Annotated in this window: 44 protein-coding genes (2 of these 44 cut by a window edge); 28 read left to right on the plus strand and 16 right to left on the minus strand. The window is 67.4% G+C overall.

Features of this window, described 5'->3' with window-relative positions:
• Positions 1-1,272, minus strand: the 5' portion of a protein-coding gene (locus AC1Q6V_RS27825; protein WP_010811334.1) for a carbon starvation CstA family protein. Its footprint begins 801 nt before the window's first position; only the first 1,272 of its 2,073 coding nucleotides appear in the window; its start codon is at positions 1,270-1,272; the stop codon falls past the left edge of the window.
• A gap of 568 nt (positions 1,273-1,840) precedes the next feature.
• On the opposite strand from AC1Q6V_RS27825, the gene AC1Q6V_RS27830 reads away from it, so the two are divergent.
• Both AC1Q6V_RS27830 and AC1Q6V_RS27835 read left to right on the plus strand, forming a co-directional pair.
• The gene (locus AC1Q6V_RS27830; RefSeq protein WP_010811335.1) at positions 1,841-3,247 is read left to right on the plus strand and encodes a cache domain-containing protein; all 1,407 of its coding nucleotides are present in this window, start codon (positions 1,841-1,843) and stop codon (positions 3,245-3,247) included.
• Complete coding sequence (locus AC1Q6V_RS27835; protein ID WP_010811336.1) at positions 3,244-3,918, plus strand: response regulator; 675 nt, start codon at positions 3,244-3,246, stop codon at positions 3,916-3,918. Before AC1Q6V_RS27830 ends, AC1Q6V_RS27835 begins: the two co-directional genes overlap by 4 nt.
• Before the next feature lie 63 nt (positions 3,919-3,981).
• Here the strand turns inward: AC1Q6V_RS27835 and AC1Q6V_RS27840 are convergent, their stop codons facing one another.
• Entirely contained in the window at positions 3,982-5,838 is a 1,857-nt protein-coding gene (locus AC1Q6V_RS27840; RefSeq protein WP_454750860.1) for a phosphoenolpyruvate carboxykinase (GTP), read from the minus strand.
• A gap of 461 nt (positions 5,839-6,299) precedes the next feature.
• On the opposite strand from AC1Q6V_RS27840, the gene AC1Q6V_RS27845 reads away from it, so the two are divergent.
• From AC1Q6V_RS27845 to AC1Q6V_RS27905, 13 genes are all read left to right on the plus strand, one after another.
• Positions 6,300-7,325 (plus strand): D-2-hydroxyacid dehydrogenase family protein, encoded by a 1,026-nt coding sequence (locus AC1Q6V_RS27845; protein ID WP_010811338.1) that lies wholly within the window; start codon positions 6,300-6,302, stop codon positions 7,323-7,325.
• Positions 7,326-7,552: 227 nt separating this feature from the next.
• Complete coding sequence (locus AC1Q6V_RS27850; protein ID WP_454750861.1) at positions 7,553-8,725, plus strand: MFS transporter; 1,173 nt, start codon at positions 7,553-7,555, stop codon at positions 8,723-8,725.
• A 165-nt stretch (positions 8,726-8,890) separates the two neighbouring features.
• Positions 8,891-9,529, plus strand: coding sequence for an MOSC domain-containing protein (locus AC1Q6V_RS27855; protein WP_011616272.1), 639 nt, complete (start codon positions 8,891-8,893; stop codon positions 9,527-9,529).
• Positions 9,530-9,789: 260 nt separating this feature from the next.
• A complete protein-coding gene (locus tag AC1Q6V_RS27860; RefSeq protein WP_010811341.1) occupies positions 9,790-11,028 on the plus strand; it encodes an efflux RND transporter periplasmic adaptor subunit in 1,239 nt (412 codons plus the stop codon).
• 3 nt (positions 11,029-11,031) lie between these two features.
• Positions 11,032-14,229, plus strand: coding sequence for an efflux RND transporter permease subunit (locus AC1Q6V_RS27865; RefSeq protein WP_011616273.1), 3,198 nt, complete (start codon positions 11,032-11,034; stop codon positions 14,227-14,229).
• Between the two features lie 321 nt (positions 14,230-14,550).
• Positions 14,551-15,387 carry a ChaN family lipoprotein gene (locus AC1Q6V_RS27870; RefSeq protein ID WP_454750862.1) on the plus strand — a complete coding sequence of 279 codons (837 nt, stop codon included), beginning with the start codon at positions 14,551-14,553 and terminating at the stop codon, positions 15,385-15,387.
• Positions 15,388-15,713: 326 nt separating this feature from the next.
• The gene (locus AC1Q6V_RS27875) at positions 15,714-16,682 is read left to right on the plus strand and encodes a Bug family tripartite tricarboxylate transporter substrate binding protein (protein ID WP_454750863.1); all 969 of its coding nucleotides are present in this window, start codon (positions 15,714-15,716) and stop codon (positions 16,680-16,682) included.
• 230 nt (positions 16,683-16,912) lie between these two features.
• Positions 16,913-17,386 carry a tripartite tricarboxylate transporter TctB family protein gene (locus tag AC1Q6V_RS27880; protein WP_454750864.1) on the plus strand — a complete coding sequence of 158 codons (474 nt, stop codon included), beginning with the start codon at positions 16,913-16,915 and terminating at the stop codon, positions 17,384-17,386.
• Positions 17,387-17,418: 32 nt separating this feature from the next.
• On the plus strand, positions 17,419-18,933 hold the full coding sequence (locus AC1Q6V_RS27885; RefSeq protein WP_010811346.1) for a tripartite tricarboxylate transporter permease: 1,515 nt from the start codon (positions 17,419-17,421) through the stop codon (positions 18,931-18,933).
• A gap of 124 nt (positions 18,934-19,057) precedes the next feature.
• Entirely contained in the window at positions 19,058-20,116 is a 1,059-nt protein-coding gene (locus AC1Q6V_RS27890; RefSeq protein WP_454750865.1) for an AbrB family transcriptional regulator, read from the plus strand.
• A 50-nt stretch (positions 20,117-20,166) separates the two neighbouring features.
• Positions 20,167-20,589 carry a PaaI family thioesterase gene (locus tag AC1Q6V_RS27895; protein ID WP_011616275.1) on the plus strand — a complete coding sequence of 141 codons (423 nt, stop codon included), beginning with the start codon at positions 20,167-20,169 and terminating at the stop codon, positions 20,587-20,589.
• A gap of 22 nt (positions 20,590-20,611) precedes the next feature.
• Complete coding sequence (locus tag AC1Q6V_RS27900; protein ID WP_058697426.1) at positions 20,612-21,508, plus strand: patatin-like phospholipase family protein; 897 nt, start codon at positions 20,612-20,614, stop codon at positions 21,506-21,508.
• Between the two features lie 67 nt (positions 21,509-21,575).
• Positions 21,576-23,045 carry a dihydrolipoyl dehydrogenase family protein gene (locus AC1Q6V_RS27905; protein WP_041687579.1) on the plus strand — a complete coding sequence of 490 codons (1,470 nt, stop codon included), beginning with the start codon at positions 21,576-21,578 and terminating at the stop codon, positions 23,043-23,045.
• A gap of 3 nt (positions 23,046-23,048) precedes the next feature.
• Here the strand turns inward: AC1Q6V_RS27905 and AC1Q6V_RS27910 are convergent, their stop codons facing one another.
• Together AC1Q6V_RS27910 and AC1Q6V_RS27915 are read right to left on the minus strand one after the other, a co-directional pair.
• Complete coding sequence (locus AC1Q6V_RS27910) at positions 23,049-24,503, minus strand: sensor histidine kinase (RefSeq protein WP_011616278.1); 1,455 nt, start codon at positions 24,501-24,503, stop codon at positions 23,049-23,051.
• A 2-nt stretch (positions 24,504-24,505) separates the two neighbouring features.
• Complete coding sequence (locus tag AC1Q6V_RS27915; RefSeq protein WP_010811352.1) at positions 24,506-25,180, minus strand: response regulator; 675 nt, start codon at positions 25,178-25,180, stop codon at positions 24,506-24,508.
• Between the two features lie 296 nt (positions 25,181-25,476).
• Here AC1Q6V_RS27915 and AC1Q6V_RS27920 point away from each other — a divergent pair, with 296 nt between their 5' ends.
• The gene (locus AC1Q6V_RS27920) at positions 25,477-26,571 is read left to right on the plus strand and encodes an ABC transporter substrate-binding protein (protein WP_454750887.1); all 1,095 of its coding nucleotides are present in this window, start codon (positions 25,477-25,479) and stop codon (positions 26,569-26,571) included.
• Between the two features lie 19 nt (positions 26,572-26,590).
• On the opposite strand, the gene AC1Q6V_RS27925 is transcribed toward AC1Q6V_RS27920, so the two are convergent.
• A complete protein-coding gene (locus AC1Q6V_RS27925; protein WP_010811354.1) occupies positions 26,591-27,334 on the minus strand; it encodes a TetR family transcriptional regulator in 744 nt (247 codons plus the stop codon).
• A gap of 617 nt (positions 27,335-27,951) precedes the next feature.
• Here AC1Q6V_RS27925 and AC1Q6V_RS27930 point away from each other — a divergent pair.
• The 3 genes from AC1Q6V_RS27930 (at position 27,952) to AC1Q6V_RS27940 (ending at position 33,908) form a co-directional block, all read left to right on the plus strand.
• Entirely contained in the window at positions 27,952-29,202 is a 1,251-nt protein-coding gene (locus tag AC1Q6V_RS27930) for an efflux RND transporter periplasmic adaptor subunit (protein ID WP_011616281.1), read from the plus strand.
• A gap of 63 nt (positions 29,203-29,265) precedes the next feature.
• The gene (locus AC1Q6V_RS27935) at positions 29,266-32,418 is read left to right on the plus strand and encodes an efflux RND transporter permease subunit (RefSeq protein WP_011616282.1); all 3,153 of its coding nucleotides are present in this window, start codon (positions 29,266-29,268) and stop codon (positions 32,416-32,418) included.
• A gap of 2 nt (positions 32,419-32,420) precedes the next feature.
• Positions 32,421-33,908, plus strand: coding sequence for an efflux transporter outer membrane subunit (locus AC1Q6V_RS27940; protein WP_010811357.1), 1,488 nt, complete (start codon positions 32,421-32,423; stop codon positions 33,906-33,908).
• A 68-nt stretch (positions 33,909-33,976) separates the two neighbouring features.
• Here the strand turns inward: AC1Q6V_RS27940 and AC1Q6V_RS27945 are convergent, their stop codons facing one another.
• The 7 genes from AC1Q6V_RS27945 to AC1Q6V_RS27975 form a co-directional block, all read right to left on the minus strand.
• Positions 33,977-34,816 (minus strand): OmpW/AlkL family protein, encoded by an 840-nt coding sequence (locus AC1Q6V_RS27945; RefSeq protein ID WP_454750866.1) that lies wholly within the window; start codon positions 34,814-34,816, stop codon positions 33,977-33,979.
• Positions 34,817-34,902: 86 nt separating this feature from the next.
• Positions 34,903-36,183 (minus strand): DUF2957 domain-containing protein, encoded by a 1,281-nt coding sequence (locus AC1Q6V_RS27950; protein WP_439671093.1) that lies wholly within the window; start codon positions 36,181-36,183, stop codon positions 34,903-34,905.
• 37 nt (positions 36,184-36,220) lie between these two features.
• The gene (locus tag AC1Q6V_RS27955; RefSeq protein WP_454750867.1) at positions 36,221-37,573 is read right to left on the minus strand and encodes a DUF2957 domain-containing protein; all 1,353 of its coding nucleotides are present in this window, start codon (positions 37,571-37,573) and stop codon (positions 36,221-36,223) included.
• Positions 37,574-37,824: 251 nt separating this feature from the next.
• Complete coding sequence (locus AC1Q6V_RS27960) at positions 37,825-38,721, minus strand: DUF1571 domain-containing protein (protein ID WP_010811361.1); 897 nt, start codon at positions 38,719-38,721, stop codon at positions 37,825-37,827.
• A 206-nt stretch (positions 38,722-38,927) separates the two neighbouring features.
• Positions 38,928-39,902: a TetR/AcrR family transcriptional regulator gene (locus AC1Q6V_RS27965; RefSeq protein WP_454750868.1), complete on the minus strand. Its 975-nt coding sequence runs from the start codon at positions 39,900-39,902 to the stop codon at positions 38,928-38,930.
• Positions 39,903-40,170: 268 nt separating this feature from the next.
• Complete coding sequence (locus AC1Q6V_RS27970) at positions 40,171-41,766, minus strand: GMC family oxidoreductase (RefSeq protein ID WP_454750869.1); 1,596 nt, start codon at positions 41,764-41,766, stop codon at positions 40,171-40,173.
• Between the two features lie 8 nt (positions 41,767-41,774).
• The gene (locus tag AC1Q6V_RS27975) at positions 41,775-42,380 is read right to left on the minus strand and encodes a hypothetical protein (RefSeq protein WP_011616288.1); all 606 of its coding nucleotides are present in this window, start codon (positions 42,378-42,380) and stop codon (positions 41,775-41,777) included.
• 114 nt (positions 42,381-42,494) lie between these two features.
• On the opposite strand from AC1Q6V_RS27975, the gene AC1Q6V_RS27980 reads away from it, so the two are divergent.
• The 6 genes from AC1Q6V_RS27980 to AC1Q6V_RS28005 all read left to right on the plus strand — a co-directional run bounded on the left by AC1Q6V_RS27980 (position 42,495) and on the right by AC1Q6V_RS28005 (position 48,396).
• The gene (locus tag AC1Q6V_RS27980) at positions 42,495-43,568 is read left to right on the plus strand and encodes an AraC family transcriptional regulator (protein ID WP_454750870.1); all 1,074 of its coding nucleotides are present in this window, start codon (positions 42,495-42,497) and stop codon (positions 43,566-43,568) included.
• 258 nt (positions 43,569-43,826) lie between these two features.
• A complete protein-coding gene (locus AC1Q6V_RS27985; protein ID WP_454750871.1) occupies positions 43,827-45,401 on the plus strand; it encodes a flavin-containing monooxygenase in 1,575 nt (524 codons plus the stop codon).
• Positions 45,402-45,462: 61 nt separating this feature from the next.
• The gene (locus tag AC1Q6V_RS27990; protein ID WP_454750872.1) at positions 45,463-46,353 is read left to right on the plus strand and encodes an SDR family NAD(P)-dependent oxidoreductase; all 891 of its coding nucleotides are present in this window, start codon (positions 45,463-45,465) and stop codon (positions 46,351-46,353) included.
• Positions 46,350-47,312, plus strand: coding sequence for an alpha/beta fold hydrolase (locus AC1Q6V_RS27995; protein WP_211980480.1), 963 nt, complete (start codon positions 46,350-46,352; stop codon positions 47,310-47,312). The genes AC1Q6V_RS27990 and AC1Q6V_RS27995 overlap by 4 nt, the downstream gene beginning before the upstream one ends.
• A 47-nt stretch (positions 47,313-47,359) precedes the next feature.
• The gene (locus AC1Q6V_RS28000; RefSeq protein WP_454750873.1) at positions 47,360-48,235 is read left to right on the plus strand and encodes a metal-dependent hydrolase; all 876 of its coding nucleotides are present in this window, start codon (positions 47,360-47,362) and stop codon (positions 48,233-48,235) included.
• Positions 48,232-48,396, plus strand: coding sequence for a rubredoxin (locus AC1Q6V_RS28005; RefSeq protein WP_035817912.1), 165 nt, complete (start codon positions 48,232-48,234; stop codon positions 48,394-48,396). Before AC1Q6V_RS28000 ends, AC1Q6V_RS28005 begins: the two co-directional genes overlap by 4 nt.
• A gap of 107 nt (positions 48,397-48,503) precedes the next feature.
• On the opposite strand, the gene yidC is transcribed toward AC1Q6V_RS28005, so the two are convergent.
• The 4 genes from yidC to rpmH all read right to left on the minus strand — a co-directional run bounded on the left by yidC (position 48,504) and on the right by rpmH (position 51,220).
• A complete protein-coding gene (gene yidC, locus AC1Q6V_RS28010) occupies positions 48,504-50,171 on the minus strand; it encodes a membrane protein insertase YidC (protein WP_011616294.1) in 1,668 nt (555 codons plus the stop codon).
• Positions 50,172-50,192: 21 nt separating this feature from the next.
• Positions 50,193-50,504: a membrane protein insertion efficiency factor YidD gene (yidD, locus tag AC1Q6V_RS28015; protein ID WP_010811372.1), complete on the minus strand. Its 312-nt coding sequence runs from the start codon at positions 50,502-50,504 to the stop codon at positions 50,193-50,195.
• Between the two features lie 10 nt (positions 50,505-50,514).
• The gene (gene rnpA, locus AC1Q6V_RS28020; protein ID WP_136227835.1) at positions 50,515-50,952 is read right to left on the minus strand and encodes a ribonuclease P protein component; all 438 of its coding nucleotides are present in this window, start codon (positions 50,950-50,952) and stop codon (positions 50,515-50,517) included.
• A 133-nt stretch (positions 50,953-51,085) separates the two neighbouring features.
• Positions 51,086-51,220, minus strand: a complete 135-nt coding sequence (gene rpmH, locus AC1Q6V_RS28025; RefSeq protein WP_008650850.1) for a 50S ribosomal protein L34 — start codon at positions 51,218-51,220, stop codon at positions 51,086-51,088.
• 816 nt (positions 51,221-52,036) lie between these two features.
• On the opposite strand from rpmH, the gene dnaA reads away from it, so the two are divergent.
• The 3 genes from dnaA to gyrB all read left to right on the plus strand — a co-directional run.
• The gene (dnaA, locus tag AC1Q6V_RS28030) at positions 52,037-53,803 is read left to right on the plus strand and encodes a chromosomal replication initiator protein DnaA (protein WP_454750874.1); all 1,767 of its coding nucleotides are present in this window, start codon (positions 52,037-52,039) and stop codon (positions 53,801-53,803) included.
• 367 nt (positions 53,804-54,170) lie between these two features.
• Entirely contained in the window at positions 54,171-55,286 is a 1,116-nt protein-coding gene (gene dnaN, locus AC1Q6V_RS28035) for a DNA polymerase III subunit beta (RefSeq protein ID WP_010811375.1), read from the plus strand.
• 229 nt (positions 55,287-55,515) lie between these two features.
• Positions 55,516-57,671, plus strand: the 5' portion of a protein-coding gene (gene gyrB, locus AC1Q6V_RS28040) for a DNA topoisomerase (ATP-hydrolyzing) subunit B (protein ID WP_454750875.1). Its footprint extends 370 nt past the window's final position; the window shows 2,156 of its 2,526 coding nt (coding positions 1-2,156); it begins with the start codon at positions 55,516-55,518; its stop codon lies beyond the right edge, outside the window.

Here is a 57,671-nt window from a genome sequence, read left to right on the forward strand (position 1 = left end):
CACCAGCACGTCAGGCGTGATCACGAAGCCCCAGGTCGAGACCGCGTGCGCCACCGCTTCCGGCGTGGTGCCGATCACGGCCGCCGGGCTGTTCATGGCGAAGTACACGCCCGGCTCGATCACCGAGGCGGCTACCAGTGCCATGATCGCGACGAACGATTCAGCCAGCATCGCGCCGTAGCCGATAAAGCGCGCGTGGGTCTCGTTCTCCAGCAGCTTGGGCGTGGTGCCCGACGAGATCAGCGCGTGGAAGCCCGACACCGCGCCGCAGGCGATGGTGATGAAGAGGAACGGAAACAGGTTGCCCGACCACACCGGTCCGCCGCCTTGCGCGAACTGCGTGAAGGCCGGCATCTTCAGGTCCGGGGCGACGATCAGGATGCCGACCGCCAGCGCGATGATGGTGCCGATCTTCAGGAAGGTCGACAAGTAGTCGCGCGGCGCCAGCAGCAGCCACACTGGCAGCACGGCGGCGATAAAGCCGTAGATGATCAGCATCCACGTCAGCGCCTTGCCGTCATAGGTGAACAGCGGCGCCAGCACGGCGCTCTCGTGTACGTACTGGCCGCCGATGATGGCCAGCATCAGCAGCACGAAGCCGATCACCGACACCTCGCCGATGCGGCCCGGGCGGATATAGCGCGTATAGATGCCCATGAACAGCGCGATCGGGATCGTCACCGCCACGGTGAACGTGCCCCACGGCGAGTCGGCCAGCGCCTTCACCACGATCAGCGCCAGCACCGCCAGGATGATGACCATGATCATGAAGCAGCCGAACAGCGCGATCATGCCCGGGATCGTGCCCATCTCGGACTTGACCAGGTCGCCCAGCGAGCGGCCGTCGCGGCGCGTGGAGATGAACAGCACCATGAAGTCCTGCACCGCGCCGGCGAACACCACGCCGGCGAGCAGCCACAGCATGCCCGGCATATAGCCCATCTGCGCGGCCAGCACCGGGCCGACCAGCGGGCCGGCGCCGGCGATGGCGGCGAAATGGTGGCCGAACAGCACCGCCTTGTTGGTCGGCACGTAGTCCAGGCCGTCGTTATGGCGCCACGCGGGCGTCATCCGTTTGGGATCGAGCTGCATCACCTTGTCGGCGATAAAGCGGCTGTAGTAGCGGTAGGCGATCAGGTAGATGCAGAGCGCGGCAACCACGATCCACAGCGCGCTGACGGCCTCGCCGCGCGCCAGCGCGACAGTGCCGAAGGCAAACGCGCCAAGGACGGCGACAGCCAGCCACACCAGGTGTTCTCCGATGCGATTCATAGTGAAGGGTCTCCTCAGACCGGGATATGGATAGCCTGCGGCGGCGAAAGACTGGTAACAGGCAACTGGCAGGATCGGCAGCGGGGGTGCGCCGAGGGCGGGCAGCGGGGGCAATCCGGCGGTGAGGGTGTCTCCTGGGATAGCTGCTGCGCGCCCGGTTGTGTCGTCGTTTCCGGATCTCGTCTTGCAGGCAGGCGACGCACCGTCCGGGTGTGGACGGTGCACCAGCTGCGTCCGCGCATGCGCCCTGATCGTGTCCTGTTCCGCAGGTACCTTGCCATGAAACCGCCCAGTTGGCCGCCATGCGTCGTTGCTCGTCGTTGCCATAGCTACGGCTATGGCGCCTCCTCGCGCCTAGCCTGACGACCAACTGGACGATTTCATTCTTGGCAAGTTACCTGCGGAACAGGCCACTAAGGCGGCGGCGCGTTCGGCGTGTAGTATTGACACCCGCCAAACCCCGCACAAGCGCGTAACTACGCAGCACTTCTGCGTAGTACTACGCAAATCGACGGTGGCATGCCGCCTGCGCGGCATCGGTGTTTACCCCCGGTCCCCCCGCACTCGTATGAAACTCCGCCAGAAGATCCTGTTGCTAGCCGTGGCGCCACTTGCGGTTGCCATGCTGGGCATCGCACTTGCCGTGCGCTTCCAGGCCACGCAGCTCGCGCAGCATGAACGCGCGCTGGTCGAGGCCGCCTACCTGCAGAGCAAGGAAACCGAGCTGCGCCACTACGTAGAACTGGCGCAGAGCGCGATCGCGCCGCTGGTGCGCTCCGGGCGCACCGACGCCGCCACCCGGCAGGCCGCGATGGAGGCACTTGCGCGGCTGGACTACGGCCCCGACGGCTATTTCTTCCTGTATGACCTGCACGGCCGCAACCTGATGCACCCGCGCCAGCCCGAACTGGTCGGCCAGGACCTGTGGACGCTGCGCGACCCGCAGGGCGCGCTGACCATCCAGCAACTGATTGCCGCGGCCAAGGGTGGTGGCGGCGCGGTGCGCTACCTGTGGAGAAAGCCCTCGTCGCAGCAGCTGGCGCCCAAGCTCGGCTATGTGGTGGCGGTGCCCGAATGGGGCTGGATGGTGGGCACCGGCATCTACCTGGATGACGTGGAAAGCACGCTGCGCCAGCTCGATGCCCGTGCCGAGACCGATATCCGCCAGACCATGGCCTGGATCGGCGTGATTGCCGGCATCAGCATCCTGCTGGTCGCCGCCAGCGGCCTGGCGCTGAACGTCAGCGAGCACCGCGAGGCCGACGCCAAGCTGCGCCAGCTGGCGCAGCGCGTGGTGCAGTCGCAGGAAGAAGAGCGCGCCCGGCTCTCGCGCGAGCTGCACGACGGCATCAGCCAGCTGCTGGTGTCGGTCAAGCTGGTGCTGGAAACCGCCACCAACCGCCTGCGCCTGGCCCCGGCCGAAGGCGCCGCGGTGGCGCCGGTGCTGGGCATGGCGCTGAACCGGCTCGATACCGTGTTCAATGAAGTGCGCCGCGTGGCGCGCAACCTGCGCCCCGCCCTGCTCGACGACCTGGGCCTGTACGCCGCGCTGCAGCATCTGGCGCGCGAGATGCAGGGCGGCAGCGGGCTGGAAATTGCGGTGACTCAGAGCGGCACCCCGCGCGAACTGCCCGACGAGCAGGCCACGGCGCTGTTCCGGATCGCCCAGGAAGCCTTGACCAACGTCGAGCGCCATGCCGGCGCGCGCCGGGTCGTGGTGGCGCTGGCCTTCGATGCCGATGCCACGCGCCTCACCGTGCGCGACGACGGGCATGGCTTCGACGTGGCGCGCATGCAGGAGGACCCGCAGCGCGGCATTGGACTGCGCAACCTGCGCGAGCGCATCGCCGCGCTGTGCGGGCAGTTCGACATCGTTTCGGGCATGGGCGGCACCCAGCTGGTCGCTTCACTGCCGCTGGCCAGGCCCGCAGCCATTGCGCACGATCCCGTTTCAGCAGGACCCTCGCCGTCATGACCCAGCTAGCCGACTCCGCCGAAGTGCCCGCCCGCGTATTACTGATCGACGACCATGCGCTGGTGCGCGACGGAATGCGCATGCATCTGGCGCTGCAGCCCGGCCTGCGCGTGGTCGGTGAAGCCGACGACGGCGAGGCCGCGCTGGCGTGGCTGGACCGAGCCGGTGCCGCCGAGCTGCCCGACCTGGTCATCACCGATATCGGCATGCGCGGCATGGGCGGCATTGCCCTGGCCGCGGCGCTGCATGACCGCTATCCGGAACTGGCGGTGCTGATCGTGTCGATGCACGACAACCTGGAATACGTGCGCCAGGCGGTGCGTGCGGGTGCGCGCGGCTATGTGCTCAAGGACGCGCCCGCCGACGAGCTGATGGCGGCGATCCAGTCCGTGCTGGCCGGACGGGTCTTCTACAGCGCCCGCATTGCGCGCGGCATGGCCGAGCAGAGCCCCGCCGCAGGGCCGCTCGATGCGCTCACGCCGCGCGAGCGCGACATCCTGCGCGGCATCGGGCGGGGCCTGGCCAACAAGGAGATCGCGGCGCAGCTGGGGGTTTCGGTGCGCACGGTGGAGACGCACCGGCTGAACCTGAAGCGCAAGCTGGGGATCGAGGGGCGGGCGGGGTTGGTGAAGTACGCAGTGGAGACGCTGGGGGATAGCGAGGCGGGATAAAAAAAACGCCCGTCTCGGCAGAGACGGGCGTCTTTATTGCGAACTGCGCGAACCGTGGCGCGATCAGCCTTCCAGCCGCTTGCCCAGCGCCGCCCGCACATCCGCCAGCGCCTGCGGCAGCCGATGCCGCAGCTTGGTGAACAACTCATCATGCAGCACCAGCTCCTGCTGCCACGCTTCACGGTCGATTGAAGTCACCTGCGCGAACTGCGCCGGCGTGAAGTCAACGCCATTCCAGTTCAGGTCCTGGTAGCGCGGGGTAGTGCCGAACATATGCTCGGCGCCTTGCCCCTTGCCTTCCACGCGGTCGATCATCCACGACAGCACGCGCATGTTCTCGCCGAAGCCTGGCCACACGAAGTTGCCGTCGGCGTCCTTGCGGAACCAGTTGACGCAGTAAATCCTCGGCAGTTTCGCGCCCGCGGCTTCCAGCTTCTTGCCGAGTTCGAGCCAGTGGCCGAAGTAATCGCTCATGTTGTAGCCGCAGAACGGCAGCATGGCGAACGGGTCGCGGCGCACCACGCCCTGCTGGCCGGCGGCCGCGGCGGTGGTTTCCGAACCCATGGTGGCGGCCATGTAGACGCCTTCGGTCCAGTTGCGGGCCTCGGTCACCAGCGGCACGGTGGTCGAGCGGCGGCCGCCGAAGATAAACGCATCAATGGGTACGCCGGCCGGGTTGTCCCAGTTGTCGTCGATCGACGGGCACTGCGATGCCGGCGCGGTGAAGCGGGCGTTCGGGTGCGCAGCCTTGGCGCCGGTGGCCTTGGCGATTTCCGGGGTCCAGTCCTTGCCCTGCCAGTCGATCAGGTGCGCCGGCGCGTCCTTGGTCATGCCTTCCCACCACACGTCGCCGTCGTCGGTCAGCGCCACGTTGGTGAAGATGACGTTTTCCTTCAGCGTCGCCATCGCGTTGTAGTTGGTCTTCTCGCTGGTGCCCGGGGCCACGCCGAAGTAGCCGGCTTCCGGGTTGATCGCGTACAGGCGGCCGTCCTGGCCCGGCTTGATCCAGGCGATGTCGTCGCCGATGGTGGTGACCTTCCAGCCCTCGAAGCCCTTGGGCGGGATCAGCATGGCGAAGTTGGTCTTGCCGCAGGCCGACGGGAACGCGGCGGCGACGTGGTATTTCTTGCCCTCGGGCGAGGTCACGCCAAGGATCAGCATGTGCTCGGCCAGCCAGCCTTCATCGCGGCCCATGGTCGATGCAATGCGCAGCGCAAAGCACTTCTTGCCCAGCAACGCGTTGCCGCCGTAGCCGGAGCCGAACGACCAGATCTCGCGCGTTTCCGGGAAATGGACGATGTACTTGGTCGGATTGCACGGCCAGGCCACGTCCTGCTCGCCGGCGGCCAGCGGCTTGCCCACGGTGTGCACGCACGGCACGAACTCGCCGTTGCTGCCCAGCACGTCGTACACCGCGCGGCCCATGCGCGTCATGATGCGCATATTGACCGCCACATACGGCGAATCGGACAGTTCCACGCCAATATGGGCGATCGGCGAACCCAGCGGGCCCATCGAGAACGGCACCACATACAGCGTGCGGCCGCGCATGCAGCCGTCGAACAGGCCGTTCAGCGTCTGGCGCATCTCGGCGGGTGCGGTCCAGTTGTTGGTGGGGCCGGCGTCTTCCTGCTTTTCAGAGCAGATAAAGGTGCGATCTTCCACCCGCGCCACGTCCGAGGGGTCCGACAGTGCCAGGAAGGAATTCTTGCGCTTGGCCGGGTTCAGCCGCTTCATGGTGCCGGCGGCGACCATCTGCTCGCACAGGCGGTCGTATTCTTCCTGGGAGCCGTCGCACCAATGGATATTGTCAGGCTTGGTCAGGGCGGCGATTTCCGCGACCCAGGCCACCAGCTTGGGGTGCTTGACCCAGGCCGGCGCATTGACGGGCGCCGTACCTTGCATCGTGGGGTGGTTCATACTGCAGACTCCAGATTCGTAAAGGGAAGGAAGGGAAGGAATCCTTGCAAAGCCTGGCCAGCGGGCAGATGGGGCCGTCACACGCCCGGAGTGATGGTCACACTCGGATCGACACATCCCGTTACAACTCCGCGGCGGCCCCGTTTATGCAAAAGGTCGCGGCGGTCCCTGCGGCTGCGCTACAGTTGCGCTTCGCGCGCGCAGGGGTGGCTGTGCGGGCTGGCCGGACTTTGCCCGGGTGCGATCGCGTGGCGGGAGCAATGCTCGACCGACAATCCGCAGCGGCACCGGAACGGGCAAGGATACCACTGGCGCACCCCCCTGTTTTTTGCTATGCAACAATCGCCGCCACCGGCCGGCGCGGGTTTTTCGATATTTCTCAACAATACTGTTGGCCGGCGCGCTGCTCGGTGGCCGCGCGCACCAACCGGCACAAGACCGTTAGATAACCAGAGTTGCCGATGAAGATTGCCGTACTCGACGATTACCAGGATGCCGTGCGCAAGCTGCCTTGCTTCAGCTTGCTGGAGGGGCACGACGTCAAGGTGTTCAACAACACCGTCAAGGGCGTGGGCCAGCTGGCCGCACGCCTGTCAGACGTCGAAGCCGTGGTTCTGATCCGCGAACGCACACGCATCACCCGGCAACTGCTGGAAAAACTGCCCAAACTGAAGCTGATCAGCCAGACCGGCAAGGTCGGCGCCGGCCCCGGCAGCCATATCGACCTGGATGCCGCCACCGACCGTGGCGTGGCTGTGCTCGAGGGCGTGGGTTCGCCAGTTGCGCCGGCGGAGCTGACCTGGGCGCTGATCATGGCGGCGCAGCGACGCATTCCCCAATACGTCGCCAGCCTGAAGCATGGCGCCTGGCAGCAATCGGGGCTGAAATCGACGACGATGCCGCCCAATTTCGGCCTTGGGCAGGTGCTGCGCGGCCAGACGCTGGGGATCTGGGGCTACGGCAAGATCGGCCGGCTGCTGGCTGGCTACGGCCGCGCCTTTGGCATGAAGGTGCTGGTCTGGGGCCGCGAGGCGTCGCTCGAAGGCGCCCGTGCCGACGGGCTGGGCGTGGCCGAATCTAAGGAGCAGTTGTTTGCCGACAGCGATGTGCTGTCGATGCACCTGCGCCTGAATGACGACACCCGCGGCATCGTCAAGATGACTGACCTGACCCGGATGAAGCCCACGGCGCTGTTCGTCAACACCAGCCGTGCCGAACTGCTGGAAGAGAACGCGCTGGTCACCGCGCTGAACCGGGGCCGCCCGGGCATGGCGGCCATCGACGTGTTCGAGTCCGAGCCGATCCTGCAGGGCCACGCGCTGCTGCGCATGGAAAACTGCATCTGCACGCCGCACCTGGGCTATGTTGAGCGCGACAGCTACGAGCTGTACTTCCGCACCGCGTTCCAGAACATCCTGGACGTGCTGGCCGGCAACCATGACTGCATCGTCAACCCGAAGGCGCTGGCGCCGGTGCTGACGCGCTGAGTCACCAGCGGCCGGATTGCCTCCGGACGGCCCGCCCCCGACACCCCTGTTCCGCCATGCGGGACAGGGGTGTTTCACATCTGGCCGGGCATTTCCTCCGGGAAACGCGAATTCCACGAAACCGCTACACTCGGGACTTCCCTTACCGCCCGGCCTGCCACGGCCTGCGGCAGCCCAGACAACAACAAGGCGCCCCCCTGCGCCAATCCACAATTCCCAAGGCCGGCATGGACCCCAGGCTAGTGACGCTCTGCGTCGGCAACTTCGTCATTGGCACCGGTGCGATGATCGTTACCGGCATGTTGAACGACATTGCCGGCGATTTCGGGCTGGGCGCGGCCAGCGCCGGGCAGCTGATCTCGGTGTTTGCGCTGGCCACCTGCATCGGCGCCCCGCTGTTTGCCACGCTGGGCTCGCGCATCGACCGCCGGCTGCTGCTGGCCGGGTCGCTGCTGGTCTATGGGGTGATGCACCTGGCCGCCGCGTTTGCGCCCAGCTTTGCGGCGCTGATGGCGATCCGCTTCCTGACCGCGATCGGCGCGGCCATCTATACGCCCCAGACCGCCGCCACGCTGCCGCTGCTGGTCAACGCACAGACGCGCGGGCGTGCCATCAGCTTTGTGTTTCTTGGCTGGAGCATTGCCAGCGTGGCGGGCGTGCCGCTGGGCACGTGGATTTCCAGCACGCTGGGCTGGCGCGTCAGCATGGCGCTGGTCGGGGCCCTGGCGCTGCTGGTGTCGGCGGCGGTCTGGCGCGCGCTGCCGCGCGGGCTGAAGGTGCCGCCGGCCGGGCGCGAGGCCTGGGGCGCGGTGCTGCGCCACAAGCCGATCATGCTGGTGGTGCTGACCACCATGATCTCGTCGGCGGGCATGTTCACCGTGTTCACCTATATCGCGCCGCTGATGCGCGACGTTTACGGCATCAGCGGTGGCGCGCTCAGCCTGATGTTCCTGGCCTACGGCGCCTGCGGCGTGTTCGGCAATGCCATGGCGGCGTCGCGCATGGACCGGGTCACGCCCAGCCGGATCGTGCAGGTCACGCTGCTGACCTCGATCACGGCCATGGTGCTGTGGCCGCTGGCCGGGTTGGGCAGCGTTGCGCTGGTGTTGCTGTTCATGCTGTGGGGCGCGGGCGGGTTTGCCACCAACAGCGCGCAGCAGGCGCGGCTGGTGCTGCTGGCGCCGGAGCGTGCATCGGTGTCGATCTCGCTCAATTCCTCGTCGATCTACCTGGGCCAGGCCGCCGGCGCCATGGCCGGGGCTGCCATCTACACACTGGCCGGCGCCGATACGCTGCACTGGGGCGCGGCGGCGCTGATGCTGGTGGCGCTGGCGGTATCGCAACGCGCCCGGGCGCTGGGCTGCCAGTGGCAGCGGCCGCAGGCGGCGCAGCAGGTGTGATGCAAGGCTGAAACCAGAGGCGGCTCCCCGCCGCCGGCTTCCTTGTGAGGGACCGCACCAAGCACTTGTCCACAGTGTTATCCGCCCCGTTATCCTCAGGCATATCCGCAGCTTATCCACAACCCTTTCCACAGCCGGAAGGGTAACCACGAAGCGGGGGCGCACGTGAGCGAATCCAGACCTCGGCCGGGCCTTGCGCGCGTGCTGGCGGTAAGCCTGGGCAAGGCCATCCCGCTGGTGGTCGCGGGGGCTGGCACCGAGGCGGTGGTGCTGTCGGGCATTCGCAAGCACCCTGTCAGTACCCTGCTGCACCCGTTGCGGGTACAGGTGCAGCCGCTGGGCCTGGCCGGCGACGAACAGGGTGACCTGACCGTGCACGGCGGCCTGGACAAGGCGGTCTACGCCTATCCCTTCGAGCACTACCCGTGGTGGAACGCGCGCCGCCGCGCGTGCGGGCAGCCTGAGTCAGGCCCGCCGTTGCCGTTTGGCGCCATCGGCGAGAACCTGACCCTGGAGGGGCTGCTTGAATCCCAACTCTGGATCGGCGACCTCGTGCGCGTGGGCACGGCCCTGCTGCGGGTGGAGTCGCCGCGCAAGCCCTGCTACAAGTTCAATGCCGCGCTGGGCTACCGCCACGCGGTGCGCGACATGATCCAGAGCGGCTACTCCGGGGTCTACCTCAGCGTGGTGCTGAAGGGAGAAGTGCGCGCCGGCGATGTCGTGGTTGTGCAGGCCGGGCCACGCGAACTGTCGGTCGACAGCGTCAATCAGTGGCGCCGCGATGGCCGGCGGCAGCTTTTCTGATAATGTTTGTCTAACCATACAAGCGCCCCGCTAAACACATCTCCGGCCTCCCCTGTGGCCCGGACGGCGTTTGCCGGTGCCGGGCATTACCAGACCCTTGCAACCCTGTAACGGACTGTAATACGCGGCGCTGGCTCCGGCGGGCGAAGCGCGGTACTAGTAGAGTCTTTGCGCGACGCGCACCGGCAACATCTGGGCACAACCAGCCGGGCGATTACGGGGAGTGGCGCGAAGACGCGGTGCAGAGGGTCCACACAAATATGAAATCTGACAGGATCGACCAGCCCAAGGGCTTCGTCGACAGCAACTGGAGGGCGGCCACCGGAACCGGGCGCGGCCGCGTATCGCCGTGGGCGGTGGTGGCCGTGGTGCTGGTCATTGCCGGCCTGGGCTGGTTTGCCTGGCGTACCTGGTTTGCGCCCAAGCCCGCGCCCAAGGCGCCGGCCGCCGTGGTGGTGTCCACCGCGCGCGTGCAGCAGGGCGACGTGCCGCTGCAGGTCACGGCCAACGGCAATGTCACCGCGCTGTCCACGGTCGAGGTGCGCCCGCAGGTGTCCAGCACCGTGCGCACCGTCCATATCAAGGAAGGCCAGACCGTCAGGCCGGGCGACCTGCTGTTCTCGCTCGATACCCGCATGGACGAGGCCAACCTGGCCAAGGCTCAGGCCCAGTTGCTGCGCGACCAGGCCGACCTGGCCGATGCCCGGCGCACGCTCGCGCGCAGCCAGGAGCTGCTGCAGCGCAACTTCATCTCCAGGAGCGCGGTCGACACCGCCCAGGCCAAGGTGGATGGCTTTGCCGCCACCGTGCGCGCCGACCAGGCCGCGATCGAAGCCAGCCGCGTGGCGGTCAGCTACGGCGCCATCCGCGCCACCATCAGCGGCCGCACCGGCGTGATCAACGCCTTCCCGGGTTCGCTGGTGCTGCCCAACAGCACGCAGCCGATGGTCATCATCGCCCAGGTGCAGCCGATTGCCGTCACCTTCAGCCTGCCCGAGCGGCAGCTGGGCGCGCTGCGCGAGGCGCTGCACGCCGGCCCGGTGCAGGTCACCGCGCTGCCCAACGACGGCAGCAAGACCCCGGTGACCGGCAGGATCACCTTTGTGGATAACACCGTCGATCCGCAGTACGGCACCATCCGCGTCAAGGCGCAGTTCGACAATGAGGAGCAGCGGCTGTGGCCGGGCACCTATGCCAACGTCAACGCCGTGGTGCAGACCCTGAAGGGCGCGCTGTCGGTGCCGCCGCAGGCGGTGGTGACCGGCCCCGAAGGCCGCTTTGTCTATGTGGTCCAGCCCGACAGCAAGGTGGCGCGCGTGCCGGTGCAGGTGGTGACCACCACTGCCGCCGCCGCCGTGGTCGAGGGGGTGCAACCCGGCGCCCGCGTAGTCGTGGAAGGCATGCAGAACCTGCGCCCCGGCGCGCTGGTGCGCGAGGCCCCGGCCGCCGGTGCCTCGGCCGCCGCCGCCCGTCCGGCCCCTGCCACCGCGGGGCACTGAGCCATGACGCTGTCTGAACTCTGCATCCGCCGTCCGGTGATGACGGTGCTGCTGTGCCTGGCGGTGGTGGTCGCCGGCATCGTGCTGTATCCGACCATCCCGATCGCGGCGCTGCCCAGCTTCAACTCGCCGGTGATCCAGGTCACCGCCACGCTGCCCGGCGCCAGCCCGGAGACCATGGCGGCGTCGGTGGCCACGCAACTGGAGAAGCAGTTCGCGACCATCCCCGGCGTGACGGTGATCAGCTCGCAGAACACGCTCGGCAACTCCAGCATCACCATCGAATTCAACAACGACCGCAATATCGACGACGCGGCCGTCGACGTGCAGGCGGCACTGTTCCGCGCCCAGCGTTCGCTGCCGATCGAGATGACGGTGCCGCCGTCGTACCGCAAGGTCAACCCGGCCGACGCGCCGGTGCTGCTGCTGGCGATCAACTCGCCGGCGATGAGCCTGGCCGACCTCAATGCCTTTGGCGACAACCTGATCTCGCCCACGCTGGCCACGCTGCCGGGGGTGGCGCAGGTGCAGATCTTCGGGCAGAAGCGCTTTGCCGTGCGCGTGCGCGCCCACCCCGATGCGCTCGCCGCGCGCGGCCTGACGCTGGACGAGCTGGCCACGGCGCTCAATCGCGCCAACGCCAACACGCCGGTGGGCACGCTCGACAGCGCGCGCCAGACCCTGACCATCCAGGCCAACCGGCAGCTGACCAGCGCCGACGCCTTCCGCAACATCATCGTCGCCAGCCAGCCCAGCGGCGCGCTGGTGCGGCTCTCTGACGTGGCCGAGGTCGAGGACAGCGTCGAGACCATCAAGACCGGCAGCTGGCTCAACAACGAGCGCTCGATTGTGCTGGCCGTGCTGCGCCAGCCCGACGCCAACACCGTGGCAGTGGTCGATGCGATCAACGCCGCCCTGCCCCGCCTGATCCAGCAGATGCCGGGCTCGGTCAATGTGTCGGTGGTCAACGACCGCTCGCGCTCGATCCGCGAATCGATCCACGACGTGCAGTTCACGCTGGCGCTGACGGTGGCGCTGGTGGTGATGGTGATCTTCCTGTTCCTGCGCCGCGCCGCCGCCACGCTGATCCCCACGGTGTCGCTGCCGATCTCGCTGATCGGCACGGTGGCGCTGATGAAGGCCTTCGGCTACAGCCTGGACAACGTCTCGCTGCTGGCCATCACCCTGGCGGTGGGCCTGGTGGTGGACGACGCCATCGTCATGCTCGAGAACATCGTGCGCCATATCGAGGAAGGCGTGGCGCCGCTGAAGGCCGCGCTGGTGGGTTCGCGCGAGATGGGCTTCACCATCCTGTCGATCTCGATCTCGCTGGTGGCGGTGTTTATCCCGATCTTCTTCATGCCGGGCGTGATCGGGCTGTTGTTCCATGAATTTGCCGCGGTGGTGTCGCTGGCGATCCTGGTATCGGCGCTGGTGTCGCTGACGCTGATCCCGATGCTGTGCGCGCGCTTCCTGTCGGCCGAGAACGTGCCGGTGGATGAATCGCACCATGCCTACGGCGACCACGCGTCGGCGCAGCCCGACATCGTGCAGAAGCAGACCTTCGGCATGCGCTCCACGCAGTGGTTCGAGAACCTGTTCGAGTTCACGCTGCACCGCTATGCGCGCGGGCTGGACTGGTGCCTGGCGCACCGCCGCACCGTGCTGGCGGTCGCGGGCCTGACCTTCGTGCTGACCGCGGTGCTGTTCGTCACCATTCCCAAGGGCTTCTTCCCCGAAGAGGACATCGGCCAGATCCGCGTCAACGCCGAAGGCCCGCAGGACATCTCCTTCGACGCCATGGCGGAACGCCTGCGCGACGCCGCCGAGCGCATGCGCGCCAACCCCGCGGTCAAGAGCATCGTGGTCGCCATCGGCGGCGGCCCGTCGCCCGCCATCAACACCGGGCGCATGTTTGTCGAACTGAAGCCGCGCGGCGAGCGCGAAGCGATGCCGAAGGTGATCGAGTCGCTGCGGCGCGATGTTGCCGGTGTGCCGGGCCTGGCGGTGTACTTTGCGCCGGTGCAGAACCTGCAGCTGGGCGGGCGCCAGAGCAAGAGCCGCTACCAGTACACATTGCAGAGCGTGAAGGCCGGCCAGCTGCAGGACTCGTCCGACCAGCTGATGGCAAAGATGCGCGCCGATCCGATCTTCCGCGACGTCACCAGCGATTCGCAGCAGTCCGGGCTGGAGGCGCACCTGTCGATCGACCGCGACAAGGCCAATGCGCTGGGTGTGCAGATGCAGGACGTGCGCACCGCGCTGTACTCGGCCTTCGGCGAGCGGCAGGTGTCGACCATCTATACGCCGATCGACAACTACTACGTGATCCTGCAGGCGGCCGATGTCGACCGCACCGACGAGAGCGCGTTCTCCAAGCTCTATGTGCGCAGCAAGACCGGCCAGATGGTGCCGGTCTCAGCCTTCGCCACCACCGAGCGCCGGGTCGGGCCGATCTCCGTCAACCACCAGGGGCAGCTGCCTTCGGTGACGGTGTCGTTCAACCTGGCGCCGGGCGCGGCGCTGGGCGATGCTTCGGCACGCATCGACCGCTACCGGCAGGAGATCGCCATGCCCAGCTCGATCTTCACCAGCTGGGGCGGCGACGCGGCGGTATTCCAGTCGTCGCAGGCCACGCAGATCGTGCTGCTGGTGGCGGCCATCGCGGTGATCTACACGCTGCTGGGCGTGCTGTATGAAAGCTATATTCATCCGCTGACGATCCTGGCGGGTTTGCCTTCGGCGGCGGTGGGCGCGTTGCTGACGCTGTTCATCTTCAATGTCGAGCTGTCGCTGATTGCCGTGATCGGCGTGCTGATGCTGATCGGCATCGTCAAGAAGAACGCGATCATGATGATCGACTTCGCGCTGGCCGCGCAGCGCGAACAAGGGATGACGCCGGCGAAGGCGATCCGGCAGGCGTGCCTGCTGCGCTTCCGGCCGATCATGATGACGACCTTCGCCGCGGTGATGGGTGCGCTGCCGCTGGCGCTCGGCTTAGGCGCCGGTGCCGAGTTGCGCCAGCCGCTGGGCCTGGCCGTGGTCGGCGGCCTGCTGTTCTCGCAGGTGATCACGCTGTTTATCACGCCGGTGATCTACCTCGCGCTGGACCGGTTCTCCGGGACGGGGCCGTTGCAGATTGATTCTGAAGGCACCAAGCTGCCGGACAAGGCTCCGGGCGAGACCGTGCACCAGCGCTGAGGCACCGGCAGACAAGAGGAGGCCGCAGCATTGCTGCGGGCTCTTTGCTTTCGAGGTGCTGGCCAGGGTCGGACATCAGCGACATGTAGTGGCTGCGCGCGCCATCCGCCTGAAAGCGGGCGCGGCTACGTGCTGGTGACGTGGGCGCGCCGGCACAAGGTTGCGAACACCGATGCGCTCGACGTTGCCGCGCACCGCCTGCTGGAACGCCCGCGCATCGTCACGGAATGATGACGTGACCATCACACCAACCCGGGCAACAAGCGGGAGCGCAGGCCGCCAACCCCGCCACTACAACGAGATAGGGAAAGGAACTGCGTGATGTCATTCCGTTTGCGCATTGCCGGCATGCTGGCCGCCGCTGTCGCAGTGCTGGCGACCGGCTGTGCCGCCACCGGCCCGGCACCCGAGGCGGTCAGCGCCGCCTTCGCCGGCAAGTCCTACGTGCTGCTGGGCGAGGTCCACGACAACGCTGCCGCGCAGCAGCAGCGCCTGGCCGCGCTGACGCGCGCCGTCGAGCAAGGCTGGCGCCCGGCCATCGCCATGGAACAGTTCGACCGCGAGCGCCAGCCCGATATCGAGCGCGCCCGCCGCGAGCGCCCGCGCGATGCCGACTACCTGATCGCCCAGGCCGGCGGCGGTGCCTGGCAATGGCCGCTGTACCGGCCGGTGGTGGCGCTGGCGCTGCAGTACGACCTGCCGCTGGTGGCGGCCAACCTGTCGCGCGCCGACGCCGGCAAGATCGTGCGCGCCGGACTGGACAGCCTGTTCCCGGCCGGCGAGCGCCAGCAGCTGGGTCTGTCCGGTGCGCTCCCCGGCGACCTCGTGGCCGCGCAGACGGCGGTGCTGGACCGGGGCCACTGCGGCAATTTCCCCAAGGCCATGCTGCCCGGGATGCTGGCGGCGCAGGCCGCGCGCGATGCGGTGATGGCGCAGACGCTGCGCCCCTACGCGCAGCGCGGCGCGGTGCTGATCGCCGGCAACGGCCACGTGCGGCGCGACATCGGCGTGCCGCGCTGGCTGGGGGCGGGCGTGGGGCAGGTGGTCAGCGTGGGGTATGTGGAAAACCCGCCTGCCGACGGCGAGTTCGACATGGCCGTGGTGGTGCCGGCGGTGGCGCGCAAGGACCCGTGCCTGCAGGCGAAGCCGGCGGGTTGAGGGGCCTGCGCCCGCGCTGCAATCCGCCATCCACGTAAACCCCGACCCTTTCTGCCCCCGATTGACAGCCTTTTGACAGTTTCCCCCGCCTAGAATCCGCCCCATGACCGGTAATTCCGGTCTGACGTTCACCAAAAGTCCAAGAACAGTCCCGGCCACGCCCCGCCGCGCCGGACAGGAGACAAGCACCGGCACTGCGCCTTTCGCGCAGTCCGCCAGGCTGTCTTCCCGTCCCCCGCAACGCAGTGGCAGCCGGAACGCCCGGGTCGGATCGCGGCTGCCAGCAGGCTGGCATGGCGCATCCCCGGTAACACCAGGAGACCGCTATGCGCCGTACCTATTCCCGCCTGGCCCATGCCGTGATGGCATCGGCCGCCGTTGCCGCCACCTTCGCCGCCGCCCCGGCCTTTGCGCTCGATAGCGTCAAGGTCATGATCGGCGCCAACCCCGGCGGCGGCTTTGACCAGACCGGCCGCTCGCTGGGCGCCGCGATGATTGCCGCGGGCCAGGCCAAGACCGCTTCATACGACAACAAGGGCGGCGCCGGCGGCACCATCGCGCTGACCCAGTTCGTCAATACCGACAAGGGCAACGCCAATGCGCTGATGGTGGTGGGCGCGGTGATGGTGGGCGCGATCGAGACCAACAAGCCGCCGGTCACGCTGAAGAACGCCACCCCGATCGCGCGCCTGTTCGCCGACACCATGGTCATCACCGTGCCGGCCAGCTCGCCGATCAAGTCGGTCAAGGACCTGACCACGCAGCTCAAGGCCAACCCGGGCAGCGTCAGCTGGGGCGGCGGCTCCAAGGGTTCGATCGACCACATCCTGGCCGGCCTGATCGCCAAGGAATCGGGCGTCGATCCCAAGAAGATCAACTACGTGCCGTTCCAGGGCGGCGGCGAAGCCTCGGCCTCGATCATGGGCGGCCACGTGACGGTGGGCATCGCCGGCGTGTCGGAATTCCTGCCCTTCATCAAGAGCGGCAAGATGCGCGCGCTGGCGGTGACCTCCAAGGACCGCACCGCCGATATCCCGACGCTCAAGGAGCAAGGCGTGAACGTCGAGATCTATAACTGGCGCGGCGTGTACGGCGCGCCCGGCATCAGCGCCGAGCAGCGCAAGGCCATGATCGACGCCGTGGTCAAGGCCACCGAGAGCCAGGCCTGGAAGGACACGCTGCAGAAGAATGACTGGACCCCGTTCCTGCTGACCGGCGACGAGTTCGGCAAGTTCGTCGACAGCGAATCGGCCCGCCTGGGCGGCTCGCTGCGTGAACTGGGCGTGGCCAAGTAAGAACTGCCGGCAGCACCCAAACCGGCAGTACCGCATCAACCTGCTTTACCTGTCGTGCCTGCCAATCCCGCCGGTGAACCCGGCGGCAGGAAAACGGCGCAGGGCCCGGTGTCCACCTGCGATACCAGACAAATAATCATATGTCGCCGGGCCCTGCCGCCGCGCGGGCAGCACCTGCCAGCGTCGCGGACGCCAGCACCCATGCTGGCGACAAAGGCCAAGGAGTCTCCATGAAACCCTCGCACCTCGCCATCGGCATTGCCGTGCTGGCGCTCTCGCTGTTTTTCTTCCTCGGGCTGTCCGGCATTTCCGGCGACGAGGGCTACGCCGGCCTGTCGCCGCGCTTCGTGCCCACGCTGGTGGCCGTCGGCCTGGCCGTGTGCGGCGCGCTGCTGACCTGGCAGGGCGTGCGCGGCGGTTTCCGCAATATGCCGGAAGAAGATGCCGAGCTGCCCAACGCGCCGCACAACTTCGGCGGCTTCCTGTGGGTGGCCGCGGGCCTGGTGTTGAACATGGTGCTGATCGGCACGCTTGGCTTCGTGATCGCTTCCACGCTGCTGATGGTGTGCGTGGCGCGTGGCTACGGCAGCCGCCGCATCGTGCGCGACGCGCTGATGGGCCTGTGCATCACGGTGCCGATGTGGGCGCTGTTTGAGTTCCTGCTCGGCATCAACCTGCCGCTGCTGCCCATCGCCGGCTTCTGAGCCCGCCCGCCCGTCCAGCAAGGAGTCTTCGAATGGATACCCTGAACCAGCTGATGCACGGCTTTGCCGTGGCCATCACGCCGATCAACCTGATGTGGGCCCTGGTGGGCTGCTTCCTTGGCACCGCCATCGGCGTGCTGCCGGGCATCGGCCCCGCGCTGACGGTGGCGATGCTGCTGCCGCTGACCGCCAAGGTGGAACCGACCGCCGCGCTGATCATGTTCGCCGGCATCTACTACGGCGCGATGTACGGCGGCTCGACCACCTCGATCCTGATGAACACGCCGGGCGAGTCTTCCACCATGGTCACAGCCATGGAAGGCAACCTGATGGCCAAGAACGGGCGCGCCGGCCCGGCGCTGGCCACCGCGGCGATCGGCTCCTTCGTGGCGGGCACCATTGCCACGGTGATGCTGTCGATGTTCGCGCCGGTGGCGGCGGACGTGGCGCTGCAGTTCGGCCCGGGCGAGTACTTCATGATCATGCTGCTGGCCTTCACCACGGTCTCGGCCGTGCTGGGCTCGTCGCTGCTGCGCGGCATGACCGCACTGTTCCTGGGCCTGGGCATCGGCCTGATCGGCATGGATTCGCTGTCGGGCCAGACCCGCTATTCGATGAACGTGCAGGAGCTGTACGACGGCATCGACATCGTGGTGGTGGCGGTGGGCCTGTTCGCGGTGGGCGAGGCGCTGTTCAACGCGTTCTTCCCGCAGCCGGCGGGCACCTTCAACAAGCTCAGCTCGGTCCACATGAACAAGTCGGACTGGAAGCGCTCGATCCCGGCGTGGATCCGCGGCACCTTCATCGGCTTCCCGTTCGGGCTGATCCCCGCCGGCGGCGCCGAGATCCCGACCTTCCTGTCGTATGCCACCGAGAAGAAGCTGTCCGACCACAAGGAAGACTTCGGCAAGGTCGGCGCGATCGAAGGCGTGGCCGGCCCCGAAGCGGCCAACAACGCCGCAGTGACCGCGACGCTGGCCCCGCTGCTGACGCTGGGCATCCCCACCTCCAACACCACCGCGATCCTGCTGGCCGCGTTCCAGAACTACAACCTGCAGCCGGGCCCGATGCTGTTCCAGACCTCGGGCGACCTGGTGTGGGGCCTGCTGGCGTCGCTGTATATCGGCAACGTCATGCTGCTGGTGCTGAACCTGCCGGCGATCGGGCTGTGGGTGCGCATGCTGCGCGTGCCCACGCCGCTGCTGTACGGCGGCATCCTGATCTTCGCCGGGCTGGGCGCCTACGGCATCCGCCAGTCGTGGTTCGACCTGCTGCTGCTGTTCGTGGTCGGCCTGCTCGGCATGGTGATGCGCCGCTTCGACTTCCCCACCGCGCCGGTGATCGTGGGCATGATCCTGGGGCCGATGGCCGAGAAGCAGCTGCGCAATGCGCTGTCGATCGGCCAGGGCGACTGGACCCTGTTCCTGCGCCAGCCGATCTCGGCCACCATCCTGGCGCTGACCGTGGCGGTGGTGGTGATCCCGCGCCTGTTGCGCTGGCACGCGACCCGCACCTCGGCGCACGCGCAGGCCGACAACGCGGCCTGATGCGCGCGATCTTGCGGTAAGCTTTGCGAGGCCCGCACGCCAATGGTGTGCGGGCCTCTTGTCTTTCGTCTCTCGTTTTCCAAAACAACAAGGCGCCGGCGCTTCCGTGCCAGGCCGCTGAACCATGCGTCTCTTCCCCAACCCCTGGCTGTCCGCGCTGCCCACGCTGGCGCTCGGGCTGGCCGCCGCCCTGCTCTGCACCGCGCTGCATACCCCGCTGCCGTGGATGATCGGCCCGCTGCTGGCCGTGGCCGCCGCGCGCATGGCCGGGGCCGACCTGCGGGCGCCGTCGCAGGCCCGCAACGCGGGCCAGTGGGTGATTGGCGCGTCGCTCGGGCTCTACTTCACGCCGGACGTGGTGGCGCGGTTGGTGGAATACCTGCCCTACATCATTGCCGGCTCGCTGTTCGCGCTGGTGCTGGGCGCGGGCGGTGCCATCCTGCTGCGGCGGACCACCGGCGTGGCTTTCAAGACCGCGTTCTTCTCCACCGCCATCGGCGGCGCCTCGGAGATGGCCAACCTGGCCGAGCGCAACGGCGCGCGCATCGACCAGGTGGCGGCCGCGCATTCACTGCGGGTGCTGATGGTGGTGGTGACCGTGCCGGCCATCTTCCAGTACGGCGGCATCCACGGGCTCGACCCCTATATCCCCGGCCCGCGCGTGGTCAGCGCCCCGGGGCTGCTGGCGCTGGTCGCGATCACGCTGGGCGTGGCGCTGCTGGTGAAGCGGCTGAACATGCCCAACCCGTTCGTGATCGGCACGCTGCTGGCCGCGGCGGTGCTGACCGCGTCCGGGATCGAGCTGTCGGCCATCCCCACCTGGATGAGCCGTGCCGGCCAACTGCTGATCGGGGTCTCGCTGGGGGTGCGCTTCTCGCGCGAGTTCCTGCATACCGCGCCGCGCTTCCTGTCGGGCGTGGCGCTCTACACCGTGCTGGCGCTGGTGGTATCGGCGCTGGTGGGCTGGGGGCTGTCGGCGCAGTCGGGCGCGCACCCGGCCACGGTGATCCTGGGCACCACGCCGGGCGGCATCGCCGAGATGTGCATCACGGCCAAGGTGCTGGAGGTGGGGGTGCCGCTGGTGACCGCGTTCCACGTGATCCGGATGGCCTTCGTGGTGCTGGCCACCGGCCCCCTGTATCATTGCCTCAAACATCGCGTCGCGCCGGAGGAGACAGAGTAGCGGTCCGTTACAGGACGGCTACGGTGCGGCCAGCCAGAACCAGGAGCGCCATGTCCGAAGCCGCACCGCAATTCAGCCTCAACGATATCGACGCCACGCTGGAGCGCGTGCTGGCGCCATGGGTGCGCCAGCTCGGCCTGCGTGCCGAAGCCGTCGATGCCCAGGGCGTCACGCTGCGCCTGCCGTTCAGCGAATCGTTCCGCCATGCGGGCGGCGTGGTCTGCGGCCAGGTGCTGATGTCCGCCGCCGATACCGCCATGATCGTCGCCGTGGCCAGCGCGCTGGGCGCCTTCCGCCCGATGACCACGGTCACGCTCACCACCAATTTCATGCGCCCGGTGATCGACGGCGACGTGCTGGTGCGCGCCAACGTGCTGCGCCTGGGCAAGACCGTGGTGTTCGGCGAGATCGAGCTGACCGGCACCGACGGCAAGCTGGCGGTGCAGGCCACCACCACCTACGCCCTGCTCTGATCCCCTCGCAACGCCAGCGCCCATGACTTCCGGCCACGCCCATCCCTTCGACCAGGTCGTCTTTGCCGGCGGTGGCAACCGCTGCTGGTGGCAGGCGGGCTGGTGGGACACGGTCGCGCCGGAACTGCAGTTGCGCCCGCGCGTGATCGCCGCGATCTCGGCCGGCGCGGCGACGGCGTGCATGGTCTATGCGCACGACTCGCACCAGACCATGGACTACTACCGCGAGGTCCTGTCCAACAACCGCCGCAATGCCTACTGGGGCAACCTGCTGCGCAATGAGCGCGTGTTCCCGCATTACGGCATCTACCGCACCGCGCTGCTGACGATCTTCGCCGACGGGCGCCTCTCGCACCTGCAGCAGGCGCCGGAGATCCGCATCGGCGTGGCCCATATCCCGCGCTGGAGCGGCCCGCGCCTGGCGGTGGCAGCGGGGCTGCTGGCGTACAACATCGACAAGCATGTGCTCAAGACGCTGCACCCGCGGCTGGGGCGCAAGCTGGGCTTCCGGCCGGAGTTCGTGCGCGCGCAGGACTGCGATTCGCCCGAGCAGCTGGCCGACCTGCTGCTGCAGTCGGCCTCCACGCCGCCGTTTACGCCGGTGCTGCGCCGCGGCGGCCGCCCGGTGCTGGACGGCGGGCTGGTCGACAACGTGCCCGTGGACGCGCTCGATGCCACCCCGGGCAATGTGCTGGTGCTGGTGACAAGGCTGTATCCGCGCCCGCGCCGTTTCGTGCTTGAGCAAGGCGGCCAGCGCCGCCTGTACCTGCAGCCCTCGCAGCGCGTGCCGATCTCGAGCTGGGACTACACCCGGCCCGATGCCATGACTCACGCCTACGAACTGGGCCGCCGCGACGGGGAAACTTTCCTGCGCGAGTGGCCGTCGATCCTGAATACCGAACTGCGGCCCGCTGCCTAGTTTCTTGTTTGCTGGCGCTGGCCTGATTGTTGTCGATGCGGCCCGTGTGCCGCGACAGGAGGCATGGATGACTAAGCGCCAGACAACCCCCGCCGGGGCCAGGGAACCGCGGCGCGCCCGCGAGGTCAGCGCGGCGCCGCCGGTGGAGCAGGTGCCGCGCGTGCGCGACGGCCGCACGCGGCGCAATGACAAGGTGCGCAAGGCAGACCTGGTGGTGATCGGCGGCGGCTCGGGCGGCGTGGCCTGCGCGCGGCGTGCCGCCGCGCACGGCGCACGCGTGATCCTGGTCGAGCGCGATGCCATCGGCGGCACCTGCGTCAACCGCGGCTGCGTGCCCAAGAAGATGCTGTCCTACGGCGCCGGCTGGTCGGCCATCCTGTCGGGCTGCCTGTCGCATACCGGTGGGCGTGAGGACTGGCGCGACGCCATCGTGCGCGTCAATGCCGAGGTTGCGCGGCTGAACGCGGGCTACACCCAGCGCCTGCACGAATCCGGCGTGGAAATCCTGCGCGGCGATGCGCTGGTTACCGGCAAGGACGAAGTGCGCGTCGGCGACGAGACCATTCACGCGCGCCGCATCCTGATCGCCACCGGCGCGCGCCCGCGCGCGCTCGAAGTCCCGGGCGGCGAACTGGCCGCCAGTTCAGACGATGTCTTCACCTGGCAGACCGTGCCGGGTTCGATTGCGGTCATCGGCGGCGGCTACATCGGCGTGGAGCAGGCCTCGATCCTGTCGCGCTACGGCGTCAAGGTAGACCTGATCGTTGCCGGCGACCGGCTGCTGCCCCACTTCGACCACGACATCTCCCGGTCGCTGGCCGAGGCACTGACCGCGCGCGGCGTGCGCCTGCACCTGAACGCCAGGGTGCACCTGCTGAGCCAGGCCAACGGCGCGGTTGAAGTGTGCTACCGCCCCACCGACCGCCCCGGCCAGACCGAGGCTGTGCGCGCGCAGGCCGCGCTGGCGGCGATCGGGCGCATTTCCAACGTGCAGGGCTTCGGGCTGGAGGCGGTTGGCGTGGACTTTGGCGACAAGGGCGGCATCCGCGTGGACCGCCAGTTCCGCAGCAACGTGCGCGGCATCTACGCGCTCGGCGACGCCATCGACGGCCTGCACCTGACCCCGGTGGCCACCGCGCAGGGCCGCTGGCTGGCCGACCGCCTGTACGGCCGGCGCGGCGAACGCGCCGATTTCGACTTCGTGCCGACCGCGGTGTTCTGCGAGCCCGCCATCGGCGCCGTGGGCCTGACCGAGGCCCAGGCGATCGCAGCCGCCGGCAGGCCCGAGCGCATCCGCACCGTGGTCAAGCGCTTTGTCTCGCTGGAAAACCGCTTTGCCGGCAACTCCCACCAGTCGATGTTCAAGCTGGTGCTGAACGCGCGCAGCGGGCGCGTGCTCGGTGCGCACCTGATGGACGACGCCGCGCCCGAGATCGTGCAGACGCTGGCGGTGGCATTGCGGCTGGGCGTGCGCGAATCGCACCTGCAGACCACGGTGCAGTTGCATCCGACGGTGGCGGAGGAGTTATATGGTTAGGGGTTATTCGCCGATGGGCAGCTTCAGCACCGCGCGCACGCCGGTGCCCTGCAAGCCGTCGCCAAGCTCCACCGTGCCGCCAAACCGCGCCGCCATCTCGCGCGAGATGGCCAGCCCCAGCCCGGAGCCCGGCTCCGCATTGCCAACGCGCCGGTAGAAGCGCGCGAAGACCTTTTCGCGCTCTTCGGCCGGAATGCCCGGCCCATCGTCTTCCACCACCAGGCACGCGGTCTGGTCGGCGCGCGTGGCCGACAGCGTGATGCGGCTGCCGCGTGGCGAGTACTGGATCGCGTTGTGGACCAGGTTGGCCAGCGCCTCGCGCAGCAGCGCGGGGTCGGCGCGCACCGGCAGCTTCAGCCCCGGCACCGGCTCCCAGCCGAAGTCCTGCTGCTTGCCGCGCGCCAGCGGCAGGTAGTCCAGCGCCACCTGCTCGGCCACGGTGACGGCGTCGATGATGTCGATGCCATCGGCTTCCTGGGCGGCTTCGCCGTGGTGCTGGCGTACCCGCGCCAGCGCCAGCAGCTGGTTGGTCAGGCGCGCGGCCTGTTCCAGCTGGGTGACGATGCCGCCCACGGCTTCGCCGGCGGCCTGGCGCGCGGTCTCGGGGTCAGGGGCGCGCAGCTGGCGCTGGGCGTATTCGGCCTGGGTCTTCAGGATGGCCAGCGGCGTGCGCAGCTGGTGCGCGGCGTCGGCGATGAACTGGGCCTGCGACTGCGCCATTGCCGCGGAGCGCGACACGTGCAGGTTGACCGCGTCGACCAGCGGGCGCACCTCGGCGGGCACGCGCTCGAACGTTAGCGGTGTCAGGTCATCCGGCGAGCGCGCTTCCACGTCGTCGCGCACGCGCGCCAGCGGGCGCAGCACGTAGGTGACGCCGCCCACCAGGATGCCGGCGCTTAGCAGGATCAGCAGCAGGTCGCGCGCCAGCGCGCTGCGCCAGACCGTGCCGATCAGCGTGGTGCGCGGCTCGGCGGTCTCGGCCACCTGGATGATCACGCGCATGCGCGCGTCCGGGCGGTATACCGGCCGCGCCATCGCGGCGATGCGCACGGACTCGCCCAGGTATTCGGCGTCGTAGAAGCGCGGCTGGTTGTTGACGAGGGTGCCGGCAGGAAGCGGCAGGTCGTCGTAGCCGGTGACGGTCTCGACCTGGCCGGCGCGCTCGGTCGACACGCGGTAGAACACATGGGTCTGCGCCGCCGTCTCGAACATCTCCATGGCGGCATCGGGCAGGGTCAGCTGGACGTTGTCGCCAGCCATGCCGATGGCACTGTCGATGGCGCGGATCGAGCCATAGAGCGAGCGGTCATAAGCCGTGTTGGCGGCGTCGCGCAGGGTGCCGTAGGTGAGCCAGGTGTCGATCGCCATCATCGCCGCCAGCGCCGGCACCAGCAGCAACAGCAGTTGCCGGCGCAGGCTGCCGCGGCGCCAGGACGGGACGCGATGGCGCCGCGCCATCTTCAGCGTCCGGCCTCGGGCTCCAGCAGGTAGCCGAAGCCGCGCAGGGTGACGATGGTGACGCCGTGCCCGGCCAGCTTCTTGCGCAGCCGGTAGACCAGCACCTCGATCGCGTCGGGCGAGACATCGGCGTCGAGCGAGAATACCTTGTCGAGCAGCTGCGCCTTGGTCAGCGGCTGGCCGCTGCGTGCCAGCAGCGCGCCCAGCAGGGTCGATTCGCGCGGGGTCAGCGCCAGCGGGGCGCCGTCCAGCGTGAAGCTGCGGGTCTCGCCGTCGAACACCAGCGTGCCGCACTGCAGGCGCGGATGCGCGCGCCCGCGGCTGCGGCGGATCAGCGCCAGCAGCCGCGCTTCCAGCTCGGCAATGGCAAAGGGCTTGGGCAGGTAGTCGTCGGCGCCCAGGTTCAGGCCGCGCACGCGTTCGTCCAGCGTGTCCTGCGCGGTCAGGATCAGCACCGGGGTGCGGTCGTCGCGCGCGCGCATGGACTTGAGCACGGCCAGCCCGTCCTTGCCGGGCAGGCGCAGGTCGAGCAGCACCGCGTCGTATTCCTCGGCCTGCAGGCGGGCCTCGGCCTGCAGCCCGTCGGCGACATGCTCGATCACAAAGCCGCCCTGCTCCAGCGCGCGGGCGACCCAGCGTGCCAGTTCGATTTCATCCTCCACCAGCAGGATGCGCATGCCGGTCTCCTCCTCTGCCGGTTTGGTCCATGTTTCGGTTGCGGCGGCGGAAATCGTCCGGAGAACAGGGGGCTGCACCGATGGAGCGCGCCCGCCGCGGGCGCCTATAATAACCCCGCCCCGCTGGTCCCGGCGCGTGTTGTCCGTGCGCCCGCTCCCTTCCACAGGCAGTTCTTCCGTTTCCGACCACCGTGCCCACGCGTCCACCCCCGCCGTCCCTGCCGTGCGCTTGCGAGCCGCCTGCCTCGGGGCAGCGCCGCCGCCTGCTGGGCGCATCGCTGCTGGCCGGCGCCACCTTGCCGGCCGCGTGGCCCCTTCATGCCCAGTCTAGGCCCCCGGCGCCGCCGCCGGGGTATCCGTCCGGGTATGACGCCACCATCGCCGGCGCCATGCGCGAAGGCGTGGTCACGGTCTATGCATCGACCGACCTGAAAGTGGCGCAGCCGCTGATCGCCGCGTTCGAGGCGCGCTACCCGGGCATCCGCGTGCACTACCAGGATCTCAACACGATCGAGCTGAACCAGCGCTTCCTGGCTGAGACCGCGGCGCTGGGCGGCAAGCGGCCCGCGCCCGATGCGGCCTTCGCCGACGTGCTGTGGAGCACGGCGATGGACCTGCAGATCAAGCTGGTCAACGACGGCCATGCGCAGCGCTACGCCTCGCCCGAGCGCGCCGGCCTGCCCGGCTGGGCGGTGTGGCGCGACGAGGCCTGGGGCACCACCTTCGAGCCCGCGGTGATCGTCTACAACCGCCACCACCTGGCCGGCATGCGCCCGCCGCGCAGCCGCAGCGGGCTGGCGCGGCTGCTGCAGGAGCACGCGCCGCGCTGGCATGGCAAGGTGGTGACGTATGACGTGGAGCGCTCGGGCGTGGGCTACCTGCTGGCGCAGCAGGACGCGCGCATGGGCAGTGAGTTCTGGTATCTGGCGCAGGCGCTGGGGCGCGCCGGGGTGCAGCTGTCGGCGTCCACCGCCGAGATGATCGAGCGCATCGCCAGCGGCGAGCTGGTGATGGGCTACAACCTGCTGGGTTCGTACGCGCTGTCGCTGATGGAGCGTGGCGCGGCCATCGACGTGATCGCCCCGCGCGACTACACGCTGGTGATGTCGCGAGTAGCCTTTATTGCCCGGCGCGCGCCGCGGCCCAATGCGGCGCGGCTGTGGCTGGACTACCTGCTCTCGCGCGAGGGCCAGGCGCTGCTGGCCAAGTCCACCTCGCAGCTCTACACCATCCGCACCGATACCGACAGCGTGCACACCGCGGCGGCATTGTCGGAGCGGCTGGGCTACGCGCTCAAGCCGATCAGCGTCGGCCCGGGCCTGCTGGCCGCGCAGGACGCGATGCGCAAGCGCGCATTCCTGGCGCGCTGGCGCGAGGCCATGCGCGGATAAGCGCGGATAAGCGCGCCGCTCAGGGGACCAGGTCGCCGGTATCGAGCCCGCCCGGCTGGGCGTTCGGGCAGGCCTGCTGGCACAGCGTGGACAGTTCCCGGTCCAGCGCCGCCATCGGGCGCGGCACGTAGCCGTGGCGCAGCGCCGGCGAGAACTTCAGGGTATCGATGAAGGCGTCGGACATGCGCTCGGCGTTGGCGTCGAGGTCGAAGTCCTGGGGCGAGAACAGCCAGTGCGCCAGCACCCCGCCGATGGCGGCATGGAAGGCATTGACGGCCAGGTCCAGGTCCAGGTCGGCGGGCAGCTGGCCGCGCTCCAGGGCCAGGCGCAGGTGCTCGCGCATCTTGACCAGGCCTTCCTGGTGCGACTGGCGCTGGCGCTCGAAGATGGCGCCGTTGTCCTGCACCATCTCGCACTTGTGGAAGATGATCTCGAACACCCGGCGCCAGCGCGGGTTGACCACGGTCTGGCGCATCACATAGGCGCAGATGTCGCGGATGCCGCCCAGCGGGTCTTCCTGGCGCGCGAGCCGCTCGGGGTCGCACAGCGCTTCCACGGGCAGGTTGACGCGGTCGCACATGGCGGCGAACACATCGCTCTTGTTCTTGAAGTGCCAGTAGATCGCGCCGCGCGTGACACCCGCCGCCTCGGCGATGTCCGCCAGCGACGGGCGTGCCACGCCGCGGGCGTGGAACACGGCTTCGGCCGCGTCGAGAATCCGGTGGCGCGTTTCAAGCGCCTCTTCCTTGGTACGTCTGACCATTTTTGTCTCTGGTGCCGGCGGCATGACGCAATGGATCCGTCATGGCCAGCCTTGTTGGTTCTCCCTGGGTGCGGCCCCGCTGTGGCAGCCGCACGGCCGGCGCACGCGCCGGCGGGTCGTTGTCGTCACATGCCAATGTGCTTGCAGCCTGCGAGCCGATACGACGGCGCGCATCCTAACCCGAGCCGGCGATTTGCGCCGTGATTCCGAACGGGTGGGGAGCAATTTGGACCGGCCGGTTGGGTTTGACCGGGGGCGGGATCCGTATTGCCGCGGCCCTGCGGCGCAGGTTGTGCGCCGAAAGTCCCTTCTGCAACATCAACTTAACATACATGCTTGAATGTATATATAATACGCGCTTGTCCGGCATTCGGCCAGCCGCCTTCTGTGACATACCCAGCACAGTTGGCAATCCCTGCCGCAGGCCAGCCGGTCATGAATCCAGTCGTTACATAAAAGCCGCCGTTCGTCGCATTTGACACTGCGACGCCGCGATTTGTGGCTAGCATCACGCTTTTGTCCGCCGCAAACCGTGCGGCGGGCTGTGTCGTATCCGTTTGTCGGATGACAGGTCGGGACGATGCGGCAGATCTCAAATTGCCATCATGGGGTTATCGATGAGGAAGTCCCAACGTATCCGTTGCGTTGCTGCCTATGCACTAGCGGCACTGTCTGCCGTGGCGCTTGTTGCCTGCGGCGACAAGAAGGCCGAAGGCGGCGCCCCGCCGCCGCCGGAAGTGGGTGTGGTGACCGTGACGCCGTCGCCGGTCGCCGTCGTCAATGAACTGCCGGGCCGCCTGGAAGGCATACGCACGGCCGAAGTGCGTGCTCGCGTCGAAGGCATCGTGCTGTCGCGCAACTACACCGAAGGCGGCGAAGTGAAGGCCGGCCAGGTGATGTTCCGCATCGACCCGGCACCCTACCAGGCCACGCTGGCTTCGGCCCAGGCCGCGCTGCAGCGCGCCGAGGCCAACGCCGTGTCGGCGCGCCTGAAGGCCGATCGCTACAAGCCCCTGGTGGCCGTCAACGCGGTCAGCAAGCAGGAGTACGACGACGCCGTGGCCTCCGCCGGCCAGGCCAACGCCGACGTGGCCTCGGCCAAGGCGGCGGTGCGCACCGCCCAGATCAACCTGGGCTACACCACCGTGACCGCGCCGATCAGCGGCCGCGCCGGCCGTGCGCTGGTGACCGAGGGCGCGCTGGTGGGCAAGGGCGAGGCGACCAAGCTGGCGCTGGTGGAGCAGGTCGACCCGATGTGGGTCACCTTCACCCAGCCGGCTTCGGAAGTCACGCGCCTGCGCCGCGCCATCGAGTCCGGCGTGGTCAAGGGCGTCAACGGCGGCGCCAACGTGCGCCTGTTCGTGGAAGACGGCCGCGAGTACGAGCACACCGGCAAGCTGCTGTTCTCGGACATGACGGTCGACCCGACCACCGGCGCGATCACGCTGCGCGCGCAGTTCCCGAACCCGAAGCGCGAGCTGCTCTCGGGCACCTTCGTGCGCGTGAAGATCGAGCAGGGCGTGGACGAGAACGCACTGACCGTGCCGCAGCGGGCGCTGATCCGCGGCGCGCAGGGTGCCAGCGTGATGGTGGTGGGCACGGACGGCAATGTCGCGGCGGTGCCGGTCAAGGCGCCGCAGGCCATTGGCGACCGCTGGGTCGTGACCGAAGGCCTGAAGGGCGGCGAGAAGGTGATCGTCGAAGGCCTGCAGAAGGTCAAGGTCGGTGCGCCGGCCAGGGCGGTACCGTTCAAGCCGGCCGGGGCCTCGGCACCGGCCGCGGCGACGGCCTCCGCCCCGGCGGCGCCGGCCTCGGCCCCCAAGGCCGAGGGCCCGCAGCAAGCCAAGTCTGACGCCAAGCAAGGCTGAACCCTGCCGTACCACCAATACGGCAAATACGGCTAGACCGCTAGACCAAGAGGGAGCCAGTTTATGGCCAAGTTTTTTATCGACCGGCCGGTGTTCGCGTGGGTGCTCGCGCTGATCATCGTGCTGGGCGGCATATTGTCGATCCTGCAGTTGCCGATCGCGCAATATCCGAACATCGCCCCGCCGACGATCTCGGTCACCGCCACCTACCCGGGTGCGTCGGCCAAGACGCTGGAGGATTCCGTCACCTCGGTGATCGAGCAGGAGCTCAACGGCGCCCCTAACCTGCTCTACTACAACTCCACCAGCGAGTCGTCCGGCCTGGCGAGCATCACCATTGCCTTCGCGCCGGGTTCGAACGTCGACCTGAACTCGGTCGAAGTGCAGAACCGCCTCAAGCGCGTGGAAGCGCGCCTGCCGGCTGAAGTGCGCCAGCAGGGCGTGCGCGTGGACAAGGCCGGGAACAACTACATGATGTTCCTGACCGTGTCGTCCAAGTCCGGCACGGCCGACGCGATCCAGCTCGGCAACTATGTCTCGGCGCAGGTGATCGACTCGATCCGCCGGGTGCCGGGCGTGGGCCAGGCCGACCTGTTCGGCACCGAGTACGCCATGCGGATCTGGCTGGACCCGGCCAAGCTGACCGGCTACAACCTGACCCCGACCGACGTCACCGCCGCGGTGGGCGAGCAGAACATCCAGGTCGCCGTGGGCGAGCTGGGCGGCACGCCCTCGCCCAAGGGCACCGAGCTCAACGCCACCGTCACCACCGAAAGCCGCCTGACCACGCCTGAGCAGTTCGGCAACATCCTGCTGCGCACCAACCCGGACGGGTCTTCGGTGCGCATCAAGGACGTGGGCCGGGTGGAGCTGGGCGGTGCCGACTACTCGACGCTGGCCCGCACCAACGGCAAGCCGTCGGCGGCCATCGCCATCAAGCTGGCCCCGACCGGCAACGCGCTGGCCACGGCCACCGCGGTGCGCGCCAAGATGGAAGAGCTGTCCAAGAACTTCCCGGCGGACTACCAGTACTCGGTGCCTTACGACACCTCGGCCTTCGTCAAGATCTCGATCGAGGAAGTGATCAAGACCCTGCTCGAAGCCGTGGTGCTGGTGTTCCTGGTGATGTACCTGTTCCTGCAGAACTTCCGCGCCACGCTGATCCCGACGCTGGTGGTGCCGATCGCGCTGCTGGGCACCTTCGGCGCGCTGCTGGCGTTCGGCTTCTCGATCAACGTGCTGACCATGTTCGGCATGGTGCTGGCCATCGGTATCCTGGTGGACGATGCCATCGTGGTGGTCGAGAACGTCGAGCGGATCATGAGCGAGGAAGGACTCTCGCCACGTGAGGCCACGCGCAAGGCCATGGGCCAGATCACCGGCGCGATCGTCGGCATCACGCTGGTGCTGACCGCGGTGTTCATCCCGATGGCATTCTTCTCGGGCTCGGTGGGCAACATCTACCGCCAGTTCTCGCTGTCGCTGATCTCGTCGATGGCATTCTCGGCGCTGCTGGCGCTGACGCTGACCCCGGCGCTGTGCGCGACGCTGCTCAAGCCCGTGGAAGCCGGCCATCACCATGAGAAGACGGGCTTCTTCGGCTGGTTCAACCGCACCTTCGCGCGTTCGGCCACCAGCTACCAGGGCGTGGTCGCGCGCATCCTCAAGCGCTCCGGCCGCTACCTGATCATCTACGCGGTCATCATCGTCGGCGTGGTGGTGCTGTTCAAGCGCCTGCCGTCGTCGTTCCTGCCCGATGAGGACCAGGGCTACATGATCACCGTGGTGCAGCTGCCCAATGGCGCCACCCAGGACCGTACCATCGGCGTGCTCAAGCAGATCGAGGACTACTACCTGCAGAAGGAAAGCAAGGTGGTTGACCAGATGATCACGGTGGCGGGCTTCTCCTTCTTCGGCCGCGGCCAGAACGGCGGTATCGCGTTCGTGCGCCTGAAGGACTGGAAGGAGCGCACCGGCGACGGCGAGACCGCGCAGGCGCTGGTGGGCCGTGCCTTCGGCGCGCTGTCGTTCATCAAGGACGCGATCATCTTCCCGCTCAACCCGCCGGCGATTTCCGAGCTGGGCAACTCCTCGGGCTTTGACTTCCGCCTGCAGGACCGCACCGGCCAGGGCCACGCCAAGCTGATGGAAGCGCGCAACATGATGCTCGGCATGGCCGCGCAGAGCCCGGTGCTGATGGGCGTGCGCCCGGAAGGCCAGGAAGATGCGCCGCAGCTGCAGATCGACATCGACCGCGAGAAGGCCAAGGCGCTCGGCGTCACGGTGGCGAGCATCAACTCGACGCTGTCGATTGCGTTCGGCTCGAACTACGTCAACGACTTCATCTATGAAGGCCGGGTGCGCAAGGTGATCGTGCAGGCAGAAGGCTCAGACCGCCGCCTGCCGGACGACCTGACCAAGCTGCGCGTGCGCAACAACAACGGCGACATGGTGGCGTTTGCCGCGTTCGCGACCTCCAAGTGGGTAATGGGCTCGCCGCGCCTGGAGCGCTACAACGGCATGCCGGCGGTGAAGCTGGCGGGCCAGGCCGCGCCGGGCCGCAGTACCGGTGAAGCCATGCGCGTGATGGAAGAGAACTTCGCCAAGCTGCCGCCGGGCTTCGGCTTCGAGTGGTCCGGCCAGTCTTATGAAGAACGCCTGGCCGGCTCGCAGGAACCGATCCTGTACACGCTGTCGCTGATCATCGTGTTCCTGTGCCTGGCCGCGCTGTATGAAAGCTGGTCGATCCCGTTCTCGGTGCTGCTGGTGGTGCCGCTGGGCGTGCTCGGCGCGCTGCTCGGCGTGACGCTGCGCGGCATGCCCAACGACGTGTACTTCAAGGTGGGCCTGATCGCTACGATCGGCCTGTCGGCGAAGAACGCCATCCTGATCGTGGAATTCGCCAAGGACCTGCAGGCGCAGGGCAAGGGCCTGATCGAAGCCACGCTGGAAGCGGTGCACCTGCGTTTCCGCCCGATCCTGATGACGTCGATGGCGTTCATCCTGGGCGTGCTGCCGCTGGCGATCGCCACCGGTGCGGGTTCGGCCAGCCAGCGCGCCATCGGTACCGGCGTGATTGGCGGGATGATCACCGCCACGGTGCTGGCGATCTTCCTGGTGCCGGTCTTCTTCGTGGTGGTGCGCAAGCGCTTCAAGGGCAGCAAACGCCAGCGCATGCTCGACCAGAAGTGGCACGAGCCGAAAGAGGAAATCTGAACATGACCAAGACTCTGACCACACTGCTGCTGGTGGCCGGCGTTCTGACGGGGTGCACGCTCGCGCCCCACTATGACCGCCCTGCCCCGCCGGTGGCAGACAGCTTCCCGGTGGCGCCCGAGGGCTACGCCACTGCCGAGGCCAAGAGCGGCGAGACCCGCCGCGCCGTCGACATCGGCTGGCGCGAGTTCTTCCGCGACCCGCGCCTGCAGTCGCTGATCGCGACCTCGCTGGACAATAACCGCGACCTGCGCACCGCCGCGCTGCGCATCGAAGAAGCGCGCGCGCTGTACCAGGTGCAGCGCGCCGACCTGCTGCCCACGGTGAACGCGAACGCCGCTTACACCCGAGCCAGCACCAACGCCGCCGGGACCTCGACCGTGCTCGGCCAGCCCGGGGTGACGCAGGTCTACCAGGCCAACCTGGGCATCTCGTCCTACGAGCTCGACTTCTTCGGCCGCGTGCGCAGCCTGTCGAACGCGGCGCTGGCGCAGTACTTCTCCACCGAAGAGGCGCATCGTTCGGCGTATATCTCGCTGGTGTCGGAAGTGGCCAAGGCCTATCTGTCCGAGCGTTCCTTCGCCGAGCAGTACGAAATTGCGCGGGACACGCTCAAGGCGCGCGAGAGCACCTATGGGCTCGCCAAGCAGCGCTTCGACGTCGGCGCCACATCCGCGCTGGACCTGCGCGACAACGAGTCGCTGGTGGCCCAGGCGCGTGTCGCCGCCGCGCAGCTAGCACGCCAGCGCGCGCAGGCGCAGAACGCGCTTGAAGTGCTGGTGGGCAAGCCCATCGGCAGCATCGGGAACCTGCCTGAGCCGATGCGGCTGTCGGACGAACGCATCATCAGCGATATCCCCGCGGGCTTGCCGTCGGACCTGCTGGAGCAACGCCCGGACATCCGCCAGGCCGAACAGCAGTTGCTGTCGGCCAACGCGAATATCGGCGCGGCACGCGCGGCGTTCTTCCCGCGCATCACGCTGACCACCAGCGTTGGCACCATCAGCCCGACGTTCTCGAACCTGTTCGATGCCGGCACCAAGGCGTGGTCGTTCGCGCCGCAACTGACGCTGCCGATCTTCGACTATGGCCGCAACAAGTCCAACCTGGACCTGGCCAACGTGCGCAAGAACATCCAGATCGCCAACTACGAGAAGACCATCCAGACGGCCTTCGCGGAAGTGGCGGATGCGCTGGTAGCACGCGGCACGCTGGAAGACCAGGTCTCCGGCCAGGAAGAGGTGCGCAACGCCGAAGCCGCGCGCTACGAGCTGGCGCGCCTGCGGTTCCGCAGCGGCGTGGCCAGCTACCTGGACGAACTCGATGCGCAGCGCCAGCTGTTCACCGCCGAGCAGGCGCTGATCCAGGCGCGGCAGCTGCGGCTGAACAACGCGATCGACCTGTACCGGTCGCTGGGCGGTGGCTTGCAGGAAAACAGTCCGGTGGCGCAGCAGGCGACGCCTGCGCAACCGGGGACGGTGACGCAGTAAAGGTTGCCGCTTGCCGTTGCAGCAATAAAAAACGACGCGCTCAGGCGCGTCGTTTTTTTCTTTCAGCGTCAGAACTTGTACGAAGCCGCCAGGAAGAACACCAGCGGATTCGGCTCCAGCTTGGTCTTCGAGGTCGACAGCACGGTCCCGTCGGCCGCCTTGATCGTCATCGTCGACGTCGTCTTCAGCGGGATATAAGTTACCGCCGCCGTCAGCCCCCAATGCTCGTCGAAGTTGTAGGTGCCGCCGATATTGAACACGGGCGCCCATGACGACGACGCATCCGCACCCACCGAAGTCGGACCTGGGATGCCCGCCCCCGCCGCCAGGATCGCGCCGAGGTTGTTGTTGACCGAGCTCGCAAACGCCGGATTGACCTCGATGTTGGTAAAAAAGTTGTACGACACCCCCAACCCCAGGAACGGGCGGAAGCGCGTGCCCGGATCCAGGAAGTGGTACTGCACCATCGCCGCCGGGCTCCACTGGCGTGCCTTGGTGACGATGGGGTTCAGCGACGGATCGCCCAGGCTCTGGCGCCCGAGCGCTCCGGCCGGGCCGGGCGGGATCAGTTCGCCGTGGCCGTAGAGCTTGAACTCCGGCGGGATGCCGCCCACCGCGGTGATCGCGATATGGTCGGAGACGAAGTGGCTGAAGGTCAGCCCCAGCGTATTGGCGTTGGATGACGAGATGCTGCTGCCCGGTGCGGTGAAGCTGGACGGCAGCCCGAGCGGGTAGTTGATCGGCACGTCGAGCAAGGTGGTAGTCAGCGGAGCGCTCTGGCCGTGGGTCTGGATATGGAACCAGCCCGCGGATACCACGTTGTCGCCCTTCTTCTGGGCGTGGGCAGGCAGGGCGAAGCTGGCCAGCGCGGCCAGCATCAGTGTGAGCGTGAGGCGTATGGTTTTCATCTTGTGTCCCCGGCAGTGGATGTCTCTGTATGGTCGGATCGTGGCGCAGTGGCCCGGGCTGCGATGGCCCGGGCCTGGCAGCGTGCTTACTGCACGAATGCGCCGACGGTGAAGTACGGGCCGCTGTCGCGCTGTTCCAGGAAGCCGAACACGCCGCCGGTGAACATCAGCTTGCCGGTCGGCGCCGAGCCTGCAGGCGCATCGCGCCGCGACGTGCGGACCACGCCCGGCACCTGCTGCGAGAAATCCAGCCGGTACGGGATGGCGAGCGAGGCATCATGCGGCCGGAACGGATCCATCATGGTGGCCGCGGCGCCGACCAGTGCCGTCACGCGGTAGTTGAAGTTGCTGTCCACGCCGACGTATTCGCCGTTGACCGTGCCTTCAGTAAGCGCTACCGCCGGCGCCATCATGCCGATGCCGATCTCGTCGTCGGCACCAAGCGGGCCGTTGGCGAGCGTGTCATTGGCATAGCCCACGCGGATCATGACCGGCACCAGCTGGCCGCGCAGCTTGCCCACGATCAGGTAGGCCTTGCCCAGCGTGCCGCCCAGCGTGGGCGGCTGGCTCTCGGCCTTGTAGTTGGTCGACAGCAGCGCGCCGCTCGCCTGCGGCACGAAGTTGTTGCCCTTGCGCTCGCACGTGTTGGTGGCGTTGTCGCAGACGGTGAAGGAACCATCGGCAGCCAGCGCCATGCGGTAGTCCTGCGCCACCAGCTGGAACTGCTTGGACGGCACCTCGTGGAAGCCCGTGCCGTTGTACTGGCCGGCAATCTTCGACAGGTCGGTCTCGGTCTGCGCGAAGCCGATGAACTGGAAATACGGGAAGGTGGTGTCCGGCACCGCGCCGGCGCCCAGCACGCCGTTGAACTGGATGCGCGCGCCCGGGATGGTGCCGCCCACCACGCCTTCGCCGACGAAGAGCTTGGCCGGACGGTTCGGATCGAGGCTGGCGCCGCTCAGCTCGAACGCGCACTGGTTGAGCTTCTCGGTCGGCAACCCCGTCTCCGCCTTCAGCGTGCCGCGCATCACGTTCTGCCCGTTGGTGGGATCGCTGCGCGTGGGCTGCACGGTGCCGGTCTGGCGCGGCACCGACGAGTCCACGAAGGTCACCTGCCAGGTCTTTTTGGTGGTGTCGATCTGCACCTTCACCAGCTCGCCGGAGCCGGTGCCGCCGGTAAAGGTGGTGGAGTAGTCGAGCGCTGCCGGGCACAGCCGCGTCTGCACCGCGGCCGGCGTGGACGGCGCGTCGTCGCCGCCGCCGCCACCGCAGGCGGCGAGCATGGCGGTGGCGGCCACGGCCAGCGCACGCGCCGGCACCGTGGATGGGCGCGAGGCCCGCGGCAGGATCAGTCGAAGGGGTTGCATGGCGTGGTCTCCTCGGTTTTGTGTGTTCTTGGTGGACTCAGGGTGCTGCCAGCACGCCGACGCGGAAGGTCGGGCTGGCGCTGCCGGTGCCGGACAGGTGGCTGAACACGCGCCCGCTGGCAATCAGCGCACCGGTGGTGCCGCTGTTGTCGGTGGTGGCGATCATTCCCGGCGCGTTCTGCGTGAAGTCGAGCTGGAAGGCACCGGTCTGGTTCATCGTCATCGGGTCCAGCAGCTCCACGCGCGCGCCCTTGACCAGCGAGGCGGTGTAGACAAAGTCGCTGCCCGAGCCGATATAGCCGCCGTCAAGCTGGCCGCTGGCCAGTGCCTTCGCCGGCGCCATCAGTGCCAGGCCCGATTCGTCGTCGACATTGACCGTCAGTGGCAGCAGCGAGATCTGCGCGTAGCCGGTGCGCACCAGCAGCGGCACCAGTGCGCCGTTGAGCTTGCCCACCACCATCAGCCCCTTGGCGCGGCTGGCGTTGTTGCTGGTGATGGCAGCACTCTGGAACGACGGGTAACGGCGGCTGCCATCGGCATTGCTGCTTTCGAAGGCACCGTCGGCGCTGCGCAGCTTCCAGCTGTTGCCGGTGCTGAGGCAGCTGCCGGCCGCGGCCGTGCAGCTGCCGTCGGCGTTCAGCGTCTCGGTGGTCTGCGCGGTCGCGGGCGTGAAGTGGCTCGACGAAGTCAGCGAGCCGCCGGACGGCACCTGGTGGTAGCCCAGCAGGTTGTAGCTGCCGGCCACCCTGGTGAAGTCGGTCTCGGTCTGTGCGAATGCCAGCACCGGGTAGAACGGGAACGTGGTGGCCGGGATCGCACCCAGCCCGAGCACGCCCGGATAGGAGATGGTGGCACCGGGGATGCCGCCGCCGGCAACGCCATTGCCCAGGAAGATCACCGGCGGCCTGGCGCTGTCGATATTGGCCTGCGAGGTGCCGTCGGATGCGGTGGCCGTCTGCAGCGCGACTGCGCAGCGGTTCTGCTCGGCGGTCGGCAGCGAGGTCAGGTTGGCGAAGGTGCCGGTGAAAGTCACGCCCGCGCGCGTCGGGCTGACGCTGCCGGGTTGCTTGGGCACCGGCGACTCGATGATCTCCAGCTGGTAGGTGTGGGCCGCGGTGTCGAAGCGCAGCTTCACCAGTTCGCCCGCGCCGGAGCCGCCGGTGAAGGTGGTGCTGTAGTCCAGTGCCGCCGGGCACAACGACCCCGGCGGGCCGCCGATGGTGACCGGCCCCTGCGCGGGGCACGTGCCCGTGTCAGCGCATTGCGGTGCCTGCGTGCCGGCGCGCGGCGCCTCTTCATCGCCGCCGCCGCCACCGCAGCCGGCCAGCGCCGCGGCAAGGCTCACCCCTGTCAAAACCAAAGTGCTGCGTCGAAGCATCGACATGGTCATTGCCTGTCTCCTGATTTTTTCTTGGCGACCCCTGGTTCTGGATCTGGTGTCCGGCTCTGCGGCCGGATCCCTCCCGGGTGCGGCGACTCTCGCCGCTCACGTGTTTTTGCGTCAATAGAGCGGCCGTTCCAAACAGGCGCGCCTGGCGTGCATGCCGCACGTGGCGGTGGATTGCGGGTGTTGCACGGACTGCGCGGCAAAGCGGCGCGGCCACCGATTCAAACGCACGGTGCGCGCCGCTTTGCCGCATCTCAGAAGCGATAGTCAGGATTGGCCGGATCGAACGCCGAGGCCTCGAAGGTCTTGCGCACCAGCTTGTCGAACACGATCTTCTCGACCATGTTGCCGTCGGCATCCCAGGCGGTTTCCACGCGGATATACGGATGCTTCAGGTCCAGCATCAGCTGCACCTTCTTGGCGTAGTACTGCGGCGCGCCGGCCGGCAGGTCCCAGGTCAGCGCCACCATGCGCACGCCCTGCTCCTGCACGATCTCGGCCTTGCTGTACTTCTCGGACAGGCCGGCGGCCCGCAGCGACCTGGCATCGCGCTCCAGCATCGACAGCACGAACTGGAAGCCCAGGTCGCGCACGGTGTGGTTGGACTGCGAGCGCGCCAGGGTGCCGTCCAGCGCAATCCACATCGAGGTGAAGCCCAGCACGCCGCCCAGGTGGCCGTACATCTCGTCCTTGCGGCGGGTCTCGTCGTAGATGATTTCCTGTCCCGACTGCGCGCCGCCGGGCAGCCACTTGGCATAGAGCTGGCGCGGCTGGTGGCGGTAGCGGATCTGCATCCTGGCGGGCTGGTCCTGCCACTGGTTGTTGAGCCGTTCCTGGCGCGACATCCAGTACTCGTACTCGGGATAGCGGTTCATCTCGGCGCGCGCCCATTTCAGCAGTGCATCCGGCTGCAGCGCGTGGAACACGGCCAGCACCTGCTCATCGGACAGCCGCGCGAGTTCGCCGCTGGCGACCTGGCGCGAGAACAGTGCGGCTTGCTGTGCGGATGTCTGGCCGTCATAGCCCGTGCCCGCGGCGGCGGTGGTTGTGGCCGTCTGGGCCATGGCCACGGGGGGCATGGCCAGTGGCGCAGCCAGCAGTCCGATGACGGCACCGGCGACGGCGGCAAGGTAAAGCGGTTGGATCGACATGGCAGCTTCCTCCTCAAGATGTCCGCCAGGAGGCGGAGCGCGGGCAGCGCAGGGCGAACGGGGCCACCGCCGCGCCCTTGGGAAATCCGATAAGGCGCACGGGGTCCGCGGGGCCTGTGCGTGGCCTCGCTGGATGGATCGACGGTTCAGTTTTTGCGTGAGGGCGGTGGCGCCGCCCCGGCGGTAACCGGGTGCGGCGCGCGCCGCTATGTCCTGGTGCGCATTCGCATCCAGTCATCCAGCGGGTTGCTGGGGAAGCTCACGGTTTGCTCGCGCGCGCGGACCGGCATGCTGGTCACGGCTGAGCGTTTGGTGCCCTCATTGCGCACGGTGCGTGCGCTGATGCGGGCCTTGCCGAGGGCGGCGGCGGTCTGGCTGGCCGCATCGCCCATGGTTGCCGCCATCGCGGCGCAACTGGCACTCAGTTCATCGGCAGACTGCGCCGCGGCCAGCCTGCTGGCGCGCTCCCTGGCCTGCTGCTGCTCGCCAAGCTCGAACACCGACTGCAGGGCCGAGAAGTCGTCCGCACTGGGTTGCGCCACGTTCAGCACGGCTTCCACCATGGCGGTGAGCTGGGCCAGCACGTGCGCATCGCTCATCTGCCGGCCCTGCGTGAACGCGGGCAGCAGGTTGGTGAGCTCTTCGCCGGCCAGCACGCCGGCCAGCGCCTTGAGCGCAAACTGCAGGCGCCAGCCGAGCTCATGCCGCGGCAGCGCCGGAATGGCGCGCGAGAAGGCGTCGAAGAAGCGCCCGTACACCGGGGCGTAGTGCTCCAGCAGGTATTGCTGGATAAAGGGCGAGGTATCCGAATACACGCGCCCGAGCAGCCGCAGGAACGACGGCCCGCCCACCGACGGGTCGCGTGCCATCTGCAGCGCGGGCACGAACAGCGCGCCCATCACGTGCTCGCAGCGGATGCTGTTGCCGGGCCAGCGCGCTTCGCACGCATCAAGCAGCGCCAGGCGCCGCGCGTTGAGCGGATCCAGCCGCCGGCTCAGCACGGCGTGCATCATGATGTCTTTGCTGCGGAAGTGGTAGTTCACGGCGGCCAGGTTGACGATGGCGCGCGACGTGACCTGCCTGAGCGAGGTGGCTTCATAGCCGACCTCGGTAAACAACTTTTCCGTGGCGTCGAGAATCCGGGCCTTGGTGTCTCCTGCCGAGCTTTTGCCGGTCTTCATGGGGGCGTCTCTCTTCGTTGCTGCCTTAAACCCCTTAGCAATTTGCTACGCTGTTCCGCTCCCTGCTCTGACGGCATACGGATGCTTGAAACAGCTGTACGAAGCCTATCCACCGCTTCGAGCGTTTCACAAGAGCTGAATTGGAGTGGACATTCTAATTGCGCCACTGGTGTGGGGAATCGCACAACAATGTCGCCGGCAACCTGCATGAAGCAGGCATGCCGGATGCCTGCAATGCAGGACATTGCAGGCTTGCGCGGCCAATACCTCATGACGTGAGGCTCCGTGCCAGCGCGTCCGCATTCTGCGCCGTCAGCGCGAACACCGACAATTGGGGATTGGCCCCCACGCTGGTCGGGAACACCGAGCCGTCGAACACCGACAGGTTGGCCAGCTGGTGGTGGTTGCCATGGCTGTCCACCACGCCGCCGCGCGCATCGTCGCTCATGCCGCAGCCGCCCATCAGGTGCGCGGTGAACAGCGCGGTGCGGAAAGGCTTGAGCGGCAGTTGCGCGATGGCGTCGCGCGCCTCGGGCCAGCTGCGATACTCGGCGGCGTCCAGGTGGGCGGGCCGCACGCGCTCCGCACCGGCCGCAAACTGCGCCTGCGCCATGCTCAGCCATGCGCGCCGCACGCCGTCCCAGGCGTAGTCGCTCATCTCATAGTCCAGCAGCGGGCTGCCGTCGGGCGCCAGCCGCACGCGCCCGCCCGCGCTCTCTGGCACGAAGCCGTCGCGCAGCAGTGCCAGCATGGCGTTGGTATGGGGCAGTTGCGCCATGTCGCGGCGCAGCGCCTCGCCCACGCCGTTGACCACGCCCGCGCTGATGCCGGGGAACAGCGGCGGCACCTCCAGCTTGTAGCCCATCGGCCCGGTCGCACCGTCCTTCCACTGGAAGTGGTCGGAAGCGATCGACTGCGGTGCGCCATAATAAGGATCAATGCGCTCCGGCATTTTTGCGATGGTGATATTCACCGGATGGATAAACGTGCGTAGTCCCAGCCGCTCATGCGGGTCCGGCACGCGCGAGCGCAGCAGCAGCGCCGGCGTGTTGATGGCGCCGCCGGCGGCGATGAAGTGCCTGGCCCGCACGATCACGCCGACGCCGGTGGGCGTGTAGCCATCGGCGCCCAGCGCCTCGCCGGTGACCGACTGCACGCGCTTGCCGTCATGGTCCAGCGTGCGCACGCGCACGCGGTGCACCAGCGTCGCGCCGCTGGCCAGTGCCGCGGGGATGGTCGATACCAGCATCGACTGCTTGGCATTGACCGGGCAGCCCAGCCCGCAATAGCCGGAGTTCCAGCAGCCCTTCACATTGCGCGGGATCACGTGCCATTCCCAGCCCAGCGTCTCGCAGCCGCGCTTGAGCACGTCGTTGTTGGGATTGGGCGCCATCGCCCAGGGCGCGATGCCCAGGCGCTCTTCCACTTTCCTGAACCACGGCGCCATGTCGGCCTCGCTGTGTCCGGTGACGGCGTGATGCGTGGCCCAGTGCGCCAGCGTCTGCGGCGGCGTGCGGAAGCTCGACGACCAGTTGACCGTGGTGCTGCCGCCGACGGAGCGGCCCTGCAGGATGGCGATGGCGCCGTCGGCCGTGGTGCGGGCCGCGGCCTCCTGGTACAGCTCGCGATAGGCGCGGTTCTCGTCCATGTCGCGGAAGCTGTCCGAGGTGCGCAGCGCCCCCTCTTCCAGCAGCACCACGCGCAGGCCCGCGCGGCTGAGCGCCTCGGCGCTGATGCCGCCGCCCGCGCCGCTGCCGACGATGACGACGTCGGCATCGAGCGTGCGCGTGGTGGTGAAGGTGGCAGCGTCCAGTACCTTCCAGCCGGCGGCGATGCCGGCGTCGTAGAGATTGTCGATGGCCATGTCGGGGATCAGGCGTGCAGCGCCTTGTAGACGGCCGCGTTCGGGCCGGGATAGCCGCTGCCCGCCCATGCGGCCGGCAACACGTAGTAGCTCACGCTGATGAGCTTGACCAGCACCACCGCGCCGGCATTGAGCGTGGCCAGGCGGCTGGCGCGCCAGCGCGCCAGGAAGGCCTGCACCTGCGTGGGCGTGGCCGCGCTCCAGTCCTGGCGGATGCCGGTCAGCGCCCAGCGCAGCGGCATGCTGGCCAGCAGTCCGAACAGCTTGCGCAGCTCGGCTTGCGCGCCCGCGCCCATGGCGGCGCAGGTCGCGTCGATATTGCGCAGCGCGTCCTGCTCCAGGGCCGCGCGCCGTGGCGGCGGCGCTTCGGCCAGCTCGGTGACGATGGCCGGCAGCAGCGCGCGCAACATCGCCACGTCTTCCGGGCGCAGCCAGGTCATGCCGGCCTGCGGCGCGGGATGGGCCGATGAGCAGCCGGCCAGCGACGGCACCAGCGCGGTACAGGCCAGCGCGGCCGAGAAGCCGAGGCCGACTTTCAGGAAGCCGCGCCGCGTCAGCGCGTGCAGCGCCTCGGCATCGGCATCCGCACGGCGGTGTGGATGATTGGGGGCCATGTTGTCTCCTTGCGTCGGTCTCTTGTATTCAGGCGGGGCAGGCCCGCATTGACGCTACCCGGAGTATGGATAAAGATCGGTGCCCGGTCTTGATCCCGCACGACAGGTGAATTGATGCCACGCGCCAACCAGCCCGACGGCGGTGCCAGTGGTACGCAAGCGGGCACCGCATTGGGCACCGTCTCGCTTGCCTACCTCCGCGCCGTGCTCGACCACGGCGCGCGCCAGGGCATTGCCCCGGCCGAACAGCTGCGCGCCGTCGGCGTGCCGCCCGAGCTGCTGCATGCCACCGGTGCGCAGACCGCCACGCGCATTCCCGGTGCCGCCTACCTGGCGCTGCTCGACTGGCTGGAGCAGGTCACCGGCGATCCCGATGTCGGCCTGCGCGCCGGCGCCGCCTTCGCGCCGCGCCACTATGCCGAGATGGGCTACGTGGTGCTGACCACGCCCACCGTGCGCGACGCCATCCTGCAAGGCATCCGCTATGAGGTGCTGGCCAACGATATCGGCGGCACCCGCCTGATCGAAACGCCGCATGCCGCCTGCATGACCTGGGAAGCCCGGCATGGCCCGCTGTCGCGCCATGCGCATGAGCTGCACATGGCAACCTGGGTGGTGTTCGCGCGCTGGCTGATCGGTGAGCAGCACGTGGCCACCCAGGTGGAATTCCCGCATCCCGCGCCGGCCGATACCCGCCTGCATGCCGACGTGTTCGGCTGCCCCGTGGTCTTCAACGCCGCGCGCCATGCCATGCATATCGAACGGGCCTTGCTGGACCTGCCGTCGCTGCAGGCCGACGCGGGCATGCAGGCGCAGATGACGCGCATCGCCGATACCCAGCTGCAGCAGATCGCGCCGGCCGGGGCCGACGCCTTGGCGCAGGCGCGTGCCTATATCAGCGGGCGGCTGCCGCAGGGCGAACTGCCGATTGCCGACGTGGCCGCGCACATGAGCCTGCCCGTGCGCACCCTGCAGCGGCGGCTGCAGGCGCAGGGCATCAGTTATTCACAGCTTGTGGATAACGTGCGGCGCGCGCTGGCGGAGCAGTATCTTGCCGATCCCGGCATCAGCCTGGCGCAGTGCGCGATGCGGCTCGGCTATTCCGAGCAGAGTGCCTTCACCCACGCCTTCAAGCGCTGGACCGGTGAAACGCCGCACGGCTGGCGCCGCAAGGGACAGGGCGCCTAGCGCCTGAATGTTGCGGCCACGCCTTCGTGATCCGCGAAGCCTGAAAAAAATCTCCCGGTTTCAAACACACGACCGAATCCCATGGCGCAAGCGCCTGCGGGGTGGCATCGCCTTGTTTTATGTGCGCGAAACGCCGCTGGAAATCCCCAAAAATTAGAACCATCCTTCAACTCACGGCATTGACCACCTGCCCTGCGCTTCCTACGATGACATCCATCAATGTCACAATAAACACTGTAATAACGGTGAGGAACGCCCATGAATGCACCCGCGGAGCTGCCGCAGCAGGCATCCCCTGCCCTTGAGCACACAGACATTGCCATCATCGGCAGTGGCTTTGCCGGCCTCGGCATGGCGATACGGCTGCGCGAACGCGGCGAGCGCAACTTCCTGATCTTCGAGAAAGCCGGCTCCGTCGGCGGCACCTGGCGCGACAACCACTACCCGGGCTGCGCCTGCGATGTGCAGTCGCACCTGTATTCCTTTTCATTCGCGCCGAACCCCGACTGGTCGCGCATGTTCTCGACCCAGCCGGAGATCCGCGCCTACCTGGAAGGCTGCACCGACCGCTTCGGCCTGCGCCCGCACCTGCGGCTGCACCATGAACTGCGCCACGCCGCCTGGGACGAGGCCGCGCAGGTGTGGCGCCTGGAGATGGCAGACGGCAAGGTGGTGCGGGCGCGCGTGCTGGTCTCCGGCATGGGCGGGTTGAGCCGGCCTTCCTACCCCAATATCCCGGGGCTGGATTCGTTCGAGGGTGAGTGCTTCCACTCGCAGCACTGGAACCACGCCTATGCGCTCGCTGGCAAGCGCGTGGCGGTGATCGGCACCGGCGCCAGCGCGATCCAGTTCGTGCCGCAGATCGCGCCCCAGGTGGCGCAGCTGGACCTGTACCAGCGCACCCCGCCGTGGATCATGCCCAAGCCGGACCGCGAGGTCAGCGCGACCGAGCGCTGGCTGTTCCGCCGCCTGCCGTTCACGCAGACGCTGGTGCGCACCGGCATCTACTGGATGCTGGAATCGCGCGTGCTGGGCTTCGTGCTGCATCCGAAGATCATGAAGGTGGTGGAGCGCGTCGCGCGCCGCCATCTGGCCAGGCAGGTGCGCGACCCCGCCTTGCGCGCAACGCTGACGCCGGACTACACCATCGGCTGCAAGCGCGTGCTGATCTCCAACGACTACTACCCGGCGCTGACGCGCGACAACGTGGACGTGGTCACCACCGGCATCGCCCGCGTTGAGCGCGACGCGGTGGTGCTGCGCGACGGCACGCGCCGGCCCGCGGACTGCATCATCCTGGGCACCGGCTTCCATGCCACCGACCCGCTGCCGCGCGGCGTGATCTCCGGCCTTGACGGCGTGGACCTGGTCGATGCCTGGCGCGACGGCGCGCAGGCCTACCTGGGCACCACCGTGGCGGGCTTCCCCAACCTGTTCTTCGTGGTCGGCCCCAATACCGGCCTGGGCCACAGCTCGATGGTGTTCATGATCGAGTCGCAGGTGGCCTACATCGCGGACGCCCTGCAGCAGATGCGCCGCGAAGGCGTGCAGGCGGTGGACGTGCGCGAGCCGGTGCAGCGCCGCTTCAACGAACGGCTGCAGGCGCGGCTGGGCCATGCGATCTGGTCCGCCGGCGGCTGCGCCAGCTGGTACATCGACCCGCGCAGCGGCCGCAACACCACGCTGTGGCCGGGCTTCACCTGGCAGTTCCGCCGCGCCACGGCCAGCTTTCGCATGACCGACTACGACCTGTACCCGGTGCGGCGCGCATTGCCGGACGACACCGCAATGCAGCCCGGGCCGGCCGATATCGCCACGGTCGCCGGTGCCTGACGCACACGCATTCCCCCTGGTTCACACCCAAAAGAACGACATCACCGGAAGGAGACCGGACATGAAGGACTTCCGCAACAAGGTTGCCGCGATCACCGGCGCCGGCTCGGGCATCGGCCGCGCGCTGGCGGTGGCGCTGGCACGGCAGGGCTGCCACCTGGCGCTGTCAGACCGCAACGAGGCCGGGCTGGCGCAGACCGTGGCCCAGGCCATGGCCGCCGCACCGCAGGCCCGCATCACCCAGCACACCGTGGATGTGGCCGACCGCGCCGCGGTCTACGCGTGGGCCGCCGCGGCCGCCGAGGCCCACGGCCGCATCAACCTGATCTTCAACAACGCCGGCGTGGCGCTGTCCAGCACCGTCGAGGGCATGAGCTACGACGACCTGGAATGGATCATGGGCATCAACTTCTGGGGCGTGGTCTACGGCACCAAGGCCTTCCTGCCGTACCTGAAGGCCAACGGTGACGGCCACGTGGTCAATACGTCGAGCATCTTCGGCATCTTCGCCCAGCCCGGCATGGGCGCCTACAACGCCAGCAAGTACGCGGTGCGCGGCTTCACCGAATCGCTGCGGCAGGAGCTGGACCTGATGGACTGCGGCGTGTCGGCCACCACCGTGCACCCGGGCGGCATCAAGACCAATATCGCCCAGGCCAGCCGCGTGTCATCCAGCGTCAACGGCTTCCTGGTGCGCGACGCGCAGCACGGCAAGGATGAGTTCGAGAAATTCTTCATTACCTCGCCCGACAAGGCCGCGCGCGTGATCCTGGAAGGCGTGCGCCGCAACCGCCGGCGCGTGCTGATCGGACCCGACGCCTACGCCGCCGATGCCATGGCGCGGCTGCTGCCCGCCGCCTACCAGTCGCTGGTGGTGCGCGAGACGCGCCGCAAGCGCGATCTGGGCCCGGTTGCGTCACCGGCCTCGGTCGGCCAGGGAGAGCGCCCGTGAACCGGCTCGCGATCGAACAGGATGCTGCGCTGCTGGCGCCACCGGGGGCGCTGACGCGCTGGTTCGGGCAGGGCCGCGTAGGGCTGTTCAGCCTGTCGCGCGCCACGCTGGCGCAGCGCCATGCGCTGCCGGCCTCGCGCTGGGTGCGCGTGCTGGATGCGATGGTGCACTACACCGACGAAGGCCCCGCCGACGGCGAGACCCTGGTGCTGATCCACGGCTTCGGCGCTTCGCTGCATACGTGGCAGGGGATCGTGCCGGCGCTGGCGCAGCGCTATCGCGTGCTGCGGCTGGACCTCGCCCCGTTCGGGCTGACCGGGCCGCTGCGCGATGCGCGCGGCCGCATCGAAACCATGGACGTGCACCGCTACCGCGACTTCATCGATGCCTTCCTGGCCGCGGTGAACGTGCGCCGCGCCAGCATCATCGGCAACTCGCTGGGCGGGCTGATCGCGTGGGACCTGGCGGTGCGCCGGCCCGATGCGGTCGACAAGCTGGTGCTGATCGACGCCGCCGGCTTCCCGATGCGGCTGCCGATCTACATCGACCTGTTCCGCCATGCGCCGGTGCGCTGGTCGGCACCGTGGATGCTGCCGGAGTTCATCATCCGCGCCGCCACGCGCGACGTCTATGGCGATGCTTCACGCGTGCCGGAGTCCACCTTCCGCCGCTACGTCGATTTCTTCTACGCCGAAGGCAGCCGCGAGGCCGTCGGCAAGATGGTGCCCAGGCTCGACTTTGCCCAGCTTGACACCCACCTGCTCGGCAGCGTGCGCGCGCCCACGCTGGTGCTGTGGGGCGAGCGCGACCGCTGGATCCCGCCCGCGCACGCGCAGGCCTTCACCGAGCGCATCCCCGGCGCGCAGCTGCGCCGCTACGCGGGGCTTGGCCATGTGCCGATGGAAGAAGACCCGCAACGCGTGGCCGCAGACCTGCTGCCGTTCCTGGCCGCCCAATAAATCCCCGCCGGCGCAACACGCGCCGGCCGTCACCCAAGGAGACCGCCATGATGCCAGTCCGCCGCGACGTGCATCCCCACCTGCCGCCAGAACGCATCAGCGACTGGCACGAACGGGGCCGTCACGTCACCCATTTCATCAACGCGCTGTCGATCTTCTTCCCCGCCGGGGAGCGCTTCTTCATGGACAGCGTGCGCAACTACCGCGACCAGGTGAAAGACCCCGGACTGAGCCGCGCCATCGCCGGCTTTATCGGCCAGGAAGCGATGCACACGCGCGAGCACATCCTCTACAACCGGCTGATGGAAGACGCCGGCCTGCCCGCCGCGGCGCTGGACCGCTCGGTGTGGAAGCTGCTGGACCTGCTGCGCAAGATCCTGCCCAAGTCCTGGCAGCTGGCCCACACCATCGCGCTGGAGCACTACACCGCCATGCTGGCCGGCGGCCTGCTGCAGGATCCGCGCCACATGGGCGCGGCCTCTGAGACCGGCTACCGGCAGGTGTGGACCTGGCACGCACTGGAAGAAACCGAGCACAAGGCCGTGGCCTACGATGTCTGGAACACGGTGATGAAGCCCGGCCCCTACCGCTACTTCCTGCGCACCTTCACCATGCTGACCACCACGGTAACGTTCTGGGCCATGGTGTTCGTGTTCCACATCGCGCTGGTGATGGGCGACAAGGGCTGCCGCAACAAGCTGACCGGGTTTGGCGGCGTGTTGCGCTTTTTGTGGGCCTCGCCCGGCGTGCTGCCCAAGATGATCCCGGAATGGCTCAGCTACTTCCGCCCGGGCTTCCATCCGTGGGACGACGACAACCGCGCCGAGCTGGCGCGCATCGCCCCGCTGGTCGAAGAGATCGAAAACACCGCGCGCGCCGCCGGCGTCTCCACCCGTGCGCCCTCGCTGCGGGGGGCCGCATGACCATCTGGCAGTGCCGTATCTGTGGATTCGTTTATGAAGAAGCGCTCGGCATGCCCGAGCACGGGATCGCGCCCGGCACACCGTGGGGCGCGGTCCCGCTGGAGTGGAGCTGCCCGGACTGCGGCATGGCGAAAGCGGATTTCGACATGGTTGCGCTATAGGCGGGCCGTGGCCAATGAGGGGTGATGGCTGTCAGCCCCCCGATCCATCAAACAAAAAGCCCGGCATCACTGCCGGGCTTTTTTGCTTACCGCAACCTGCAACAGCTTCAGCTCTTCGCCACCACTGCCGCCTTGCCCTTGCCGAGCATGCGGTTGATCTGCCATTGCTGGGCGATCGACAGGATGTTGTTCACCACCCAGTACAGCACCAGGCCCGCCGGGAAGAAGAAGAACATCACCGAGAACACCAGCGGCATGATCATCATAACCTTGGCCTGCACCGGGTCCGGCGGGGTCGGGTTCAGCTTGGTCTGCACGAACATCGACACGGCCATCACGATCGGCAGAATGTAGAACGGATCCGGCACCGACAGGTCATGGATCCAGCCCAGCCACGGCGCGCCGCGCATTTCCACCGACGACAGCAGCACCCAGTACAGCGCGATGAACACCGGGATCTGGATCACGATGGGCAGGCAGCCGCCGAGCGGGTTGACCTTCTCGGTCTTGTACAGCCCCATCATCTCCTGGTTCATCTTCTGCGGGTCGTTCTTGTAACGCTCGCGGATCGACGTCATGCGCGGCTGCAGGTCCTTCATCTTGCCCATGGACTTGTAGCTCGCCGCCGACAGCGGGAAGAACACCAGCTTGATCAGCACCGTCAGCGCGATGATCGACCAGCCCCAGTTGCCCAGGAAGCCGTGCAGCTTCTCCAGCAGCCAGAACAGCGGCTTGGCCAGGATGGTCAGCCAGCCATAGTCCTTCACCAGCTCCAGGCCCGGGGCGATCTTCTCGAGCATGTGCTCTTCCTGCGGGCCGGCGAACAGGCGTGCATCGGTGGTCACCGTGGCGCCCGGGGCCAGTTCACCCAGCGGCTGCTGCACGCCCACGCGGTACAGGTGCGGATCGATCTGCTGGACGTAGAAGCTGTGCTCCTTGCCGGTCTGCGGGATCCAGGCCGAGGCAAAGTAATGCTGCACCATCGCCACCCAGCCATTGTTGGCGGCGGCCGGCACGGTGGCCTTGCCCTTGGCGATGTCTTCGAAGTCGATCTTGTGGTACTTGTCGGCGTCGGTGTAGACGGCCGGGCCGGTGAAGGTGCTGTAGAACTGCGACTGCTCGACCTTGCTGCCGTCGCGCGCCAGTTCCAGGTACAGCGTCGGCGAGACCGGCGCGGCACCCGCGTTGGTCACCGCGAACTTGGTGTCGACCACATAGCTGCCCTTGCGGAACACATAGGTCTTGACCAGCTTCACGCCGTTCTTCTCGGCGGTCAGCGCCACTTCCAGCTGCTCGGCGCCGTCCAGCGTGCGCGGGCCCGGGGCGGCGGTGAACACCGTGGTGTGGTTGGGCAGGTCGCCGCCGATCAGGCCCGAGCGTGCCATGTAGGTGCGCACGTTGTCACGCTCGAACAGCACCACCGGCTTGCCGTCCTTCTCATGCTCCTTCAGCAGCTCCAGGCGCGACACGATGCCGCCGGCGGTGTCGATCTCGGCGCGCACCGTGTCGGTGGTCACCACGACCTTCTCGCCGGTGGGCTGGGCCGCGGCCTGCGGCGCGGCCGGGGCAGCGGTACCCGCTGCGCCTGGCGCCACGTTGGCCTTGGGCACGTCGCCCTGCGCGGCAGCGCCGCTGGCGGCGGGCGCCGAGGCGGCCTGTTGGGTCGTGCTCGGGAAGAACATCGACGCATGGCCTTGGGAGCGCTGCCAGTTGTCGTAGAGCAGCACGAGGGACATCGAGAAGATGACCCAGAGGATGGTGCGTTTGATATCCATGTCTGGCTGTGGTCGGAGAAATCAGGGTCTGGGCAGACGGATCGCAACAGGCGCATGGCCTGCGGCGGCATGGACGGAACGGCCCGCGTGGGTGTCCGGCCTGGCAGTGTCGTCAGCTTCCGTGCCCGGCACGGGATCATACCCGCCTTGGGCGAAAGGATGGCAGCGGCACAGCCGGCAGGCGGCCATCCAGCTGCCGCGCGCGGCGCCGTGATGGATGACGGCGTCGCGGGCGTAGTCGGAACAGGTCGGCAGGAAGCGGCAACGCGAGCCCAGGTAAGGACTCAGGGCGATCTTGTAGATACGCAGCAGGGCTAGCAGGATCGGCTTCATGGCGGGGTGGTCAGGCTGGAAGGCCCGGTGCCTGGCTGGGTGGCGCAGGCGGAGCGGGGTTTGCCGCCGGCGGTGGCGGCAGCGGCCTGGCGGCAATTTCCAGCAAGCTGGTGATTTCCGCCAGGCACGCCTGTCTGACCGCCGCGCGCGTCGCAAATTCCGCGCGCGGGAACCTAGCTTGCAGGCGCAGCAGTACGTCGCGCCCGGCCAGGTGCTCACGGCGCTGGCGGAACAGCTCGCGCGCCATGCGCTTCACCAGGTTGCGCTCAGCGGCGCGCGGCGCAAACTTCTTGCCCACCACCACGCCAAGGCGGCCTTCCGGCCGGTCATTGGCGCGCACATAGAGCACGAAATGCGGGCTGCGACGCCGGGGCCGCAAAGCAAAAACGGATGAAAACTCATCCGTCTTTGTCAGCCTTGCGGCTTTGGGGAAGGCATGGGCAGACACGCTGGGCAATGCTGGCGAGAGATACTGCTGACTAACTAGCTGAGCCCTGCGGCAAGCTGCCGGCCGTCCCTGAGGTGAGGCGTCAGGCCATGACGGCAACGCAGTGCGCGCCGTCATACCAGTCGCCCCGGCCTCAGATGGCCAGGCGCTTGCGGCCCTTGGCGCGGCGTGCGTTGATGACGGCACGGCCGCCGCGGGTCTTCATGCGGACACGGAAGCCGTGGGTACGCTTGCGGCGGGTAACGGAAGGTTGGTAGGTACGTTTCATGTTGCACTCTCTGGTTGATCTGGGCGCGCCTGACACCGGCCGGTGCCGGGGTGCCGTGGCCGCCGCGTATGGTTCGCATGGGGCTGCCGCTGGCAAGACACTGCAGCGGGATTGCCGACGATTCTGGTTCTGTCTTGCTGCCGGCCGTGTTTATGCATGTGCAGGTCACTAACCTGTTAGCAAGGACGGCACGAACAGGCCAGACCCGGCGATGCGCATACGTGATCCCCTGCCGCATCGCAGAACCCGGCATTTAACCGATTTTCTGCGGCAATGTCAAGTCGCAAGACTGTGTGCACCGGCACAATTGCCACACCCGGCTGTGGCCCGTGGTGCGCCATTGTCCACAAAGGCCAGTGGGTAACTGCAAGTGTCTCGAGGGCCACCTCTACCGCATCCATCCACAGGCGAAGTCCCTGTTTTGCCTGAGATTTCCCCCGTTTCCACACCCCGGAAAGCCGCATCGCACCAAGGGTTGTGCACACAAATCCACTGCATTTGCACAAGTTATCCACAGACTTATCCTTTGTGGATAACTCAGGGGCGGGGGTACAATCCGGGTCCAAACACAACACGGGCTGCGTGGCGCAGGCGCAACCCGGGCCCCCACCGCGGCAACGCATGACTGAACGCACGCCAGTGCGGCGAGCCTGAAGGCTCGCTTGCTGCTGCATTGGCATGCCGCGGAGGCCTCACCGAACGGAATTGATTCCTAATACGGTAAGGATGGCCCGGATCGCGCGGCGTAGATGCTGCTTGTGGCGTGCCGGGGGAACCGCTGATTTGCGGCCGGGTACGATTACCAAAAAACAAACAATGCAAGATTTCTGGCAGGCGGCAGCAGCGCAACTAGAGCGCGAGCTGACGCCGCAACAGTTCAAAACGTGGATCAAGCCGCTGGCGCCCGTTGCGTTCGATGAAGAAACGCACGCGCTGCGCATTGCCGCGCCCAACCGTTTCAAGCTGGACTGGGTCAAGAGCCAGTTTTCGGGGCGCATCACCGCACTGGCCTGCGAGTACTGGGAAGCGCAGGTCAGCGTCCAGTTCGTGCTGGATCCCGCCGCGTCGGGCCGTGCCGCTGCCTATATGCAGCCGGCCCAGCCCGGCATGGGCCCGGGCGGCATGGACGGCCACGCAGCACCGGGTACGAGCATGGGCGGCTATCCCGGCGCCCAGCCGATGGGCGGCCAGGCCATGGGCCAGCCGCCGTTCGCCATGCCCGGCCAGCAGCCCGGCTATGGCTATGGCGAGCCGGTCAGCGCGGCCGGCTACGGCATGGGGCAACCGCCCTATGGCAATCCGGGCAACCCGGGCAATCCGGCCGGCATGCCGTCCGCCGCACCGGTCCCGGCCGGTGCGCGCGGCCAGCCCCACCCTGGCCAGCACGGCCACCAGCCGCACGGCGCCGACATGGGTGAGATCGACGTGGTCCAGATGGACCCCGCTGAAGCCAGCGCCCGCTCCTACCGCGCGCCGCCGCAACAACCCCAGCAGCAGCCGCACCAGCAGATGGGCGGCGCCACGCCGATGCCCGGCCACCAGCCCAGCGACACGGTGCATGAGCGCTCGCGCCTGAACCCGATCCTGACCTTTGACAACTTCGTCACTGGTAAAGCCAACCAGCTGGCCCGCGCCGCGGCCATCCAGGTGGCCAACAACCCGGGCAAGTCGTACAACCCGCTGTATCTCTATGGCGGCGTGGGCCTCGGCAAGACTCACCTGATCCACGCCATCGGCAACTTCATGTTGCTGGAGAACCCGCGCGCGCGCATCCGCTACATCCACGCCGAGCAGTACGTGTCTGACGTGGTCAAGGCGTACCAGCGCAAGGCGTTCGACGAGTTCAAGCGCTACTACCACTCGCTGGACCTGCTGCTGATCGACGATATCCAGTTCTTCTCCGGCAAGAACCGCACGCAGGAAGAGTTCTTCTATGCCTTTGAGGCCCTGATTGCCAACCGGGCGCAGGTGATCATCACCAGCGATACCTACCCGAAAGAGATTTCCGGCATCGACGACCGCCTGATCTCGCGCTTCGACTCGGGCCTGACCGTGGCCATCGAGCCGCCCGAGCTGGAAATGCGCGTGGCCATCCTGATGAAGAAGGCCGCCGCGGAAAACGTCAACGTGCCCGAAGAGGTTGCCTTCTTTGTCGCCAAGCACCTGCGCTCAAACGTGCGCGAGCTGGAAGGCGCGTTGCGCAAGATCCTGGCGTTCAGCAACTTCCACGGCAAGGACATCACCATCGAGGTGACGCGCGAAGCGCTCAAGGACCTGCTGACTGTGCAGAACCGCCAGATCTCCGTGGAGAACATCCAGAAGACCTGCGCGGATTTCTACAACATCAAGGTCGCTGACATGTATTCGAAAAAGCGCCCTGCCAATATTGCACGGCCGCGCCAGATTGCGATGTACCTGGCCAAGGAGCTGACGCAGAAGAGCCTGCCCGAAATCGGCGAGCTCTTTGGCGGCCGCGACCACACCACCGTGCTGCATGCCGTGCGCAAGATCGCCGACGAACGCAGCAAGGACGCGCAGCTCAACCATGAACTGCACGTGCTGGAGCAAACGCTCAAGGGCTGATGCATGGCCGATGCCCGGGGACCCCCGGGAAGGCGTTTTGAAGGGTCGGCCCCTCGGGGCTGGCATACTGTAGGGTGCGCGCCACGGACATCCCGTGGCGCCTGGGGAATTAACGTCAGCGTCGCCGGGGCAAGTGTCCGGAAAATGGCCACTGATAAGGCTTTGCGGTGAGTCGGGACGGGATGGCAAGTACGGGCAGCGCCAGCGTGGCTTTTTGGGCACAGCTGGCCCCCCGGCCGGTCCCGCCCCGCTTCACCGCAGCGGCTTATCCTTGGTACAATGGCATATTAACTCCTTGATTCCTAAGTGAATTCGGAGTTGTTTGCGTTCTGCGGTCGCCGATTACAAACGACGAAGGATAAATTCAATGCAATTGGTCAAAACCTCGCGAGACAACCTGCTGCGTCCGCTGCAAATCGTGAGCGGCATCGTGGAGCGCCGCCACACCCTCCCGATCCTGGCCAATCTGCTGATTCGCAAGTCCGGGTCCAACGTTTCCTTCCTCTCGACCGACATCGAGATCCAGATCACCACGCACGCCGAATGCGGCGTTGGCAGCGACAGCGTTGCCACCACCGTGGCCGCGCGCAAGCTGCTGGACATCCTGCGCGCCATGCCTGACGGCGACGTGGCCCTGTCGCTCAACGACAAGCGCATGACCGTGCAATCCGGCAAGAGCCGCTTCGCACTGCAGACGCTGGCCGCCGAGGAATTCCCGACCGTTGCCGAAGCCAGCGAATTCAACGCCAGCGTCAGCCTGCCGCAGAAGACCTTCAAGCACCTGCTGGCGATGGTCCACTTCGCCATGGCGCAGCAGGACATCCGCTACTACCTGAACGGCATGCTGCTGGTGGTGGAAGGCAAGAAGGTGATGGCAGTCGCCACCGACGGCCACCGCCTGGCCTACTGCGGCGTTGAGCTTGAGACCGAAGCCGTCGGTGTTGGCGCGCGCCAGGAAGTCATCATCCCGCGCAAGACCATCCTGGAACTGCAGCGCCTGCTGGAAGACAACGACGATCCGGTGCAGGTGCAGCTGGCCGCCAACCAGGTCAAGTTCACGTTCGCCAATATCGAACTGATCTCCAAGCTGGTTGAAGGCAAGTTCCCCGACTTCCAGCGCGTGATTCCCAAGGGCTACAAGAACGCCTTCGCGATCGACCGCGTGCGGCTGCAGCAGGCGCTGCAACGCACCGCGATCCTGACGACCGACAAATTCAAGGGCGTGCGCTGCATCCTCGACACGCACATGCTCAAGATCAGCTCCACCAACGCCGACCAGGAAGAGGCGCAGGAAGAGCTGGAACTCGATTACTCGGGCGACGCGCTCGATATCGGCTTCAACGTGACCTACCTGCTTGACGTGCTTGCCAACCTGAAGAGCGAGCAGGTGCAGGTCAGCCTCGGCGACTCGAATTCGAGTGCGCTGATTACCGTGCCGGAAGACGACAATTTCAAGTACGTCGTCATGCCGATGCGCATCTGATGATCCGGTAACAGGACCAGACCAGACAAGAACCGGAGCAGCAAACGGCACGCAACGACACCCGGCCCAGGCCGGGAAGTCCTGGGGATGACCATCCCGCAGCGGGGGCAGGATCGAAACGACGATCCGCCCCTTTTGCCGTTTTTAGTAACCCGCCATGCGGACCCTTTCGCGCCCCGCCGCTATGCCGGCCCGGCCCGAATTCCGCCATTGCCGTGAGTAGAAAGACATGACCGAACAGCAGAACCCGCAGCAGGAAAACACCTACGGAGCCTCTTCGATCCAGATCCTGGAAGGCCTGGAGGCGGTACGCAAGCGTCCGGGCATGTATATCGGTGATACCTCCGACGGCACCGGCCTGCACCACCTTGTCTTCGAGGTGCTGGACAACTCCATCGACGAAGCGCTGGCCGGCTACTGCACCGAGATCCAGGTCACCATCCACAGCGACAACTCGATCTCCATCGTCGACAACGGCCGCGGCATCCCGCCCCTGGTCAAGTTCGACGACAAGCACGAACCCAAGCGCAGCGCGGCAGAAATCGCCATGACCGAGCTGCACGCCGGCGGCAAGTTCAACCAGAACAGCTACAAGGTGTCTGGCGGCCTGCACGGCGTGGGCGTGTCCTGCGTGAACGCACTGTCAAAGTGGCTGCGCCTGACCGTGCGCCGCGACGGCCAGGTCCACCTGATCGAATTCGCCAAGGGCGACGTCCAGAACCGCATCGTCGAGACCGTGACCGGCCCCGACGGCCAGCCCGTTGAAGTCTCGCCGATGAAGATCATCGGCGCCACCGACAAGCGCGGCACCGAAGTCCACTTCCTGGCCGACGAAGAGATCTTCACCAACGTCGAGTTCCACTACGAGATCCTCTCCAAGCGCATCCGCGAGCTCTCGTTCCTGAACAACGGCGTGCACATCAAGCTGGTCGACCAGCGCACCGGCAAGGAAGAAGACTTTGCCTTCTCCGGCGGTGTGAAGGGTTTTGTCGAGTACATCAACCGCTCCAAGAGCGTGCTGCACCCCACCATCTTCTACGCCAACACCGAAAAAGACGGTATCGCCGTGGAAGTGGCCATGCAGTGGAACGACGGCTACAACGAGCAGGTGCTCTGCTTCACCAACAACATCCCGCAGCGCGATGGCGGCACCCACCTGACCGGCCTGCGCGCCGCGATGACCCGCGTCATCAACAAGTACATTGAAGAAAACGAAGTCGCCAAGAAAGCCAAGGTGGAAACCACCGGCGACGACATGCGCGAAGGCCTGTCCTGCGTGCTCTCCGTCAAGGTGCCTGAGCCCAAGTTCAGCTCGCAGACCAAGGACAAGCTGGTCTCTTCCGAAGTGCGCCTGCCCGTGGAAGAACTCGTCGGCAAGGCCCTGAACGACTTCCTGCTGGAAACCCCGGGCGACGCCAAGATCATCTGCGGCAAGATCGTAGACGCCGCCCGCGCCCGCGAAGCCGCCCGCAAGGCCCGCGAAATGACGCGCCGCAAGGGCCTGATGGACGGCATGGGCCTGCCCGGCAAGCTGGCCGACTGCCAGGAAAAAGACCCCGCCCTGTCAGAACTCTTCCTGGTGGAGGGCGACTCCGCAGGCGGCTCCGCCAAGCAAGGCCGCGACCGTAAGTTCCAGGCCATCCTGCCGCTCAAGGGCAAGATCCTGAACGTAGAGCGCGCCCGCTTCGACAAGATGCTGTCCAGCCAGGAAGTGCTGACCCTGATCACCGCACTGGGCACCGGCATTGGCAAGGACGACTACAACCTGGACAAGCTGCGCTACCACCGCATCATCATCATGACTGACGCGGACGTGGATGGATCGCACATCCGCACGCTGCTGCTGACGTTCTTCTATCGGCAGATGCCTGACATCATCGAGCGCGGGTATGTGTATATCGCGCAGCCGCCGCTGTACAAGATCAAGCATGGGAAGGAAGAGCGGTATATCAAGGATGATGTCGAGCTCAATGCTTATCTGTTGAAGCTGGCGATGGAGAAGGCTGTGCTGGTGCGGCCGGATGGGTCGGAGATCAATGGGGATGCGCTGACTGAGTTGGCGCGGCAGTATCAGCTGACTGAAGGGGTGATTTCTCGTCTGTCACGCATTGTTGATACTGATGCCCTGCGTGCTATTGCTGATGGGGTGGCGCTGGATCTGGATAGCGCGGCTGCTGCTGAGGCGTCTGCTGTGGCGCTGAAGGCCAAGTTGGCTGAGATGCATGCTAAGACGTTGATTGGGGCTGCCGTGAATGACGACGGTACCGCCGACGTTTATGCGCAGTTTGATGAGAAGACGGATAAGCATCGGTTGATGATTGCGCGTCGTCATCATGGCAACGTGCGGTTGTCGCATCTGGATGCGGATTTTGTTCATGGTGCTGA

The sequence above is a fragment of the Cupriavidus sp. GW823-FHT07B10 genome (assembly GCF_058794355.1).

Excerpts from the sequence above, each read along its gene's own strand:
- AC1Q6V_RS27830 (WP_010811335.1), top strand. The coding sequence starts at position 1,841 with ATGAAACTCCGCCAGAAGATCCTGTTGCTAGCCGTGGCGCCACTTGCG.
- AC1Q6V_RS27835 (WP_010811336.1), top strand. The coding sequence starts at position 3,244 with ATGACCCAGCTAGCCGACTCCGCCGAAGTGCCCGCCCGCGTATTACTG.
- AC1Q6V_RS27840 (WP_454750860.1), bottom strand. The coding sequence starts at position 5,838 with ATGAACCACCCCACGATGCAAGGTACGGCGCCCGTCAATGCGCCGGCC.
- AC1Q6V_RS27845 (WP_010811338.1), top strand. The coding sequence starts at position 6,300 with ATGAAGATTGCCGTACTCGACGATTACCAGGATGCCGTGCGCAAGCTG.
- AC1Q6V_RS27850 (WP_454750861.1), top strand. The coding sequence starts at position 7,553 with ATGGACCCCAGGCTAGTGACGCTCTGCGTCGGCAACTTCGTCATTGGC.
- AC1Q6V_RS27860 (WP_010811341.1), top strand. The coding sequence starts at position 9,790 with ATGAAATCTGACAGGATCGACCAGCCCAAGGGCTTCGTCGACAGCAAC.
- AC1Q6V_RS27865 (WP_011616273.1), top strand. The coding sequence starts at position 11,032 with ATGACGCTGTCTGAACTCTGCATCCGCCGTCCGGTGATGACGGTGCTG.
- AC1Q6V_RS27870 (WP_454750862.1), top strand. The coding sequence starts at position 14,551 with ATGTCATTCCGTTTGCGCATTGCCGGCATGCTGGCCGCCGCTGTCGCA.
- AC1Q6V_RS27875 (WP_454750863.1), top strand. The coding sequence starts at position 15,714 with ATGCGCCGTACCTATTCCCGCCTGGCCCATGCCGTGATGGCATCGGCC.
- AC1Q6V_RS27880 (WP_454750864.1), top strand. The coding sequence starts at position 16,913 with ATGAAACCCTCGCACCTCGCCATCGGCATTGCCGTGCTGGCGCTCTCG.
- AC1Q6V_RS27885 (WP_010811346.1), top strand. The coding sequence starts at position 17,419 with ATGGATACCCTGAACCAGCTGATGCACGGCTTTGCCGTGGCCATCACG.
- AC1Q6V_RS27890 (WP_454750865.1), top strand. The coding sequence starts at position 19,058 with ATGCGTCTCTTCCCCAACCCCTGGCTGTCCGCGCTGCCCACGCTGGCG.
- AC1Q6V_RS27895 (WP_011616275.1), top strand. The coding sequence starts at position 20,167 with ATGTCCGAAGCCGCACCGCAATTCAGCCTCAACGATATCGACGCCACG.
- AC1Q6V_RS27900 (WP_058697426.1), top strand. The coding sequence starts at position 20,612 with ATGACTTCCGGCCACGCCCATCCCTTCGACCAGGTCGTCTTTGCCGGC.
- AC1Q6V_RS27905 (WP_041687579.1), top strand. The coding sequence starts at position 21,576 with ATGACTAAGCGCCAGACAACCCCCGCCGGGGCCAGGGAACCGCGGCGC.
- AC1Q6V_RS27910 (WP_011616278.1), bottom strand. The coding sequence starts at position 24,503 with ATGGCGCGGCGCCATCGCGTCCCGTCCTGGCGCCGCGGCAGCCTGCGC.
- AC1Q6V_RS27915 (WP_010811352.1), bottom strand. The coding sequence starts at position 25,180 with ATGCGCATCCTGCTGGTGGAGGATGAAATCGAACTGGCACGCTGGGTC.
- AC1Q6V_RS27925 (WP_010811354.1), bottom strand. The coding sequence starts at position 27,334 with ATGGTCAGACGTACCAAGGAAGAGGCGCTTGAAACGCGCCACCGGATT.
- AC1Q6V_RS27930 (WP_011616281.1), top strand. The coding sequence starts at position 27,952 with ATGAGGAAGTCCCAACGTATCCGTTGCGTTGCTGCCTATGCACTAGCG.
- AC1Q6V_RS27935 (WP_011616282.1), top strand. The coding sequence starts at position 29,266 with ATGGCCAAGTTTTTTATCGACCGGCCGGTGTTCGCGTGGGTGCTCGCG.
- AC1Q6V_RS27940 (WP_010811357.1), top strand. The coding sequence starts at position 32,421 with ATGACCAAGACTCTGACCACACTGCTGCTGGTGGCCGGCGTTCTGACG.
- AC1Q6V_RS27945 (WP_454750866.1), bottom strand. The coding sequence starts at position 34,816 with ATGAAAACCATACGCCTCACGCTCACACTGATGCTGGCCGCGCTGGCC.
- AC1Q6V_RS27950 (WP_439671093.1), bottom strand. The coding sequence starts at position 36,183 with ATGCAACCCCTTCGACTGATCCTGCCGCGGGCCTCGCGCCCATCCACG.
- AC1Q6V_RS27955 (WP_454750867.1), bottom strand. The coding sequence starts at position 37,573 with ATGACCATGTCGATGCTTCGACGCAGCACTTTGGTTTTGACAGGGGTG.
- AC1Q6V_RS27960 (WP_010811361.1), bottom strand. The coding sequence starts at position 38,721 with ATGTCGATCCAACCGCTTTACCTTGCCGCCGTCGCCGGTGCCGTCATC.
- AC1Q6V_RS27965 (WP_454750868.1), bottom strand. The coding sequence starts at position 39,902 with ATGAAGACCGGCAAAAGCTCGGCAGGAGACACCAAGGCCCGGATTCTC.
- AC1Q6V_RS27970 (WP_454750869.1), bottom strand. The coding sequence starts at position 41,766 with ATGGCCATCGACAATCTCTACGACGCCGGCATCGCCGCCGGCTGGAAG.
- AC1Q6V_RS27975 (WP_011616288.1), bottom strand. The coding sequence starts at position 42,380 with ATGGCCCCCAATCATCCACACCGCCGTGCGGATGCCGATGCCGAGGCG.
- AC1Q6V_RS27980 (WP_454750870.1), top strand. The coding sequence starts at position 42,495 with ATGCCACGCGCCAACCAGCCCGACGGCGGTGCCAGTGGTACGCAAGCG.
- AC1Q6V_RS27985 (WP_454750871.1), top strand. The coding sequence starts at position 43,827 with ATGAATGCACCCGCGGAGCTGCCGCAGCAGGCATCCCCTGCCCTTGAG.
- AC1Q6V_RS27990 (WP_454750872.1), top strand. The coding sequence starts at position 45,463 with ATGAAGGACTTCCGCAACAAGGTTGCCGCGATCACCGGCGCCGGCTCG.
- AC1Q6V_RS28000 (WP_454750873.1), top strand. The coding sequence starts at position 47,360 with ATGATGCCAGTCCGCCGCGACGTGCATCCCCACCTGCCGCCAGAACGC.
- AC1Q6V_RS28005 (WP_035817912.1), top strand. The coding sequence starts at position 48,232 with ATGACCATCTGGCAGTGCCGTATCTGTGGATTCGTTTATGAAGAAGCG.
- yidC (WP_011616294.1), bottom strand. The coding sequence starts at position 50,171 with ATGGATATCAAACGCACCATCCTCTGGGTCATCTTCTCGATGTCCCTC.
- yidD (WP_010811372.1), bottom strand. The coding sequence starts at position 50,504 with ATGAAGCCGATCCTGCTAGCCCTGCTGCGTATCTACAAGATCGCCCTG.
- rpmH (WP_008650850.1), bottom strand. The coding sequence starts at position 51,220 with ATGAAACGTACCTACCAACCTTCCGTTACCCGCCGCAAGCGTACCCAC.
- dnaA (WP_454750874.1), top strand. The coding sequence starts at position 52,037 with ATGCAAGATTTCTGGCAGGCGGCAGCAGCGCAACTAGAGCGCGAGCTG.
- dnaN (WP_010811375.1), top strand. The coding sequence starts at position 54,171 with ATGCAATTGGTCAAAACCTCGCGAGACAACCTGCTGCGTCCGCTGCAA.